43 protein-coding genes (2 of these 43 only partly in view) are annotated in these 57671 nt (G+C 69.1%); 16 read left to right on the top strand and 27 right to left on the bottom strand.

What is annotated here, in order from left to right; genetic code table 11:
- The 11 genes from OG219_RS42230 to OG219_RS42180 all read right to left on the bottom strand — a co-directional run.
- Positions 1–502, bottom strand: partial view of an SMP-30/gluconolactonase/LRE family protein gene (locus tag OG219_RS42230; RefSeq protein WP_266836423.1) — the 5' portion only. It extends 371 nt beyond the left edge of the window; the window shows 502 of its 873 coding nt (coding positions 1–502); it begins with the start codon at positions 500–502; its stop codon lies beyond the left edge, outside the window.
- 35 nt (positions 503–537) lie between these two features.
- Positions 538–1170 (bottom strand): bifunctional 4-hydroxy-2-oxoglutarate aldolase/2-dehydro-3-deoxy-phosphogluconate aldolase, encoded by a 633-nt coding sequence (locus tag OG219_RS42225; RefSeq protein ID WP_266835792.1) that lies wholly within the window; start codon positions 1168–1170, stop codon positions 538–540.
- Between the two features lie 29 nt (positions 1171–1199).
- Positions 1200–2018 carry a hypothetical protein gene (locus OG219_RS42220; RefSeq protein ID WP_266835791.1) on the bottom strand — a complete coding sequence of 273 codons (819 nt, stop codon included), beginning with the start codon at positions 2016–2018 and terminating at the stop codon, positions 1200–1202.
- Positions 2015–3160, bottom strand: coding sequence for a galactonate dehydratase (dgoD, locus tag OG219_RS42215; RefSeq protein WP_266835790.1), 1146 nt, complete (start codon positions 3158–3160; stop codon positions 2015–2017). The genes OG219_RS42220 and dgoD overlap by 4 nt, the downstream gene beginning before the upstream one ends.
- Positions 3157–3924: a FadR/GntR family transcriptional regulator gene (locus tag OG219_RS42210; RefSeq protein WP_266835789.1), complete on the bottom strand. Its 768-nt coding sequence runs from the start codon at positions 3922–3924 to the stop codon at positions 3157–3159. Before OG219_RS42210 ends, dgoD begins: the two co-directional genes overlap by 4 nt.
- A 34-nt stretch (positions 3925–3958) precedes the next feature.
- Positions 3959–4732 carry an SDR family NAD(P)-dependent oxidoreductase gene (locus OG219_RS42205; protein ID WP_266835788.1) on the bottom strand — a complete coding sequence of 258 codons (774 nt, stop codon included), beginning with the start codon at positions 4730–4732 and terminating at the stop codon, positions 3959–3961.
- Positions 4733–4781: 49 nt separating this feature from the next.
- Entirely contained in the window at positions 4782–6842 is a 2061-nt protein-coding gene (locus OG219_RS42200) for an alpha-galactosidase (RefSeq protein ID WP_266835787.1), read from the bottom strand.
- Positions 6839–7687: a carbohydrate ABC transporter permease gene (locus OG219_RS42195; protein WP_266835786.1), complete on the bottom strand. Its 849-nt coding sequence runs from the start codon at positions 7685–7687 to the stop codon at positions 6839–6841. The genes OG219_RS42200 and OG219_RS42195 overlap by 4 nt, the downstream gene beginning before the upstream one ends.
- Positions 7687–8622 carry a carbohydrate ABC transporter permease gene (locus OG219_RS42190; RefSeq protein WP_266835785.1) on the bottom strand — a complete coding sequence of 312 codons (936 nt, stop codon included), beginning with the start codon at positions 8620–8622 and terminating at the stop codon, positions 7687–7689. The genes OG219_RS42195 and OG219_RS42190 overlap by 1 nt, the downstream gene beginning before the upstream one ends.
- A gap of 1 nt (position 8623) precedes the next feature.
- Entirely contained in the window at positions 8624–9913 is a 1290-nt protein-coding gene (locus OG219_RS42185; RefSeq protein ID WP_266835784.1) for an ABC transporter substrate-binding protein, read from the bottom strand.
- 115 nt (positions 9914–10028) lie between these two features.
- Positions 10029–12158: a glycoside hydrolase family 27 protein gene (locus OG219_RS42180; RefSeq protein ID WP_266835783.1), complete on the bottom strand. Its 2130-nt coding sequence runs from the start codon at positions 12156–12158 to the stop codon at positions 10029–10031.
- 340 nt (positions 12159–12498) lie between these two features.
- On the opposite strand from OG219_RS42180, the gene OG219_RS42175 reads away from it, so the two are divergent.
- A complete protein-coding gene (locus tag OG219_RS42175; protein ID WP_266835782.1) occupies positions 12499–16581 on the top strand; it encodes a discoidin domain-containing protein in 4083 nt (1360 codons plus the stop codon).
- A 107-nt stretch (positions 16582–16688) separates the two neighbouring features.
- Here OG219_RS42175 and OG219_RS42170 read toward each other — a convergent pair whose 3' ends face one another.
- Complete coding sequence (locus OG219_RS42170; protein WP_266835781.1) at positions 16689–17141, bottom strand: iron chaperone; 453 nt, start codon at positions 17139–17141, stop codon at positions 16689–16691.
- A 93-nt stretch (positions 17142–17234) separates the two neighbouring features.
- Complete coding sequence (locus OG219_RS42165) at positions 17235–18323, bottom strand: LacI family DNA-binding transcriptional regulator (protein ID WP_266835780.1); 1089 nt, start codon at positions 18321–18323, stop codon at positions 17235–17237.
- Between the two features lie 294 nt (positions 18324–18617).
- Here OG219_RS42165 and OG219_RS42160 point away from each other — a divergent pair, with 294 nt between their 5' ends.
- The 4 genes from OG219_RS42160 (at position 18618) to OG219_RS42145 (ending at position 23031) form a co-directional block, all read left to right on the top strand.
- Complete coding sequence (locus tag OG219_RS42160) at positions 18618–19637, top strand: sugar ABC transporter substrate-binding protein (RefSeq protein ID WP_266835779.1); 1020 nt, start codon at positions 18618–18620, stop codon at positions 19635–19637.
- Between the two features lie 5 nt (positions 19638–19642).
- Complete coding sequence (locus OG219_RS42155) at positions 19643–20500, top strand: sugar phosphate isomerase/epimerase (protein WP_266836422.1); 858 nt, start codon at positions 19643–19645, stop codon at positions 20498–20500.
- Between the two features lie 290 nt (positions 20501–20790).
- Positions 20791–21990: a Gfo/Idh/MocA family protein gene (locus OG219_RS42150; protein WP_266835778.1), complete on the top strand. Its 1200-nt coding sequence runs from the start codon at positions 20791–20793 to the stop codon at positions 21988–21990.
- A gap of 42 nt (positions 21991–22032) precedes the next feature.
- A complete protein-coding gene (locus OG219_RS42145) occupies positions 22033–23031 on the top strand; it encodes a sugar phosphate isomerase/epimerase (RefSeq protein ID WP_266835777.1) in 999 nt (332 codons plus the stop codon).
- A 103-nt stretch (positions 23032–23134) separates the two neighbouring features.
- On the opposite strand, the gene OG219_RS42140 is transcribed toward OG219_RS42145, so the two are convergent.
- From OG219_RS42140 to OG219_RS42125, 4 genes are all read right to left on the bottom strand, one after another.
- Positions 23135–24484, bottom strand: a complete 1350-nt coding sequence (locus OG219_RS42140) for a sugar ABC transporter substrate-binding protein (protein ID WP_266835776.1) — start codon at positions 24482–24484, stop codon at positions 23135–23137.
- Between the two features lie 44 nt (positions 24485–24528).
- The gene (locus tag OG219_RS42135) at positions 24529–25464 is read right to left on the bottom strand and encodes a carbohydrate ABC transporter permease (protein WP_266835775.1); all 936 of its coding nucleotides are present in this window, start codon (positions 25462–25464) and stop codon (positions 24529–24531) included.
- Between the two features lie 11 nt (positions 25465–25475).
- Entirely contained in the window at positions 25476–26516 is a 1041-nt protein-coding gene (locus OG219_RS42130; RefSeq protein ID WP_266835774.1) for a carbohydrate ABC transporter permease, read from the bottom strand.
- Between the two features lie 66 nt (positions 26517–26582).
- Positions 26583–28556 (bottom strand): fibronectin type III domain-containing protein, encoded by a 1974-nt coding sequence (locus tag OG219_RS42125; RefSeq protein WP_266836421.1) that lies wholly within the window; start codon positions 28554–28556, stop codon positions 26583–26585.
- Positions 28557–29078: 522 nt separating this feature from the next.
- Between OG219_RS42125 and OG219_RS42120 the strand changes: the two genes are divergently transcribed.
- Together OG219_RS42120 and OG219_RS42115 are read left to right on the top strand one after the other, a co-directional pair.
- Positions 29079–30233, top strand: a complete 1155-nt coding sequence (locus tag OG219_RS42120; RefSeq protein ID WP_266835773.1) for an ROK family transcriptional regulator — start codon at positions 29079–29081, stop codon at positions 30231–30233.
- A 128-nt stretch (positions 30234–30361) separates the two neighbouring features.
- Entirely contained in the window at positions 30362–32692 is a 2331-nt protein-coding gene (locus OG219_RS42115) for a glycoside hydrolase N-terminal domain-containing protein (RefSeq protein WP_266835772.1), read from the top strand.
- A 22-nt stretch (positions 32693–32714) separates the two neighbouring features.
- Here the strand turns inward: OG219_RS42115 and OG219_RS42110 are convergent, their stop codons facing one another.
- Together OG219_RS42110 and OG219_RS42105 are read right to left on the bottom strand one after the other, a co-directional pair.
- Positions 32715–33473 (bottom strand): SDR family NAD(P)-dependent oxidoreductase, encoded by a 759-nt coding sequence (locus OG219_RS42110; RefSeq protein WP_266835771.1) that lies wholly within the window; start codon positions 33471–33473, stop codon positions 32715–32717.
- Positions 33474–33575: 102 nt separating this feature from the next.
- Complete coding sequence (locus tag OG219_RS42105) at positions 33576–34778, bottom strand: mandelate racemase/muconate lactonizing enzyme family protein (RefSeq protein WP_266835770.1); 1203 nt, start codon at positions 34776–34778, stop codon at positions 33576–33578.
- A gap of 134 nt (positions 34779–34912) precedes the next feature.
- On the opposite strand from OG219_RS42105, the gene OG219_RS42100 reads away from it, so the two are divergent.
- Both OG219_RS42100 and OG219_RS42095 read left to right on the top strand, forming a co-directional pair.
- Positions 34913–35845 carry a LysR family transcriptional regulator gene (locus tag OG219_RS42100; protein WP_266835769.1) on the top strand — a complete coding sequence of 311 codons (933 nt, stop codon included), beginning with the start codon at positions 34913–34915 and terminating at the stop codon, positions 35843–35845.
- Between the two features lie 148 nt (positions 35846–35993).
- Positions 35994–36872, top strand: coding sequence for an SMP-30/gluconolactonase/LRE family protein (locus tag OG219_RS42095; protein WP_266835768.1), 879 nt, complete (start codon positions 35994–35996; stop codon positions 36870–36872).
- Between the two features lie 73 nt (positions 36873–36945).
- Here the strand turns inward: OG219_RS42095 and OG219_RS42090 are convergent, their stop codons facing one another.
- The 4 genes from OG219_RS42090 to OG219_RS42075 form a co-directional block, all read right to left on the bottom strand.
- Positions 36946–39360, bottom strand: coding sequence for a glycoside hydrolase N-terminal domain-containing protein (locus tag OG219_RS42090; protein ID WP_266835767.1), 2415 nt, complete (start codon positions 39358–39360; stop codon positions 36946–36948).
- Between the two features lie 210 nt (positions 39361–39570).
- A complete protein-coding gene (locus OG219_RS42085; RefSeq protein WP_266835766.1) occupies positions 39571–42357 on the bottom strand; it encodes an FAD-binding and (Fe-S)-binding domain-containing protein in 2787 nt (928 codons plus the stop codon).
- Entirely contained in the window at positions 42354–43214 is an 861-nt protein-coding gene (locus OG219_RS42080; protein ID WP_266835765.1) for a fumarylacetoacetate hydrolase family protein, read from the bottom strand. The genes OG219_RS42085 and OG219_RS42080 overlap by 4 nt, the downstream gene beginning before the upstream one ends.
- A gap of 242 nt (positions 43215–43456) precedes the next feature.
- Entirely contained in the window at positions 43457–45010 is a 1554-nt protein-coding gene (locus OG219_RS42075; RefSeq protein WP_266835764.1) for a UxaA family hydrolase, read from the bottom strand.
- Between the two features lie 354 nt (positions 45011–45364).
- Here OG219_RS42075 and OG219_RS42070 point away from each other — a divergent pair, with 354 nt between their 5' ends.
- Positions 45365–47158, top strand: coding sequence for a CocE/NonD family hydrolase (locus OG219_RS42070; RefSeq protein WP_266835763.1), 1794 nt, complete (start codon positions 45365–45367; stop codon positions 47156–47158).
- A 20-nt stretch (positions 47159–47178) separates the two neighbouring features.
- Here OG219_RS42070 and OG219_RS42065 read toward each other — a convergent pair whose 3' ends face one another.
- The 3 genes from OG219_RS42065 to OG219_RS42055 all read right to left on the bottom strand — a co-directional run bounded on the left by OG219_RS42065 (position 47179) and on the right by OG219_RS42055 (position 50106).
- A complete protein-coding gene (locus tag OG219_RS42065; protein WP_168515557.1) occupies positions 47179–47559 on the bottom strand; it encodes a VOC family protein in 381 nt (126 codons plus the stop codon).
- A 135-nt stretch (positions 47560–47694) separates the two neighbouring features.
- Positions 47695–48504 carry a class II aldolase/adducin family protein gene (locus tag OG219_RS42060; protein WP_266835762.1) on the bottom strand — a complete coding sequence of 270 codons (810 nt, stop codon included), beginning with the start codon at positions 48502–48504 and terminating at the stop codon, positions 47695–47697.
- Positions 48505–48564: 60 nt separating this feature from the next.
- Positions 48565–50106, bottom strand: coding sequence for an aldehyde dehydrogenase family protein (locus OG219_RS42055; RefSeq protein WP_266835761.1), 1542 nt, complete (start codon positions 50104–50106; stop codon positions 48565–48567).
- 136 nt (positions 50107–50242) lie between these two features.
- On the opposite strand from OG219_RS42055, the gene OG219_RS42050 reads away from it, so the two are divergent.
- The 5 genes from OG219_RS42050 (at position 50243) to OG219_RS42030 (ending at position 56115) form a co-directional block, all read left to right on the top strand.
- Complete coding sequence (locus OG219_RS42050; RefSeq protein ID WP_266835760.1) at positions 50243–51214, top strand: SMP-30/gluconolactonase/LRE family protein; 972 nt, start codon at positions 50243–50245, stop codon at positions 51212–51214.
- Positions 51215–51289: 75 nt separating this feature from the next.
- Positions 51290–52156: an SDR family oxidoreductase gene (locus OG219_RS42045; RefSeq protein ID WP_266835759.1), complete on the top strand. Its 867-nt coding sequence runs from the start codon at positions 51290–51292 to the stop codon at positions 52154–52156.
- 138 nt (positions 52157–52294) lie between these two features.
- Positions 52295–53473, top strand: a complete 1179-nt coding sequence (locus OG219_RS42040; protein ID WP_266836420.1) for an amino acid deaminase/aldolase — start codon at positions 52295–52297, stop codon at positions 53471–53473.
- A 36-nt stretch (positions 53474–53509) separates the two neighbouring features.
- A complete protein-coding gene (locus OG219_RS42035; RefSeq protein ID WP_266835758.1) occupies positions 53510–54781 on the top strand; it encodes an MFS transporter in 1272 nt (423 codons plus the stop codon).
- Between the two features lie 23 nt (positions 54782–54804).
- Complete coding sequence (locus tag OG219_RS42030; RefSeq protein ID WP_266836419.1) at positions 54805–56115, top strand: D-arabinono-1,4-lactone oxidase; 1311 nt, start codon at positions 54805–54807, stop codon at positions 56113–56115.
- 49 nt (positions 56116–56164) lie between these two features.
- Here OG219_RS42030 and OG219_RS42025 read toward each other — a convergent pair whose 3' ends face one another.
- Positions 56165–56767 carry a TetR/AcrR family transcriptional regulator gene (locus OG219_RS42025; protein WP_266835757.1) on the bottom strand — a complete coding sequence of 201 codons (603 nt, stop codon included), beginning with the start codon at positions 56765–56767 and terminating at the stop codon, positions 56165–56167.
- A 263-nt stretch (positions 56768–57030) separates the two neighbouring features.
- Between OG219_RS42025 and OG219_RS42020 the strand changes: the two genes are divergently transcribed.
- Positions 57031–57671 carry the 5' end (the start) of a nitrate- and nitrite sensing domain-containing protein gene (locus tag OG219_RS42020; protein WP_266835756.1) on the top strand. It continues 1318 nt past the right edge of the window, so the window shows 641 of its 1959 coding nt (coding positions 1–641); it begins with the start codon at positions 57031–57033; its stop codon lies off the right edge, out of view.

The following is a 57671-nucleotide window of genomic DNA, read 5'->3' as shown; positions in this document are numbered from 1 at the left end:
CTCCTCGGGCGCTGTCCGCCAGATACATGGTGTCGCCGTCGGGCGTGAACGCCGGTCCGTTCGGCACCGTGATGCCGTCGAGGACACGGGTCACCGTGCCGTCGTGGTCGACCCGGTAGAGGGAGCCGGCTCCTTCGTCGGCGTCGTACGCCATGCTGCCCGCCCAGAAGCGGCCGGAGGGGTCGGCGGTCGCGTCGTTCATGCGCATGGGGCGTGGGGCGTCCGCCTCCGGCTGTGCCAGCCACCGCGTCGGCCCGTTGGTGGTGAGCAGGCAGATCCCGGTGCCCGCGGCGGCGATCCAGGTGCCGGGGGCGTCGGCAACGGCGGCCACCGCGCCCAGGGGAACGGGCAGTTGGGCCAGCTGCTTGAGCGGGGCGGTGGGGTTGTCGGGGGCGATCAGCAGACGGCCGGCGAGGATGTCCACGAGGACGAGGCCGCGCTCCGTCCAGCGGATGCCCTCGCCCAGTTCCAGGCGGTCGGGGCGGAGGGCTTCGGCTCTCACGTCTCTCGCGTCTTCAGCCTGCGATGCGGCTTCGGTCACGGCGCGCCCTCCTGTACGACGGTCAGGAAGGCCCGTGCGCGATCCCGCAGCGCGTTCATGCTGCCGCCGTCGGCCGCGTCGCCGACCAGGGGCGAGCCGACTCCGACCGCGGTTGCTCCGGCGGCCAAGTACGCCCGGGCGGCCGCCTCGTCGACACCGCCGACCGGCACGAAGAGCTCGTGCGGGAACGGGCCGCGCAAGGCCTTGAGGTAGGCGGGGCCGCCGGCCTCCGCGGCCGGGAAAATCTTGAGCGCGGCGACGCCGAGTGGGCGTGCGGCCAGGATTTCGGTGGGGGTCATCACCCCGGCCAGAACCGGAAGGCCGAGCTCCCGCGCCGCGCCGATGCCGTCCCCGAGCCCGGGGGTGACGACGAAGTCCGCCCCGGCCCGCTGGGCGGCACGAGCGTCCTCGGCGGTCAGGACGGTGCCGGCGCCGAGGGTCCGGTCGGGGCCGAGCGCTTCGCGTGCCCGCTCGATGACGGACAGGGCGTCCTTGCCACTCAGGGACACCTCGATCAGCTCGACACCTTCGTCGGCGAGGGTCAGCACGGTGCGTATCGCAGCCTCGGGGTCGTCTCCGCGCACGATGGCGACCAGACGGTGGGCGGCCAGTGCCGCTTGAAGATCCATGGACGAACTCCTTGTCACACAGGCCGGGTTCAGGGGCACTGGCAGGTCGTGGTCAGCGTCAGCCGCCACCGCACCTCGCCGGACGCGGGTACTCGGGCGGCGTCACCGGGGCCTGCCTCGGCGAGGTCGAAGACGCGGCCGAGCATCGGTTCGACACCCGTACTGCGGTAGGGGTGCACGGCGGGGAAGCCGCCCAGGTTGCGCCACAGGGCGATGGACACCGGCTGCCCGTCGGCTTCGAGAGCCAGCGACAGACGGTCCGGGTGATCGTGGACGCAGCAGCCGGAAGCGTCCGCGACCGCTCCGACCGCGGTGCCGTCGACCGGGCCGAACCGGTCCAGGCGCAGTCCGCAGGGGGCGGGCCAGTTTCCCTCCACCCACGTGGCACCCTTCGGCCACGCCCGGTCCAACAGCGGGGCCGCCTCGGGAAAGAGGCGCGTGCTCGCTCCGTCGCGGATGTGCACCGACGCGCCGTCGGAGAGGTCGAGCAGGGCATGGGCGGCCCACACGAAGCGGAAGCCCGGGTCGGCCGTCAGTACATAGTCGGCCTCGGCTCCGTCGGTGGTGCCGCGGATCGTACGGTTCAGGGTGAAGCGGTCGCAGTGGACGACGTCGCTGTCCGCTTCTCGTGTCCAGGGCCGAGCCCAGGCGTCGCCGTGGTCGGGAGTGCCGCGGACGGTGGGTATGCACTCCTCCAGTCCGCCCGCATCGACGAAGGGGTCGCCGGGCGACACGCTCTGCCGCTCCGGCGTCTCGCGCCGCCACAGCCATTCCCGGCCTGCCGTACGCAGAGACGTCCAACGGCCGCCGTGGGCAAGGTCGGTGACGATGTCCAGCGGCACGCTCACCACTCCGCGAAGGAGCCGTCGGGGTGGCGCCACACCGGGTTTCGCCAGGCATGCCCGGTGCGGTCGGCGGCGCGTACGGCGGCCTCGTCGACGGTGATGCCGAGGCCGGGGGCGTCGCCGCGGGAGGCGTGCCCGTCGACGAACCGGAACGGCTCGGTGTCGACGAGGTACGAGAGCAGGTCGGCGTCCTTGTTGTAGTGGATACCGCGGCTCTGCTCCTGGATCAGGAAGTTCGGGGTGGCGAACGCGACTTGAAGGCTGGCCGCCAGCGCGATCGGGCCGAGCGGGCAGTGCGGGGCGAGCTGGGCGCCGTAGGTCTCGGCGAGCGAGGCGATGCGGTGCACCTCCGAGATGCCGCCGGCGTGGGACAGGTCGGGCTGGGCGACCGCGATTCCCGCGGCGAGCACGGGCAGGAACTCGGCGCGTCCGTAGAGGCGTTCACCGGTGGCGAGCGGTACGGGGCTCGCGGCGACCAGCCCTGCCAGCAGATGGCCGTGCTCGGGGACGACTGGTTCCTCGACGAACAGCGGGTGCAGTGGGGCGAGTTCGGCGAGGACGCGGCGGGCACCGGCGGCGGTGAAGCGGCCGTGGAAGTCGACGGCGACGTCGCGGTCCGGGCCGAGGGCCTCGCGGGCGGCGGCCACGCGGGCGACGATCGCGGCGGTCTCGGCGGCGGTGGGGACCGGCGAGGTGACTCCGGCCGCGTTCATCTTCACCGCGGTGAAACCCGCCTCGACCTGGGCGGCTATCTGCTCGCTCAGTTCGGCGGGTTCGTCGCCGCCGACCCAGGCGTAGACCCGGACGCGGTCGCGGACCGGGCCGCCGAGGAGGGCGTGCACGGGAGCGCCGTACGTCTTCCCGGCGATGTCCCACAGGGCCTGGTCGAGACCGGCGACGGCGCTGGAGAGGACCGGGCCGCCCCGGTAGAAACCGCCCTTGCTCAGCACCTGCCAGTGGTCCTGGATGCGCAACGGGTCCTGGCCGACGAGGTGTTCGGCCAGGACGTCGACGGCGGCCCGGACGACCTCGGCGCGCCCTTCGACGACCGGTTCGCCCCAGCCGACCACGCCGTCGTCGGTCTCGACGCGGCAGAACAGCCAGCGGGGCCGGACCAGGAAGGTCTCGATGCGGGTGATCTTCACTGGGAGCGGGAGCCTTCCACGGAATCGGAATCGGAATCGGAAACCGAGTCGGAGTCGGAGTCGCCGACGCGGTCCAGATCGCGGCCGGCCTGGTCGAGCAGGGCACGCATCGCGGCCTCGGCGGCCCCCGGGTCCCGGTCGCGTACGGCGTCCAGGACTGCACGGTGGGCCGGGACCGGGTCCTCGCTGTGCGGGGAGCTGTGCACGATGCGGTCGCGGTGGGCCAGGCCGGACTCGATGACCATCTCCATGCGTTCGAGGAGTTCGTTGTGGGTGGCGGTGAGCAGGGCACGGTGGAAGGCGAGGTCGGCCTCGACGGCGTGGGCGGCGTTGCCGTCCTGCTCCCCCATCGCGTCCAGGGCCCCGTCCAGAGCGGCCAGGTCCGCGTCGGTGCGGCGCTCGGCGGCCAGGCGGACGGCGGCGGGTTCGATGATGGCGCGTACCTCGGCGAGGTTGTGCAGCAGCGCCTGGTCGGAGGCGGTGGTCGAGCCGCCCTCGAACTGCCAGCGCAGCACGTCCGCGTCGAGCAGGTTCCACTCGGCGCGGGAGCGCACGAAGGTGCCGCGCTTCTGGCGGGCGTCGACCATTCCCTTGGCGGCGAGCACCTTCAGCGACTCGCGCAGCGCGGTCAGGCTCACGTCCAGCTCGCTCTGCAGCGCCACCAGGTCCAGCGTGGCCCCCTCGGGGATCTCACCGCCCAGGATGCGACGGGCGAGGAGTTCCACGGTCTGGCCGTGCACGCCGCGACGGGCATAGGGCGTCATGTCGTACAGCCTTTCTGCTGATGAGGGAGCGAGGTCATGCGGAGGCCTTGACGACGCTCCAGCCGCCGTCCACGACGAGGCTCGTCCCGGTGATGTAGGAGGCTTCGTCGGCGCTGAGGAACGCGATGGCCGCGGCCACCTCCTCGGGGGAGCCGAAGCGGTGCACCGCCGTCTCGGCGATGCTCCGTTCCCGGTCCTCGGGCGGGACCCTGTCCCAGGCGGCGGTCAGGATCGGGCCCGGGACGACGGCGTTGACGCGTACCTCGGGCCCGTACTCGACGGCGAGTTGGCCGCACAGGGACAGCAGGGCGCCCTTGGAGGCGGCGTAGGCGGGATGGCCGGGGATGCCCTTGTGCGCGTGGACGGACGAGGTCAGGACGACCGCGCCCCGCCGGTCCCGCAGATCGGGCAGTACCGCCCGGAAGCCGAGGAAGCTGCCGGTGAGGTTGACGTCGAGCTGCCGCTGCCAGGACGGGAGGGACATCTCGTGGGCGGGGGTGACGTCGACGGTGAAGGCGTTGCTGACGAGGACGTCCACCGGCCCGTAGGCGTGTGCCGCGGCGACGACCCGGGCCCAGTCCTCCTCGGCCGCGACGTCGGCGGCCACGAACCGGGCCCGCCCGCCGTCCTTGCCGATCCGCTCCGCCACGGCCTCGCCCCGCTCCTCGGCCACGTCGGTGAGCACGACGGCGGCTCCTTCCTCGGCGAGGCGTACGGCCGTGGCGGCTCCGATGCCGGAGGCCGCTCCGGTGACCACGGCCGTGCGGCCGGTGAAGCGGGCGCCGTGCCGTCGTACAGGCTGGTCCATCGTGGGGTTCTACTCCTTTGCCGCAGGGACGAGGGAAACATATGCGGTCCTACTGGCGTATCAGCACCACCAGCTCGGCGTCGCGCTCGGCGCTCCACGCGAACGGCAGCCCGTAGTGGAGCAGATGGGCTCCGCTGTACGTCGTCCCCGTCGCGGTGTCGTGGTAGCGCGCCGCCGGGTCCAGGCCCCGCAGCCGCAGCCGGTCGGGCCGTCCGGGCAGAAGTGGGGCCCCGTCGAGCCGGCCGGTGCCGAGCCCGGCGACGACCGTGCGGTCGCCGAGGTCGTACTGCACGCCGCAGGTGCTGTCGTCCGGCGTGCCGAGGAGCCGGGCCTCGCCCAGGTGGACGACGTCCCGCACCTCCTTGTAGCGGGCGATCCACCCGGCGGCCTCGGCCCGCTCCTGCGGTGTCCAGGCGCGCAGGTCGGCGCCGATGCCGAGCACCCCGCAGATGGCGTTGACGAAGCGGAAGGCGAGACTGCGCGGGCGCGGGTCGAAGACTCCGGGGGCGTCGGTGACCCAGGAGCTCATGACGTGCGGGGCATGGGCGTGCAGGAACCCGTGCTGGATGGACAGCCGGTCCAGCGGGGCCGTGTTGTCGCTGGGCCACACGACGTCGGTGCGAGCGATGGTCGCGTGCTCGATGCGTCCGCCGCCGCCCGCGCAGCCCTCGACGGTGACGTCGGGATGGGCGGCGCGCAGGTGGTCCAGGACGCGCAGGTACCCGGCGACATGTTCCGCGTCCAGGTCGGCACGGCCGGCGCCGGGGCGCCCGCGTTCGGTGGGCGGGCGGTTCATGTCCCACTTCAGGTAGCTGACGGCGTGTTCGGTGAGCAGCCTGTCGAGGGTGCCGATGACGAAGTCCTGGACGTCGGTCCGGCCCAGGTCGAGCAGCAGTTGGTTGCGGACCAGGCGGGAGGGGCGGCCCTCGATCCGGTAGACCCACTCGGGGTGTTCGGCGTACAGGCGGCTGTCCGGGCTGATGGCCTCGGGCTCTACCCACAGGCCGAAGTCCAGCCCCAACGCCCGTACATCTTCCACGAATTGGCCGAAGCCCCGCGGGAACGCCGCCGGATCCGGGAACCAGTCACCCAGTCCCCCGGTGTCGTCGGTCCGCCCGGTGAACCAGCCGTCGTCGACGACGAACAGCTCGGCGCCGATGTCGGCGGCCAGCTTGGCCAGCTCCAGTTGGCCGGCCGCCTCGACGTCGAAGCCGGTGGCTTCCCAGGAGTTGTAGAGGACCTTGCGGGGGCGGTGCAGCCGTTCGCCGGAGAGGTGACGTTCGTAGCGGTGCCAGACGCGGGAGAGTCCGTCGAGCCCGTCGGGGCTGAAGGCGCAGGCGAGGCGAGGGGTGCTGAGGGTGTCGCCGGGGGCCAGGTGGACGACGCCCTCGTGAGGGACCCGCCCGGCACGGACGCGTACGCTGCCGCCCGGCTCGGCCTCCGCGGTGATGTGCCAGTTGCCCGGCCATTCGAGGGCGATGCCGTAGGCGGCCTCCGCCTCTCCGTCCTGTACGGCGAGCCAGGGAGCGTACGCGTGTCCGGGCGCGCCCTGAAGGCTGCCCATGGTGAACGTGCCTCGGGCCAGGTCGAGTTGGGTGCGCTGGAACTCCTGCGACCACTGGCCGGTGAGGTACGTCAGCCGGGCGACACCCGTGACGGGGATGTTCACGGCGGCCGAGTCGAGGCGCTCCAGGCGCAGTTCCTCCGTTGCGGTGAACTCGGTCCAGCGCAGGATCACGTCCGTGCCCGGGACGGGTTCGTAGCACAGGACGGTACGCAGGCCAAGGAGCTCGTCGCTGAAGGTGAGGCGCAGCGCGCCCGATTCCGTCTCCGCCCCGGCGAACTCCCACCACACCCCCCGCGCCTCGTCCGGCCGCGACGCCACCAGCTCGGATCCGGTGAACGGCCGTAGCCCGTGCGGGAGATACTCGGCGGGCGCCGCGTCGGCGGGCGTGATGTAGTGCGTACGCCTCGACCGGTCAAGGGCGGATGGGCCGTCCTCGACCCCGAGCGGCCCCCACGCGTCGAGTTCGGCCCACGGGCCGTCCGGCGACAGGCGCACGGTGTAGCTGGTGTTCTCGGTGCGCAAGGTCCACCGCTGGTACGTCACTTCACCGCTCCCAGGTTGAGCCCGGCCACGAAGTGCCGCTGGAACCGCAGGAATACGGCCACGGTGGGCACGGCGGCGATGACGGAGCCGGCGGCGATCACGTTCCACATCGACACGTACTGCCCCTGAAGTCCGATGAGGGCCGCCGTGATCGGCATCTTGGTGTCGCTGCGCAGCACGGTGATGGCCCAGAGCAGGTCGTTGAAGATCCAGGTGAAGGACAGCGCGCTGAGGGCCGCGAGGGCGGGGCGGGTCAGCGGCAGGATGATCCGCCAGAAGATCTGCCACGGTCCGGCGCCGTCGACGACCGCCGCCTGCTGGATCTCGGCCGGTATGGAGCGCATGAAGCCGTGCAGGACGAAGACGTAGAAGCCGACGCCGAAGCCGATCTGTACTCCGATCAGCGCGGGCAGGGTGTCGAAGACGCCCATCAGTTCGCTGAGCTTGGAGACCGGGATGAGGAGGATCTGCGGCGGGAGCAGATTGCCGCCGAGCATGAGCAGCAACAGGGAGCGACGGAAGGGCAGTTCGTAGCGGCTGAGCCCGAACGCGGCCATGGCGGCCAGCGCGAGCGTCACCAGGACGCACGGCACGGTGACCAGCATGCTGTTGATCAGGGCGCGCTGCTGGCCGCCGTCGACCCAGGCCTGGCGGTAGTTGCCGAGGGTGAAGGACTGCGGCCAGCTGCCCAGGCCGTGCGCGGCGATGTCGTCGAAGGAGCGCAGGCTGGTCACCAGGACCAGGGCGATGGGCAGGAGCCACAGGAGGGACAGCGCGCCGGCGCCCAGGTGGAATCCGGCGGTCGCGGCCCGCTTGCGGCGCAGGGCCGTGGAAGTGGCGGACATCAGTCGGCCTCCCGAAACGCGCGGACGAGGTAGGAGCAGATGACGCCGAAGGCCAGCACGAAGATGACGACGGCGAGTGCGGAGCCGTAGCCGAGGCGCAGGGACTGGAAGGCGGTTGAGTACATGTAGGTGCTCAGCAGCTCGGACGAGTGGTAGGGGCCGCCGCGGGTCAGTGACCACACGACGTCGAAGGAGCGCAGCGAGTCGATGACGATGACGGACAGGACGACGGCGTTGACGCTGCGGAGTTGGGGCAGTGTGACGTGGCGGAGGCGTTGCCAGGCGCTGGCGCCGTCGACCTTGGCCGCTTCGTACAGGGCTGGGTCGATGCCCTTGAGGCCGGCGAGGTAGAGGACCATCACGTAGCCGATCTGGCGCCACAGCGCGGGCACGATCACCGCGTACAGGGCGGTGTCCTGGTCGGCGAGCCAGGCGTGGCGCAGGTTGCCCAGGCCGACCGATTCGAGGAGTTGGTTGAGGACGCCGTCGGGCTGGTAGATCGCCTGCCAGACGAGGGCGGTGGCGACCAGGGAGAAGACGACGGGCAGGAACAGGGCCGCGCGGTAGAAGCCGACGCCGCGCCGCTCCTGCTGGAGCAGCAGCGCGGCGGCGAGACCGAGCAGGGCGGACAGGCCGCCGAAGAGCACGAGCCACAGCACGGTGTGGCCGGCCGCGCTCCGGAAGACCTCGTCGTGGGCCATCTCCCGGAAGTTGTCCAGGCCGATGAACTGCGGTGCGGAGACGCCGTCCCAGCGGGTGAGGGCGAGGTAGAAGCCCTGCACTGCGGGCCAGAACACCCACAGGGCCTCGACGAGGAGCGGGACGAGGACGAACGCGAGCACCAGCGGGGGTGTACGGCGGGGGCCCCCGGTCCGCCTGCCGCGGGGCGACGGCGGGGCCGGGGACTTCCGGTCGGGCGCGGTCAGAACAGCCATGTCAGGCGTTCCAGATTTTCTCGGCGTCGCGCTGCCAGTCGGTGAGGATGCTGCCGATCTCCTTCGGCTTGGCCAGGAACTTGGTCAGCGCGGTGTCCGCGGTGGGCTGGAGGGCGTCGCTGGAGTCCCGGTTGAAGAACTGGGTGATCTCGACGGCTTCCTCGATGTGCGCGCGGCCCTTCTTCACCAGGGCGGTGCCGGAGTCCTTCGCCTTCGGGTTGCACGGCAGGACGGTGCCCGACGAGCCCTTGATGTAGATCTCCTGGGACTCGGCGGTGGCGAGGTAGCTCATCAGGTCGACGACCTGGTCGCGGCGGCCGGTGCGGGCGCTGGCGAAGTAGCCGTCGGTGGGCGCCTCTTCGGCGAGCGGGACCTTCGCGTCGATGATGGGGAAGCGGAAGAAGTCGATGTCGTCCAGGGCATCCTTGGGCGCGGCGTCGGCGAAGAAGGTGCCGATGAGCATCATGCCGCTGCGGCCGTTGAGCAGGGAGGTCGTGGCGTCCTGGAAGGGGACGGCGGCGCCGTCCGGGTCGAAGTACGGCAGCACCTCCTGCCAGCGGTCGAAGACCTTGCGCACCTCGGGGTCGTCGAACCGGTGCTTTCCGGCGAGGAGTTCGCGGTGGTACTGGGCGCCGTTGATACGGATGTCGAGGTAGTCGAACCAGGCCGAGGCCACCCAGGCCGTTCCGCCGCCCGCGCCGAGGCCGATCGGGGCGACACCCTTGCTCTTGAGCTTGTCGCACAGGTCCAGGAAGTCGTCCCAGCTCTTGGGTTCGCTCACGCCCCACTTGGCGAAGTTGGACTTCCGGTAGAACATGCCCCACCAGTAGTAGGTGGAGGGGACGAAGACCTTCTTGCCGGAGCTCGCGGTGCACAGCGAGTTCAGCGCCTTGGAGTAGCCCTTGAGGTCGGGCGAGGAGCTCCAGACCTCGTCGAGGTCGAGCAGCAGGTTCTTCTTGGCGTAGGCGTCAGCCACCGAGCCGGGGTACCAGGTGTACACGTCCGGCGGGTTGGCCGAGGTGAGGTACGTCGGCAGCTGGGTGCGGTAGGTCTCCGCGGCGACCGTGTTGAGGCTGGCGCGAGCGGACCCCTTCTTGGCGAACGCCGCGACGAGGTCTTCCATGGCGGCCTTGGCCTGCGGGGCGGAGAGGTTGGACTGGAGGGTCACCGCGCCCTTCGAGGAGGTCTTGCTGGAGGAGGTGTCGGTGACACAGCCGCTGAGCAGTGCCGTCGTCCCAACGGCACCGAGTCCGGCGAGGAACCGGCGTCGGCCGGCCTGATGGTTCGTCATGAATGGCTCCTTGTGGATCCCGCGCGGGCGGGGCGGGCCCTCCTGACGGCCGGGCCCCGCTCGCGCTGATCCAGATTCGCGTGGCACTCACGCCACGTCAAGAATAATTACTAATTTATTTGAACTGGGTCCGGTGCACGTAGCCGTCGACTCCGCGGAACACCGCGTCGACCGTGCCGCCCGGCCCGGCCACCGCTCCGAGCGCGCCGTCGAAGGCCGCGCTGGGGAACTCCTGCCGCTTGGTCCAGCCCTGCCAGGCACCGTTCTCGTACCGCTGCTGCCAGAGCGTGTAGTCGGAGGCCCGCGCGTACAGCACCACGGCATCTCCCACGGCGACGAGCGTCGGGCTGCCGCTGACGGTCCCGCCGAGCGAGGTCCACTGCGACCACTCCCCCGACGCCTCCCGGGAGCGCGTCCACACGTCGTCCGCCGCGCTGCGTACGGCCAGGTGGACCCGCCCCTGGGAGTCGACGACGGCTGACGGCCGCCCGTACACCGGCCGGTCGCCGGGTGCGCCGAGCGAGGACCACCCGGACGACGGGCCGCGCTGCACGACCTGCCCCTCGGAGCCGGTGGCGAACAGCGTCCAGTGCCCGGGGTCGGTGAACGCCACCGACGGCGCGTCGGTCACCCGGCCGCCCAGGCTCTGCCACGCGCCCCAGCGGCCGTCGGCGAAGACCCGCCGGTACACCCGTGAGTCGGTGCCGCGCACGAAGACGTCGATCCGGCCGCCGGCCGAGACGTACGCGGCGGGCTGGCCCAGGATCTTGCCCTTCGTGGGACCGCCGAGGTCCCTCGTCCTGCCGTCGGCCTGCTGGACGAGCGAGCCCTGCGGGCCTCGCAGGAAGGTGGTGAGCGTGTCACCGTCTCGCACGACGGCCGGGCTTGCCGTGGCCTTCACGCCCAGACTCGTACCGGGCAGGGCGTCCGCCCCGGTCAGCTTCAGGAACGCGGTGCCGTGCGCGGGAACCTCGACGGTGTACGACCCCGTATGCGCACCCCGGTCGACGCGCGCCCGCAGGTCGCGGACCTGGACCGGCCCGCCGAGCCCGACATCGGCGAACTGCACTGTGCGTTCGACAGGCTGGTCGGAGCGGTTGAGCAGCACGACCGCCCGCCGCCCGTCACCTGCGAGAACCTTGCTGTAGACGTCGCCGGTGGAGTCGCTGGCCACCCGTACGCCCTGGATGGCGAGGGGATCCTGGTCGACGGCGATGATCTCCGGGTTGCGCAGCGTCTCGATCATCGAGTCCGACAGGGTACGCGGGTCGGATCCGAGGACGAGGGGCGAGCCCATCTCGGCCCACATCACGAACTGCGTGGTGGACTCCTCCTGCGTCAACTCGACGGATCCGTCGGCCATCTGCCGCATGGGGATGAGGTAGTCCGGGTCGTTGTAGTGGCCCGGCCCCTGCGCCTCGGGGTGCCAGGCGTTGGCGTCCATGTTGCGCAGCACGTTGGGCCACTGTCCGGGGCTCGGGGTGCCCCAGGCGATGTCCGTGCCGGTGCGCCAGGAATCGGCGATCGTCGGTGCGTAGACGTACGTGTTGTGCGCGTCCTGCTCGGGTGTGTGCGGCAGGCCCCAGTCGTCGGTGAGCGGGTTGCACAGGTTCAGCAGCATCTTCCGGCCGGACTTGGCCACCGCGTCGCTGAACTCCTTGAAGGCCGGGCCGGGATCGAGCTTGGCGCCGATCCCGCACAGGAAGTCGACCTTGACCGCGTCGATCTTCCAGCCGGCGAACTGCCGGGCGTCCTCCTCGTAGTGGCCTCTGCTGCCGAGGCCGCAGGTCTTGCCGCCGTCGTAGGCGCCGGCGTCGGTGTAGATGCCCGCTTTCAGGCCACGCTTGTGGAGGTAGGAGACCAACGCCGGGATGCCGGAGGGAAAGCGGTCCGGATGGGCGACCAACCGCCCGTTCGCGTCACGCGGGTTGTCGGCCTGCCAGCCGCCGTCCAGCCACACGATGTCGTAGCCGCTGTCGCGCAGACCGCTGCTGACCAGCTCGTCCGCGACGGAGCGCACCTGCTGTTCGGTGGGTGCGCCAAGGCCGTAGTACGTGTTCCAGCCCATGTAGGGCGTCGGCGCGAGACCGCTGTCGTAGTACTCGGGCGCGCCCTGGTCCACGGCGGTCTGCGCCGTGGCCGACGGGGCCGCGGTCACCGCCAGTACCGTCGCGATCGCGACCGCGGTGGCACGGCGCGTCAGTCTCGAAGCCGCGGGTGTGCGGACCTGCGGGTATGAAGTCACTTGCCTCTCCCGAGGGTTGGGAAGCATGAGGACGTGACGCGGGCCGCGGGCTGCGGCAGGGGCCGTCGACGTCACGGCGAAGACTGTGGCGTGCGGCCGAAACCCTGTCAATATTAATTCCTAATTTAATAGAAAGAGGGTCGCCGACGGGTGCCGTGGCGCTCCGCACGGTGCGCGGAACGCCCGTCGCCAACCCGGCCCCATGAGACGAAACCTGCACCAGGGGTTGACAGAACTCCCCTCGCATCACAGCCTTTGGCAACGTTGTCAATCCGTTGGCATCACATGCGCCGTGTCGTATCCGGCCCGCGCCGCTGTCTTTTGATGGGACATCACGCTCATGACAGATCAGTCGAGCTCGCCACGCCTGTCGCGACGCTCCCTCGTCACCACGGGCTCAACCCTGCTGGCGGGGTTCGGACTTGGTTCCCTGTTGCCCGCGTCGACCGCCGCCGCTGCCGGCACCGACACGTCGGCCGCGCCCTCCACCCCTCGTGAGCTGGCGCTCTACCGCCCCGTCACGGTCTCCTCCACGGCCTACGCGCCCACCCCGGGCTCGTTCGTGGTCGACCGGCTCGCCTCGCCGGGAGTAGGGGGCAGTGGCTGGCGAGCCGCCGCGGGTGACCCGCAGTGGATCTCCATCGACCTGCAGGCCGCCTGCGACGTCGCGTGGATCCGCCTCACGTTCGAAGCCGATGCCGCCGACCCGGTGTTCACTCCCCCCACCACGGGCAATCCGGCCAACGGCACCACGGGCAAGGAGATCCAGTCGAGTTACGCGGTCGAGTACGTGGTCGAGACGTCGACCGATCGCGCGTCCTGGACCAGCGTGTACCGCACGACGGCGGGCACCGGCGGAGTGGTGAACATCCAGCTCCCGCGCCCGGTCACCGCGCGCTGGGTGCGGATGACCTCGCGCAGGCACTCCAACCCCAATCCACTGGGCCTGAACGGCTTCGAGGTCTACGGCAGCCCCAAGGGACACCGGCCGTCGGCCACCGGCTGGACGGACTGGGGCACGCACTCCGGGCCCGCGCCCAAGCTCGTGGTGGCCGACGACGGCACGGTGCCGGTGGAGTCCGGCTGGCAACTGACCCTGGACGACTGGGCCGAGGCCGACGGCAAGGACCTGTCGAAGACGACCGCCGACACGAGCGGCTGGCTGCCGGCCACCGTCCCCGGCACGGTCCTGGCCTCACTCGTGGACCAGGGCAAGCTGCCCGATCCCGTCGCCGGACTGAACAACCTCCATGTCCCCGAGGCCCTGTCGCGGCACGCGTGGTGGTACAAGCGGGACTTCGAGCTGCCGCGCGGTCTGCGCACCGGAGCCGGGCGCCGGATCTGGCTGGAGTTCGACGGCATCAACCACCAGGCCGACATCTGGCTCAACGGCGAGCACGTGGGCGGTCTTACGTATCCCTTCGCCCGCTCGGCCCACGACGTGACCAAGCTGCTCTCGACGGGCGGGGCGAACGCGCTCGCGGTGAAGATCACGCCGATGCCGGTGCCCGGCAGCCCCGGCGACAAGGGCCCCGCAGGCGAGGCCTGGGTGGACGCGGGCGCCAACCAGATGAACCTCAACTCCCCCACCTACCTTGCCTCTTCGGGCTGGGACTGGATGCCCGCGGTACGCGACCGGGCCGCCGGGATCTGGAACCACGTCCGGCTGAGGTCCACCGGCCATGTCCTGATCGGCGATCCTCGCGTCGACACCCTGCTGCCGAACCTGCCCGACGTGTCGGTCGCCGAGCTGACCATCGTCGTCCCGGTCCGCAACGCCGACACCGCCGACCACAGGGCGACCGTCTCCGCGGCCTTCGACGGCGTACGGGTGTCCAAGGTCGTCACCGTGCCGGCCGGCGAAAGCATCGACGTCACGTTCGCCCCCGACGCCTTCGGCCGACTGCGGCTGCGCAACCCCGAGTTGTGGTGGCCCAACGGGCTCGGCGACCCCGCCCTTCACGATCTCACCCTGGTCGCGTCGCTCGACGGCGCCGAGAGCGACCGCCGCACCACCCGGTTCGGCATCCGCCAGTTCGGCTACGAGTACGAGGTACCGCTGCCGTTCACCGCCTCCGGCGACGCCTACACCCAGTCCGTGACCTTCGACCGGCAGCAGGCGCGCTACGTACGCATCAAGTGCCTGACCCGCGCCTCCGGTTGGGGCAACTCGCTGTGGACCCTGGCCGTGTCCGACAGCGCCCGGCCCTCCGTCGACCTCGCCCTGCACGCACCCGCCGACGCGTCGACCAAGGACGGCGACGACCACGGCCCGGCCAACGTGACCGACGGCGATCCCGCCACCCGCTGGTCCTCGGCCTACGAGGACGACCAGTGGATCCGGGTCGACCTGGGGTCCCCGCAGTCCTTCGACCGGGTCGACCTGACCTGGGAACAGGCATACGCCAAGACCTACTTGGTGCAGGTCTCCTCCGACGACGCCGACTGGACCGATGTGGCGTCGGTGGACAACAGCGCGGTGCCGCTGCCCTTCAACAACGGCAACGCCAGCCTGCAGGTCGAGGAGTTCGCTCCGCGCACCGCCCGCTACGTCCGTATCGCCTGCGGGGTGCGCAACACGAGCTGGGGCAACTCCCTGTGGTCCCTCGGCGTCATCGACAGCGCCGAGCCCGGAACCGACCTCGCCCTGCGCCAGAAGGCGACCGCCTCCACCGAGGAGTCCGACCACCCGGCCGCCCACGCCACCGACGGCGAAGCGGGAACCCGCTGGTCCTCGCAGTACGAGGACCACCAGTGGATCCAGGTCGACCTGGGCGCCGCGAAGAAGTTCGACCGGGTGGCGATCCTTTGGGAGCCCGCCTACCCGAAGACCTACGTGATCCAGGTGTCCGACGACGCGGACACCTGGACCGATGTGAAGTCCGTGTCCAACACCCCCGACCCGCTGAAGATCAGCGTGAACGGGGTGCGGGTCCTTGCCCGCGGAGGCAACTGGGGCTGGGACGAACTGCTGCGCCGGATGCCGCCGGAGCGCATGGACGCGGCCGTACGGATGCACCGCGACATGAACTTCACCATGATCCGCAACTGGGTGGGCACGTGCGACCGGGAGGAGTTCTTCGCCGCGTGCGACGAGCACGGGATCCTGGTGTGGAACGACTTCCCCAACGCGTGGGCCATGGACCCGCCGGACCACGAGGCGTTCAACTCGATCGCCCGGGACACCGTCCTGCGGTACCGCATCCACCCCAGCGTGGTGATCTGGTGCGGAGCCAACGAGGGCAACCCGCCGGCCGCCATCGACAAGGGCATGCGCGAGGCCGTCGAGCAGCAGGTCCCCGGCATCCTCTACCAGAACAACTCGGCCGGCGGGATCATCACCGGCGGCGGACCGTACGGCTGGGTCGAGCCGGACAAGTACTTCGACCCGTCCACGTACGGCAGCAAGGACTTCGGCTTCCACACCGAGATCGGCATGCCCGTCGTCTCCACCGCCGCCAGCATGCGGAACATGACGGGCGACGAGCCCGAGTGGCCGATACGCGGCGCGTGGTACTACCACGACTGGAGCGAGCGCGGGAACCAGGCACCCCAGACGTACAAGGCCGCCGTCGAGGCCCGCCTCGGGGAGGCCGAGGGCCTGGACGACTTCGCGCGCAAGGCCCAGTTCGTCAACTACGAGAACACGCGCGCCATGTTCGAGGCATGGAACGCGAACCTGTGGGACAACGCCAGCGGACTGATGCTGTGGATGTCCCACCCGGCCTGGCACAGCACGGTCTGGCAGACCTACGACTACGACTTCGACGTCAACGGCACCTACTACGGCGCCCGCACGGCCTGCGAGCCCCTGCACGTCCAGGCCGACCCCAAGGGTCAGGTCCTCGCCGTCAATCACACACGCAAGGACCTGAAGAACGCCACCGTCACCGCGCGACTGCTCGACCTGTCGGGCCGCCAACTCCGCGCCGGCAGCAGCGCCCGACTGGACGTGGCACCGGCCGCCACCGCGAAGGCGTTCACCGCCGCCTGGACCGACGACCTGCCCGACCTGCACCTCCTGCGCCTGACGCTGGAGAACAGTGACGGCCGCGTCCTTTCGCGCAACACCTACTGGCGCTATCGCACTCCGGCCGCCATGCAGGCTGCCCTGTCCACGGCGCCGCAGGCGAAGTTGTCCGCGGCGGTGACGCGCCTGTCCCGCTCCGGAGCCCGTCACGAACTGACCGCCACCATCCGCAACCGCGGCGCGGCCGTCGCCTCCATGGTCCGGCTGTCCCTGCTGGACAACACGACCGGCCATCGCGTGCTGCCGACGCTATACAGCCACAACTACCTGTGGCTGCTGCCCGGAGAGTCGCAGACCGTCACCCTGTCCTGGCCCGCCCATGCCCTGCCCGCACACAATCCGCTGCTCAAGGTCGAGGCGTACAACAGCCCGTCCGCGATGGCGCGCCCCTAGGAACGGCTCGTGCCGCCGGGAGTCACGACCCTCCTGGCGGCACGGCCTTGGCGAGGCAAGGGGCGGACGCCACGTGGACGTACCCCATACCTCAGTGCCTCAGTACCTCAGCTCACCGCCTGCTTCACGAGCGCGGTGATCCGCGCCTCCACCTCGGCCGTCACCTCGGTCAGGGCGAACCCGGCCGCCCACATCGTGCCCTCGTCCAGCTTCGCCAGGTCGCTGAACCCGAGCGTCGCGTAGCGCGCCTTGAACTTCTCCGCGCTCTGGAAGAAGCACAGGACCTTGCCGTCCAGCGCGTAGGCGGGCATTCCGTACCAGAGCTTCGGCTCGAGGACCGGGGCGCCGGCTCTGATGACGGCGTGGACGCGCTCGGCCATGATCCGGTCCGAGTCCTGCATCTCTGCGATCTTCGCGAGCACGTCCCGCTCCGCCTCTGCCGCCTTGTCCGCGCGCGAGGTGCGGCGGGCCGCCTTCTTCAGCTCCTGGGCGTGGTCCTTCATCGCGGCCCGCTCCTCGGCCGAGAATCCCCCGTGCTTGCTGCTTTCGGTGCCGCTCATGGCAGATCTCCCCCTTGAGAACCTGATGCGCTGGATCCTGGGTGCGTGGGTGGCGACGTGCCGCCACACGCCAATCGGCACGCACCGCGCCGATCATGGCTGAATGTTACGGGCCTGATCATCAAGGCGGCCGGCCGAAGGGCCGGGGTCGGAAACAGCAGGTTCCGCCGTGGTCCCGCGGACGACCAGGCGTGGGGTGAGGACGACCTCGCGGGGTTCGGTGCGGTCCTGGTCGAGGCGTTCGACGGCGGCGGTCACCGCGTGCCGGGCCTGTTCCTGAGCGCTCTGGCTGACCGTGGTGAGATTGAAGCAGCTCAGCCGGGAGAGCGTGTCGTCGTCGTAGCCGACCACCGAGACCTCGCCCGGGACAGCGACACCGGCGCGCGCGAGGGCGGCCAGGACGCCGATGGCGCTCTGGTCGTTGAACGCCACGACGGCGGTGGGTAGTTCGGTGCCGCCGAGGAGGTGGCGGGCGGCGCGTTCGCCGGCTGCTTCGGTGTGGTCTCCGGTCAGGACCCGGATGTGGTCGTCGAGGCCGTGGCGGCGCATCGCCGTACGGTAGCCGCGCCGGCGGTCGGTGGCGATGACGCCCTTGCCGCCGTCGACGTAGACGATCTCGCGGTGACCGAGACCGACCAGGTGATCGACGATCTGGCCGACACCTTCGTCGTCCGCGGTGCGCACGACGTCCAGGCCGACGTCGGCTATCCGGCGCCCGACGGCGATCACGGGTGACTTGCGGTCGAGGGCCGCGAGCGTGTCGGCGGGAGCGGTGGGACCGAGCAGGATCAGGGCTTCGCTGCGGAACGCGAGCAGTGTCTCGACGGCGGTGTGTTCGTCGCGTGTGCGGGTGAGCGTGCTCAGCACGAGGTCGTACCCGATCTCCTCGGCAGCCGTGTGCAGGTGCTCGACCAGTTCGGCGTGGAAGGGGCTGTGGATGTCGACCATGACGCCGAGCAGCCGGGTGCGCCGGCTGGCCAGCAGGCTGGCGGTGCGGTCCACCTGGTAGCCGAGGTCGGCTGCCGCCTTGAGTACACGCTGCCGGGTCCGCTCGCTCGGACCGGGCACACCCCGCAGCACCAGGGACACCGACGCCGTGGAGACACCCACCCGCGCGGCCACGTCCTCCAGCCTGGGGCGCTTGTGCGTGCCGTTCCCGTGACCTGCGGAACCGACGTCCACCACTGTGCCTCCCCGGGGCAATCTCCTCGCGCAACACCCTTGACACGCTCGCGAAACAAGGCTGATAGTACCAGAACTTAAAGCGCTTTAAATTGTCCTGTTGTACCGACGAAGTCAGCGCGTGAGCGCGGCACCGGATCACCCTCCCCACCCGGTTCCCGCAGCGCCCCGACCGAGGCCGTCGTGGCCGTCCGGCCACCCCCGACCGTCGATCCCGATCCCGATCCCGATCCCGATCCCCGTTCCCGTTCCCGTTCCCGTTCCCGTTCCCGTCGCACAGTGAGGTGCACGCACATGAACCGCATGTCTCGTCCTCGTTCCCGCAGAGCCGTCTCCGTCGCGGCCGTGGCCGCCGCGGCCGCCCTGGTCCTCGCAGGCTGTTCCAGCGGCTCCGGCGGCAAGCAGGCCGAAGAAGAAGCCGGCAACGTCTCGGCGGGCCAGGCCGACACCCCCCGCATGACGATCGCGATGGTCACCCACGCGCCCTCCGGCGACACCTTCTGGGACACCATCCGCAAGGGCGCCGAAGCCGCAGCCGCCAAGGACAACATCAAGCTCATCTACTCCAACGACGAGACCGCCGGCGACCAGGCCAACCTGGTGCAGAACGCGATCGACCAGAAGGTCGACGGCATCGCCGTCACCCTGGCCAAGCCGGACGCCATGAAGGCGGTGGTCGCCCAGGCCGAGAAGGCCGGCATCCCGGTCGTCGGCCTCAACGCGGGCCTGGGCGTGTGGAAGCAGCAGGGCCTGCTGTCGTTCTTCGGCCAGGACGAGTCCGTCTCCGGTCAGGCACTCGGGGACAAGATCAACGGCACCGGCGCGAAGCACGCGCTGTGTGTGATCCAGGCCCAGGGCGACGTCAATCTCGAAGAGCGCTGCGCCGGCATGAAGAAGACCTTCAGCGGCAAGACCGACATCCTCTACGTCAACGGCACCGACATGCCTTCGGTGAAGTCGACGATCACCGCCAAGCTCAAGCAGGACAGCTCCATCGACGAGGTCGTCACCCTGGGCGCTCCGATCGCGCTGACCGCCGTGCAGTCGGTGTCCGACGCCGGCAGCAGTGCCAAGATCGCCACCTTCGACCTCAACAAGGATCTCGTCTCGGCGATCGAGAAGGGCAGCATTCAGTTCGCCGTCGACCAGCAGCCGTACCTCCAGGGCTACCTCGCCGTCGACTCCCTCTGGCTCTACAAGACCAACGGCAACTTCAGCGGCGGCGGCGAGCAGCCGGTGCTGACCGGGCCGGCGTTCGTCGACAAGACCAACGTCGCCAGCGTCGCCGAGTTCGCCGCGAAGGGCACTCGGTGACGAGCATGAGGATCGCCCTGGATCCCTACATGATCCGTAACGTCCCGTTGCTCGAACTCCCCGCTGTCGTCGCCGAGTTGGGCTACGAGTGGATCGAGCTGTCCCCCCGCGAGGACTTCATCCCGTTCTTCCGGCACCCACGCGTCGACGACGCCACGGTACGCAGGTTCCGCAAGGCGCTGGACGTGGCGGGCGTCGGCATCTCCTCCCTGCTGCCGCTGTTCCGCTGGTCCGGTCCCGACGAGGACGACCGGCAGGCGGCCGTACGGTACTGGAAGCGCTCCATACAGATCGCCGCCGACCTCGGTGTGGACAGCATGATCTCCGAGTTCAACGGCCGCCCCGAGCAGTCCGACCGCAGCGAGGCGCAGTTCTGGAAGTCGCTGGACGAACTGCTGCCGCTGCTGGAGCGGGAGGGCATCCGCCTCGCCCTTGAACCGCACCCGGACGACTTCATCGAGCAGGGCTACGACGCCGTCAACCTGATCCGTGGGATCAACCATCCCAACGTGAGCTTCCTCTACTGCGCCCCGCACACCTTCCACATCGGCGACGACGCCCCCGGCATCATCCAGTACGCCGGGGACCTGCTCACCCACGTCCACCTGGCCGACGCCCTCGACCACACCGCGTCCTCGGGCAACCGCTACATCCTCAACCCGCCCGGCACGCCGGCCCGCATCCACCAGCACCTGGACATCGGCCAGGGCGAGGTCGACTTCGACGAGCTCTTCCGCGAACTGCGCGCACAGGGCTTCGACGGCACGCTCACCGCCTGCGTCTTCGCCTGGGAGGAACGGGCCAAGGAGTCCTCGGTGTTCATGCGCGAGAAGATCGACGAGTACCTGGCGACCTGGTCCTGACGGACCGCGGCCACGTCGGCGCGCACCTCGCCGGGGTGGCCGCGCCCAGCCCGAGCCCCGCGGCGTCCCCGGTCCCCGGCGAGGCGACGAACGAGCGAAACCCGACACCGCCTTCCCGGCAGCGCACGTCGTCCCGCGCTGCCGGGACGAGGTACGACCGCACAGCCTGACCCAGGGCCTGGTCAGGACTCTCACCACGCGCCCCGGCCGCGGCCCGCCCAACGGGTGAACGCCGGTTCAACCTCCCACCTCCAGCCGAGATCTGCCGATCCCTCCCCCAAGGACACACCATGACCACGCCCAGCAAGCCGATCTCCGTCGCGGTGATCGGAGCCGGCATGGCCGGCCGCAGCCACGCCGCCGGATACCGCAACGTCAACACGGTCTTCGGTGCCGGCCTGCCGCCCGTCCGCCTGGCCGCGATAGCCGACGCCAATGTCGAGCTCGCTGAAGACGCCGCCCGCCGCTACGGCTACGAGAAGGCGCTCCCCAGCTGGGAAGCCGTCGCCGAGGACCCGACGATCGACGCCGTCAGCATCGTCGTCGGCAACGCACTGCACCGCCCCATCGCTGAGGCGCTGGTCGCCGCCGGCAAGCACGTGCTGTGCGAGAAGCCGCTGGCAGGGTCGCTCGAAGACGCCCGCGCGATGGCCGAGTTGGAGCGCAGCGCCGAGGTCGTGACCGCCGTCGGGTACACCTTCCGGCGGTCCCCCGCCATCGCCGCGATCCGCGGGCACGTCCAGCGCGGCGAGCTGGGTGACCTGACGCTGTTCAGCGGCCGGTACTGGTGCGACTACGCGACCGACCCGAACGGGCCGTTGAGCTGGCGGTTCAAGGGGGGTCCCGGCTCCGGCGCGCTCGGGGACGTCGGCGCGCACGTGATCGACGCCGCCGAGTACGTCGCCGGCCCCATCGCCGCGGTCTCCGGCGGCTCGCTGTCGACGCAGATCCCCAAGCGGCCCCTGCCGCTGGGTGCGGTCGTGGGACACAACGCCGCCCCCGTCTCCGACGAGATGGGCGAGGTCGAGAACGAGGACACCGCGACCTTCACCGCCCGCTTCGAGTCCGGCCTGGTGGGCACCTTCTCGGTGTCGCGCACCGCCTTCGGCCTGCCCAACGGGTTGTCCTTCGACGTCCTGGGCCTTGGCGGGCGGGCCGCGTTCGACCAGCACCGGCCGGCCGAGTACCTCTTCGACGACGCCCAGCCCGAGGCCCGCACGCGCGGCGCCCGCCAGATCATCGCCGGCCCCCAACTGCCGTACTTCGCGGGCGGGGTTCCCATGGAGGCACCGGGCGTGGGCGGCGGCAACGCCGAGATGTTCACCTACCAGGCCCGGGCCTTCCTCGACCAGGTCGCGGGCGTCGCCGAGCCGCTGCCGGCCTGCGCCACGTTCGCGGACGCGCTGCGGACCATGGAGATCATCCGTGCGGTCGTCGACTCCTCGCGCAACGGCGGCGCGCTCACCCCGGTTCCGCCGGCCTCCGCCTGACCACCCGCATCGCCGTATCCGCCGTATCCAAGGAGTACGCACATGGCCCTCAAGCTCGGCGCCTACACCGCCTGCCTGCACGACCGCCCCCTCACGGAAGCCCTCGACATCCTGAAGGGGAACGGGCTCACCTCCGTGGAGGTCAACACCGGCGGCTTCATCCCCTCCCCGCATTGCCCGGTCGACCTGCTGCTGTCCTCGGCCACCGCCCGTGAGGAGTATCTGGCGGCCTTCGCCGACCGCGGCATGGAACTGACCGGGCTCAACTGCAACGGCAACCCGCTCAACCCGCTCCCGGGGGTCGGTCCGAAGCACGCCGACGACCTGCGCCGCACCATCCGCCTCGCGGGCCTGCTCGGGGTGAAGCACGTCGTGACCATGTCGGGCACACCGGGTTCCGACCCCGACGCCAAGTACCCCTCATGGGTGGTGAACCCGTGGGACGGCGTCTACATGGACGTCCTGGACTACCAGTGGGGCGTGGCCGTCGGGTTCTGGAGGGAGATCGACGCGCTGGCCCGGGAGAACGGCGTCCGGGTCGCCATCGAGATGCACCCGCACAACCTGGTGTTCTCCCCGGTCACCCTGAAGCGGCTCGTCGACGAGGCCGGGACGACGAACATCGGCGCCGAGATGGACCCCTCGCACCTGATGTGGCAGGGCATGGACATCGTCGCCTCCATCAAGTGGCTGGGCCCGCTGGTGTTCCACGCCGCCGCGAAGGACGCGACACTGTGCCCCGGCGCGGACATCCGTGGCGTGCTCGACACGTCGTTCACCCGCGTGCCCGCCAACGCGCCGGGCAAGGTGCCCACGGGTTACGGGTTCTGGTGCAACGCCTGGCCGGAGAACCCGGCGTGGAAGTTCGTCGCCGTCGGTGCCGGAAACGACATCCCTTACTGGACTGAGTTTCTGCGCGCCCTCGCCGACATCGACCCGGACATGGCCGTCAACATCGAACACGAGGACGCCGCCTACTCCCAGACCGAAGGACTCGCCCTGGCCGCCAAGAACCTGCACAGCGCAGCGGCCGCTCTGTAAACCCGCGCGGGGGTGGGGGCGCATGGAGGGTGCTTCCTGAGCTACGGCCGGACGTGCGGTGCTTGGGCACGTCCGGCCGTGCGGCGCCGACGGTGTAGGTGTGTCATTTCTCGGCGAGGATGGTCTTGCTCTGGTTCTGCATGTCCTTGAAGATGCTGTCGCCCTTCTCACCGGCGAAGTACGCCTCGAAGAGCGGCTCGAACGCGGCCTCCAGGGCGGCACCGTTGGTGAGGCTCGGGGCCCCGTAGAGGACCTTGTTGTTGAGCATGTCGGTGAACACCGACAGGTCGACGCCCTCGGCCTTGAGAGCCTTCGCGGAGGCGTCCATGGAAGCGGGGATGGACGGGAAGAAGGTACCGGTCAGGGACGCCTTGGACTGGCAGGCCTCCGAACCCATGTAGGAGACCCACTTCCAGGTCAGGTCGGGGTCCTTGGTGCCGGCCCAGATGTTGTTGCCGTTGGAGTTGCTGAACACGGCGCGGGTCTTGCCGTCGGGGCCGAGCACGGTGGGCGCGATGCCGACCTCGACGCCCGGGATCTTGGTGAAGGTGGAGGCCGACCAGGAGCCGCCGGTCTCCATGGCGATCTTGCCGGAGGAGATCAGGTCGACGTCCGAGACGCTGTCGGTGAACGTCCCGATCGCCGGCGCGTACCCCTTCTCCACGAGGGAACGGACCCAGTCCATCGTCTTGATGAACGTCGGGTCGTCGTAGTTCAGGGTCGTGGGCCAGCTCGGCTTGTTGCTCAGCCGCCAGCCGGTGGTGGAGACGAAGGAGCTCCAGGTGGTGTCGCCCAGGAAGTCCTTGGCCGCTATCTGACCGAAGCCGTACGTCTTGATGTTGTTCTTGTCGAAGCCGGCCTCGTCGCCGCGGCGGCCCTTGGTGTCCACGGTCAGGTGGGCGATCATCTTGCCGACGGTGCCGCCGTCGTCGGGGTTCCAGTTGAGCGTGTCGACGTCCTGCTTGGTGTAGCCCGCGTCGGTGAGCATGTCGGCGTTGTAGTAGATGCCGGTCGCGGCCCAGTCCAGCGGCAGACCGTACTGCTTGCCGTCGGTGTACTTCCACGAGTCCACGCCGACGGAGAACTTGGACAGGTCGAAGTTGTCCTTCTTGATGAAGTCGTCCAGCGCCAGCAACTGGTTCTGGTCGGCGTACTCCTGGAAGTACGTGATGCTGTCCTGGAAGGCGTCGGGGGCGTTGCCCGCGACGAACCCGGCGGTCAGCTTCGTGAAGTAGTCGGCGACGGCGTACTGCGAGATCTTCACGGTCACGCCGGGGTTGGCCTTCTCGAAGTCCGTCGCGCAGACCTTGTACGCGGCGGCCTGCTTGTCGTCCCAGGTCCACCAGTTGACGGTCTTCGAGCCGGAGCCGGAGTCCGAGCCGGAGGAGCAGGCGGAGACCAGGGCGGTCAGCGTGAGGGCAGCGCCCAGCGCCACGACCTTGCGAACTCTCATGATTCCTTCTTTCGCTTTTCTTGAGCAGTTCGGCTCTCGAGCCCCTACTTGAGGCCGGAGAAGCCGATGGAGTTGACGATGCGTTTACCGAAGGCGACGAAGAGCAGCAGGATCGGCAGCGCGGCGATCAGGGCGGCGGCCATCAGTCCGGCCCAGTCGGGGGCGGCCTGCGGTGAGGACTGCTTGAACACGCCGAGGCCGAGGGTCAGCGGCTGCACGTCCTGCGAACTGGTGACCAGCAGCGGCCAGAAGTAGTCGTTCCAGGCGTTGACGAACATCAGGAGCGAGACGGTCGCGATCGGCGCGGACGACATCGGCAGGATGATCCGGAAGAAGATCCGCAGTGGCCCGGCGCCGTCGATGATCGCGGCTTCCTCGACCTCGCTGCTGAGCCCGAGCATGAACTGGCGCAGGAAGAACAGCGTGAACGCCTGGAAGAGCCCCCCGGGCAGGACCAGCCCGGCGAACGAGTTCAGCAGTCCGAGGTCTTTGATCATCACGAAGTTCGGCAGCAGCGTGAAGACGGTCGGAACCATCAACGCGGTGATGAGGATGCTGAAGACGAGGTTGCGGCCCCGCCAGTGCAGCCGGGAGAAGGCATAGGCGCCGGCGGCGGAGAACAGCACGATCAGCAGGGTCTGACTGGTCGCGTAGATCAGGGAGTTGCGCAGGAACAGGGCGATGTCGAGGGAGGCGCCCGAGCCGCCCTGGGCCTGGGCCTCGGCGGCGGAGGCGATACCGAGGGCGCGCTCGAAGGCTCCCCAGGTGAAGCCGACCGGGAGCGGCGAGGAAGGGTCGGTCGACAGCAGGTAGTTGTTGGACAGCGCGGTGCGCAGGATCCAGTAGAACGGGAAGAGCGTGACGGCCATGACGACCGCGAGGTACGTCCACGCCGCGATCCGGCCGGGCGAGGCTTTGCGGGATCGGCGCGGGGAATCCGGGCGCTGCCCGTTCCGCGTGGGTGCGAGGGTGAGGGCCATGACGGTTTCCTTCAGTTCAGATCGGATTCGTTGGCGCGGGCGAGTCGTAGCTGGGTGAAGGTGACCGTGATGAGCAGGGCGAACAGGGCCAGCGACATGGTGGCGGCGTAGCCGAAGTCGAACTGGCTGAAGGCCTTGTCGTAGATGTACTTCTGGAGCACGTTCGAGGCGTGGGCCGGACCGCCCTTGGTGGTGACCTGCACGATGTCGAAGACCTGGAATGAGTTGATGACGGTCAGCACGACGACCATCGCCAGGATCGGGCGCAGCAGGGGCACGGTCAGGTGGCGGAACATCTGCCACTCGCTGGCGCCGTCGACCCGGCCGGCTTCGTAGATGGTCGGCGGGATGGTCTGCAGGCCGGCGAAGATCAGCAGGGCGTAGTAGCCCATCCACTTCCAGACGCTGATCGCGGCGATGGCGGGGACCACCCAGTCGCCGCTGCCGAGGAAGAGGATGGAGTGGCCGGTCAGGTGCTCCAACGCGATGTTGATGATCCCCATCGTGGGGTCGAGCATCCACTGCCACACCAGCGCGGCGATCACGTTGGAGATGAGGAAGGGCAGCAGGATGACGCCGCGCAGTGTCGAGGAGCGGGTGACCCGGTGCAGCACCACCGCCGTGACCAGCGACACCAGCGTGCCGATGACCACCGACAGAAGTACGAAGTAGACCGTGACCCACAGCGACTGCCAGAAGACGTCGTCGTGGACCATCGTCCGGAGGTTCTCCAGGCCCACCCAGTTCGGCGGGGAGAGGACACGGAAGTCGGTGAAGCTGAGGTAGATCCCGCGGAAGGTCGGATAGGCGTAGAAGGCCAGGAAGCCGACGACCGACGGGACGATGAGCAGCAGCGCGACCGGCAGGTCCCTGCGGCGGGCCGCGAACGACCTGGTGGGCGTGGACCGCCGTACCTTCGCGAGCTTGCCGCCCTCCGCGGGTTTGCCGTCCTTCTTCCCTAGCGGTGAGGTGGCCGTGGTGGCCACCGTGCCGGCTGCGCCGGACGGCGGTTTCACCGGCGTCGTGTGGTTGTCCTTGGATGTGACCACCACGGCACTCTCCTTTGCGTGTGGTGCGTCGAGCGGGTGGAACGGTGAGGGTGGGTCAGCCGGGGTCGGTCAGAGGGTGATCTTGTCGATGTCGGGTGCCCAGTCCACGGGGTTGGTGAAGGTCAGGGTGTTGCCGCCGGCCTTCAGCGGAATGGGCATGGTGATGGTCTGCGCGGTGCTCCAGTTGTTGTCGTTGGTGCCGGCGAGCGGGACCTGGACGGTTTCGCCGTTCACGGTGATCTCGATGACCCGGCTGGAGTCGCCGTCGACGTAGTCGAGCTTCATGAGGTAGGTGCCGTCTTTGGGCGCGGTGACGTTGTTGACCGCTACGGCGCCCCATGGGAGATTGCCGACCTTCTTGCCGCCGGAGCAGCCCGAGCAGTCGAAGACGCTCGCACTGCCGGTGAGGGTGTTGGCCGAGGCCTCGGCCTCATATCCGGTCGGTCCGCCGGCCGCGGGTGTGGTGACGGGGACGGCCTTGCTCGGGGCGGACCGTCTGCCCTTGGCGTCGTTCGCGACGACGGTGAAGGAGTAGCCGGTGCCGGCGCGCAGTCCGCTGACGGTGGTGGAGGTGCCCTTGGTGGTGGCGACCTTCGCGCCGTTGGCGTAGACGGTGTAGCCGGTGGCGGGTGAGGTGCCGGTGTTCACCTTGTCCCAGGCCAGGGACACGCTGTTCGCGGTGGAGGCGGTGCCGTGCACGGCGAGCGGAGTGCCGGGAGCGCTGGTGTTCTTCGGGGTGAAGGTGAACAGCCGGGAGCCGTGCGCCGGAAGGGTCTCGGTGAGGCCCCCGGAGACGCTGCCGAGGTTCTTGTGGCTCCACAGGTCGCGTACCGACGCCTTGCCGCTGATACCCAAGTCGGCGAAGTCCGCGGTGACTTCACTGGACTCGCTCCCCAGGTTGAACAGGGCCACGGTGTAACTGCCGTCGGCGTTACGGGCGTACCAGACCTGCTGCTGGGAGTTCTGGTCGACCGGCTTGGCCGGGTTGCCCGCCTGGTTGACCGCGATGACCTCGTCATTGGTGAGCAGCGACAGGCCGTACGCGTCGAGCTTGGTGAGATCGTCGCCGGAGTACAGCGGCGCCGACTCGATCGCCCACAAGGTGGCGTAGCTCTGCCTCTCGGCATCGGTGATGCCGTCCATGGCGCCGACGCCCACGTTGAGGGCGTCGAGGTTGTTCCAGTAACCGGGGCCCGCGTCGTCGATCCACTGGACGACGTCGTTCCAGCGTCCCTTGACGGAGTTGTTCCAGGTCACCAGCGTGTCGCAGTAGCACTCGACGTCCGTGTCGATCCGCGACCCGTTGGAGTTGGCCTTCCACACCTCGGCCTGCGTGTGACTCAGCGACCACGACAGGGTCAACTCGATCGGGCGGCCCGTCTGTTGCAGCGCCGTGTGCCACGCCTTCACGTCGGAGGTGTTGTCGTGGTTCGCGTCGCCCTGCCACGAGCCCGGTCCCACACCGTCGACCTTCAGGAAGTCCGCGCCCCAGCCGGCCAGTTGGTCGGCGAGGGAGTCGATGTACTTCTGCGAGCACGGATCGTCGAAGTCCATCTTGTACGCGTAGTCCCACCCGTTGGTCTTGCGCAGGTCGGGGTAGACGATGTCCGCGGTCGTGCAGCCGGGCGCGTTGTAGATGGGGTTCTTGCCGTCGTTGTACGCCGCGGGGTCGAGGCCGACCGCCAGATAGAGCCCGAACTTCAGGTCCTTGGCGTGCAGATAGTCACCCAGTGACTTCATGCCGCTGGGGAACGTGTCGCTGTTCGGTACCGGACGGCCGTACTCGTCGAAGCTGGTGGCCCAGCCCGCGTCGATGTTGACGTACTCGTAGCCGTGGGACGCCAGCTTCGAGGCCATCACATCGGCCTGCTCCTTGACGTGCTCTTCGGTGAGCCAAGGCACTCCGTAGCCGGGGTACTTGGTCGACTCGAGGCTCCAACTGCTCCAGCCCATGTACGGCTTGGCGGCCAGAACGGGTGCGGCTGCCTGGGCCCCACCGGCGTCAGAGGTGCCGGCCGCGGACGCGGCGGTCGGCACTGCCATCGACGCCGCGAGGACAGTGGCTGCGACGACGGGCAGGGCCAGTTCCCTGATGCCTCTGGGGCGCAGTCTGCGGCGTACGTAATCTGCGGGTTCTGCTGGACGAACCATGGGTTACTCCATCTCGGCGCTGAAATGGCACAACGGGGCTCCTGGCGAGTCCGTGCAGTGCCCATGCACGGTCAGCCACATGAGGAATTGGTCGGCCGGGGCAGCTCGGGCCTGCCCCTCTTGCCCTCATCGACGGTGGCCGTCCCGGAACACTGCGGAGAGGGTGACAACAGCGCGGCCGGTCGGGGAGGAAACCGGCCGCCACCTGCGTCGGAGGTGCATCCCGTCCATCTGACGCAAGGTGCCGCGAATGTAGTCAGCCTTTCCTTCCAGCGTCAACATATTGCGCTGCACGAATAACGAACATTCGCCTAAAGAATGGGCAGGACCGAACCAGAAAATGCGGCAAGGGACGACTATCCGGGCATTGCAGAATTGCTTTCTTATTTTCCAGTGGAAATGTATGGTCGCCGCATGACGCTCGCCGACCAGCCACCCGCGGCCACTCTGGTCTTCCAGACCCTGCTCGCCCACGGCCCCCTGACCCGGGCAGAGGTCGGCCGCCGTACCGGACTGTCACCGGGCGCGGTCACCAAGGTGGCCACTCCCCTGCTGGCCGACGGCTGGATAACCGAGTTGGGCCGGCCCACCGTCGAGCGGACCCACGGCCGCCCCGCCACCCTGATCTCGGTACGCGCGCAGCGAGCCCGCTTCTTCGGCGTGAAGATCACGGCGGACGAACTCATCGGCGTCGTCACCGATCTCGTCGCCCAGCCGCTCGCCACCTCCCGGGCCGCCCTCGCCTCGCGCGACGTGGGCACCGTCGTACTCGCCATCGCTCAACTGATCGCGCGGCTGCGGAGCGAGGCGGGAGCACTGGAGGAGAGCGTGGTGCACGGCGTCGGCGTCACCATCTCCGGGGACGTGGACGGCCAGAACGGCACCGTGCAGTACTCGCCGTTCCTCAACTGGCACCGGGTGCAGCTCGGTCGGCTCGTCGAGACCGCCACCGGACTCCCGACGGTGATCGAGAACGACGTACGGGCGCTGACCGTCGCCGAGCAGTGGTTCGGCGCCGGGGCCGGTCTGTCCTCGTTCGCTCTGGTCACCGTCGGCGCCGGCATCGGCTGCGGGCTGTCCCTCGGCGGGCGGGTGGTGTCGGGTGCGCACGGGGTGTCCGGAGAGCTCGGACACCTACCGGTGGGCGGCAGCGACCGCGTATGCACCTGCGGCAACACCGGTTGCGTCGAAGCCGTCGCCTCCACCCACGCCATCACCGAACAAGCCCGGCAGGCCAGTGGCAACCCCACCCTGACCATGGACGAAGCAGTCGGACTCGCGCACGCCGGCGACCCCGCCGTACGCGCCGTCTTCTCCCGCGCCGGACACGCCATGGGACTCGCCCTGGCCTCCGTCGCCAACCTCATCGGCCCCGAACGCATCATCATCTCCGGTGAGGGCGTGGCCTCTTACGCCCTCTACGAGGACCAGATCCGGCAGACCTTCGGGGCCCAGGTGTTCGGTGCGGCCTCCGACTGCGACCTCGTGGTCAGACCGCTGCCCTTCGAGGAATGGGCCCGTGGCGGGGCCGCGGTCGCCGCCCAGCACCTCTTCGCGCCCACCAAGTGACGTCTGCGGACAGCTCCTTGGCATGAGCCTCCGGATGACGTCCGCCCTCCCGCACACACCTCGCCCGGTCCGGCGAACGACGAACACCGCCGGCCGTCCGGCTCCCGCACTCCTGGAAAGTCCACGCCATGCTCAACCTCGCTTCCGAGTGGAAGTCCCCCGGCACCGACGCCCCGTCCGGCGCTCTCTGGTACGCCCGCCCGGCCACCCGCTGGTTCGAGGCGTTCCCCATCGGCAACGGCCGCCTCGGCGGAATGGTCTACGGAGGTACCGGCCGGGAGAGAGTCCAACTGTCGGAGTCGACGGCCTGGTCCGGCGAGCCGTCGACCGCCGATGTGAGCACCACCGCACGGCAGTACCTCACGCACATCCGCGAACTTCTCTTCGCGGGCCGCCACGGAGAGGCACAACGGCTCGCCACAGAACACCTCGTGGGCAGACCACAGTCGTTCGGGACCAATCTGCCACTGCCCGAAGTGCGGTTGGACTTCCTCTCCGAGGCCCCGGTCCGGGACTACCGCCGGACCCTGGACCTGGACACGGGCATCGCGTCCATCAGCTACGAGCAGGACGGCATACGCGTCACGCGCGACGTCCTCGCCTCGAATCCGCACGGCGTCATCGCGATCCGTCTCACCGCCGACCGGCCGGGTTCGATCGGATTCTCCATCGCGATCCAGGACGGGGTGATCCCCGGACGGATCGCGGCCACCGACACCGATGTCGTTCTTCGCGGCCACGCCTACGAAAGCCTCCACAGCAACGGACAGCAGGGAGTTGCTCTGGAGATCCGCACACGCCTGGAAGCCGAGGGCGGTTCCGTCCGGTGTGTCGGCGACACGCTGTACCTGGAGGGCGCGGACGCGGCTGTGGTCTACGTCGCCGTCGGAACGAGTTGGGCAGGGGACGACCCGGCGTTCCGGACCGACGTACTGCTGTCGGCGGCCACGGATGCCGGGTACGCGGCGGTCCGCGCCGCACACATCGCGGATCACCGGGCCCTGATGGGACGGGTCTCCATCGATCTGGGGAGTGCACCGGCCGACTCGGCGGCTCTGCCCACCGACGAGCGCCGTGCGCGGCTCGCTTCGGGGGAAGACGATGCCGAACTCATCGCGCTGTACTTCCAGTTCGGCCGCTATCTGACCGTAGCCGGATCCCGCCGCGACTCACCTCTGCCGCTGGCCCTCCAGGGCCTCTGGAACGACGGCCTGGCCAGCAGCGCGCCCTGGACGAACGACTTCCACCTCGACATGAACACGCAGCAGAACTACTGGGCGGCCGAGGTGACGAACCTCGCCGAGTGCCAGGAACCGCTGTTCCGCCTGATCGAGACCACAGCCGCTCACGGGCGTACGACTGCCAAAGAGATGTACGGCGCGCCCGGTTGGGTCGCGCACACCGTCACCAACGCATGGGGCTACACCGCACCCGGTTCAGGCATCGGCTGGGGCCTGAACATGACGGGAGGCGCCTGGATCGCCCTCCAGCTGTGGGAGCACTACCAGTACGGAGGCGATGAGACCTTCCTGCGTGAGCGCCTCTACCCGGTCTTCCGGGAGGCAGCCGAATTCTTCCTGGCCCATCTGGTGGCGGAGCCGGAGCACGGCCGGCTGGTCACCGGCCCCTCCGAGTCCCCGGAGAACTGGTATCTGGCGCCCGACGGAAGCCAGTGCTCGGTCTCCATGGGCGCCACCGCCGACCGGGTCTTCGTGGAGGCCGTGCTGCGTATCTGCGCCGAGGGCGCGGAGTTGCTCGACGTCGATGCCGAACTCAGGGCCAGGATCGCCGAAGCGCGCCACCTGCTGCCACCGTTCCGGATCGGGCGGCACGGACAGCTGCAGGAGTGGCTGCACGACTACGAGGAGGCCGATCCCAGCCATCGTCACACCTCGCATCTGAGCGCCCTCTTCCCGGAACGGCAGATCACTCCACGGGACACACCGGCCCTGGCACGTGCCGCGGAGGTCACGATCGAGCGCAGGCAGCAGGCCCCGGGCTGGGAGCAGACGGAGTGGGTCGAGGCCAACTTCACCGTCTACTTCGCCCGCCTGCTCAAGGGCGACCAGGCCCTCGCACACCTCACCAACCTGATCACGGACGCGAGCGAGGCCAACCTGATGTCCTACTCCGCGGGCGGGGTGGCCGGGGCGACGCAGAACATCTACTCCTTCGACGGCAACGCGGGCGGGACCGCCGGGATCGCCGAGATGCTGCTGCAGTCCGACGGGAGCGAGATCGAACTGCTGCCGGCACTCCCGGCGAGCTGGCGGGACGGATACGTCCGCGGACTGCGTGCCCGCGGAGGCTTCACCGTCGAACTCCGCTGGTGCGACGGGCGCCTCGACGCCGCGCGCATCCGCTCCTCCGCCGCCGGGAGGACCCGACTGCGCTACGGCCAGGAGGTCCTCGATGCGACGTTCGGCAAAGGAGAAGCGGTTGTCGTCCGCCCAAGCTGACGACAACCGCTTCGCCCGGTGGTCACTGGGCGATCTGACCGCCGTCGACGAGAAGCGTCTGCCCGGTGACCGCGGACCCGTCGAGGGCGACGAACACCACTGCCGAGGCGATCTCGTCGGCTTCGAGCAGTCGGCGCATGGGGATCTGCTCGATCCACTGCGTCATCCGCTCCGGGTCGTCCATCCCGACCGTGTCGAGGATCGGCGTACGGGTACGGCCCGGTGCTACGGCGTTCACCCGTACCCCGTACTGTGCCCACTCCACCGCGAGCGACCGCGCCAGCTGGGCGACGCCGGCCTTCGCGACGTCGTACGCGACGTGGTACTCGGGGTTGGAGCCGATGAAGGCCGCGATGGAGGAGATGTTCACGATCGATCCGGAACGCCGGCGGACGAAGTGCCGGCCGAACTCGCGGCAGGCAACGAACGTGCCCGTCAGGTCGACACTGAGGATGCGGTTCCACACCTCGTCGGTCACGTCGAGCGCGTCGTCCTCGTGAGCTATCCCCGCGTTGTTGACGAGGATGTCGACGCGTCCGAACTGCCGCACCACCTCGTCGGCCGTCGCGGTGACGGCGAGCGGGTCCGACACGTCGAGCGGAAGGAACACACAGCCAAGTTCCTTCGCGGCGGCGGCTCCTGTCTCCGGATTGCGGTCGGTGACGACCACGCGCACACCGCGGGCCGCCAGGGCCGCGGCGATGGAGTAGCCGATCCCCTGGCCAGCGCCGGTGACGACGGCCACTCTCTCCTCGGACCGGTGCGGCTGCGACTCAGACATGTCAGTCCCTTTTCGTTCGTGTACGGCGGCTCTGCGCGCCCTGGGGCGGCTCTGATCGTGGAATGGACGCGGGTCCACGGCAACCGTGCGACCGCGCGTGCGTCACACCGTCCTGTCGGCTCCCACTCCCGGAATCTGCCAGCGGACCCGCGCGGACGGAGCGATCGCGGTCGAGGCGCCCGGACTCTGCGGGCGCTCCAGCAGACCCTCGTGGACGATGCTGCGCTCGACGAACGCCTCCTGGGTCCACGGGATGAACTCGACGAGGGGAGGCACTTCGGAAAGGACGGTGCCCACCAGATGCTGGTGCACCTGCATCATGTCCCCGGCGTGCGGTGCCAGCCGCAGTCCCCTCGACGCGGCATGACCGGCGATCTGCAGCCACTCCGTGACTCCGCCGACCCGGGTGACATCGACCTGTACGACCCGGATGGCGTCCGCCGCCATGAAGGAGGCGAACTGGTGGTAGGAGTAGATGCTCTCCCCGGCGGCGACATCCAGCCGGGTCGAGGCCTGCAGGCGGGCGTGCGCCTGAAGATCGTCGGCATGGAACGGCTCCTCGACCCAGCCCATCGCCGCTTCCTCGAGGGTGGGCATGATCTGGTTGGCCGTCGACAGGTCCCAGCGCTGGTTGGCGTCGCACATCAGCGTGACGTCGTCCCCGATCGCCTTGCGGACGGCACGCACCCGTCGCGCGTCCTCCCTCCAGTCGGAGCGGCCCACCTTGATCTTCACCCGGGACCATCCGTGGTCGATCAGCGACGTGAGGTCCCTGACCAGATCCGCGTCGGAGAGGTTCAGCCAGCCTCCGTCGGTGTTGTACGCCTCGATGCTGTCCTGCGTCCCGCCGAGAAGCTGCCACAGCGGCATGCCCGCACGCTGCGCGGCGAGGTCCCACAGGGCGATGTCGACCATCGCCAGGGCCATGTGGACGACGCCGGCACGACCGATCCAGTGCGTCGGCAGCCAGTAGAGGCGCTTCCAGGTGCCCAGGATGTCTTCCGACGAGGTGTCGAGGAGAGCGTCGGCGTAGTACGAGGTGATCACGTCGGTGAGGAGTTCGGGGGCGCAGTGGATGCCGGAGATCCCGGTCCCGACACGGCCGTCGGCGGTACGGATCTCCACCACGGGCACCGTCCAGTGCGTCATGGCGGCTGTGGAGTCGGCGATGGGCCGCTGCAGGGGCACGGCGAGGGCATACGTCGTGACGGACGTGATCACCGCGCCGTCGTCGCCGCGCGGAAGGTCGGCGCCGTGTACGGAGAGAAGCCCGCGGGCGATACCGAAGGAAGTCTGATCGGTCATTCTCCCAGTCGGCCATGGCCGCTGGGGCACGTCAACGTCGAGATGCGTATGCGGGCGATCTGCCTCGCAGATGTCACGCCGATGGATTGTTGCGCGAACAGCGGTAAAGCTGTTGCCCGGAGGAGGTTTTGTCAATGGCACTCGAGTTGGCCTGGCTGCGTACATGGGTTGAAGTCGTCGATGCCGGCGGATTCACGCGAGCGGCCGAGCAGATGCACTTGTCGCAGCCACGGGTCTCGGCGCACATAGCGAGTCTCGAACGCGAACTGGGGTGCTCTCTGATCGAGCGCCGGATAAGGCCGCTCACGCTCACCGACGACGGCCGTGCGTTGCTGTCGCGGGCCCGGGCCGTCCTCGCGGCCGCCGACGAACTGGTCACGGCACGCCAGACCGACCGCGGCACCATCTCGGGCAACGTGAGCGTCGCGAGTTTCGCCAGCGGAAGCTCCGAATTCCTCCCGGGTGTCATCACCGAACTGCGGGAAAAACACCCGGAGATCCATGTCGCGGTGCTCGACGGAGACGTCGCGTTCATCGAGGCGGCACTGTCCGAGCGACGGGTCTCCGTGGCGCTCCGGCCGGTCCGCCCCGAGCCGCACGACCATGCGTTCACCATGCGTCCGCTGTGGCGGGAGCCCTTCGTGATGCTCGCGCCGACCGGCCATCCGCTGCTCGAGAAGAGCGAAGTGGATCTGCAGGATTTCGTGAATCAGCGGGTCATCACCATCGGCAATCCGCTTGCCAACACGGTGGTCGGCTACGAGGCCGAAGTCGAGCTGAGCATCAAGGACACAGTCGCCCCCTACGGCACCGTCTCCCATCAGCCGACCACACTCGGCGCGATGGTGCGGGCCGGACACGGCATCGGAATCATCAACTATCTCGGTGCGGTGATGATCCAGCGTGAGGGCATGGAAATGCGCCCTATCCACAACCTGAACCGATACCGAGATGTCGGTATCTGGTGGCATTCACAACGCCCCTTGGGAGCGGCCGCACAGGCGTTTATCCGCGCGGTCATCCGGGCGCCACGGCCGGAGGGCACAACTGCTATTCCACCGCTCTGATTTCACCTGTGCGATTCGCGGCCCGGATACCGGTCATACGGGACTCACCATTGACGTGGCGGCTTCCCCGGGCAAGGTTGGTCGGCAGCGGTCCCCGCGTGAGAGCAGCCCGATTGCCGGCTGCCGAAAGCAACGAACGGAGTCGGGCATGACCAGTGTTCGGACCTACTCGGATCTCGATGTCGCGGTTCGCAGCGACACGTCGGACGTGGGCGAGGGACCCGTCTTCGATCCTCGCACCGGCCGGCTCGTGTGGGTCGACATCTACGGCTGCAAGGTCTACGAGGACGACCTGACAAGCGGTCGGCAGACCGTGACCGAGGTCGGCATGATGGTCGGTGCGGTGGCGCCGCGTGCCGACCATGAAGGCTTCGTCGCAGCGGTGTCCGACGGGTTCGGCTTCATCGTCGACGGTGAGCTGAAGATGGTCGACCCGGTCCTGCCCGAACCGAACCTGCGCATGAACGACGGCAAGGTGGACTCGCGGGGACGGTTCTGGGCCGGCAGCAACGACATGAAATTCGCCCCCGACCAAGGACGGTTGCACCGCTGGGACGGCGAGTCCCCGAGCGTGGTAGAGGTGGGCGGCCTGGTGCTGCCGAACGGTCTTGGCTGGAACGCCGACGACACGGTCATGTACCTCGCCGACAGCTACGCCAACCTGCTCTACCGGGCGGATTTCCATTCGGAGCCGGGGACCCTCGGCCCTCTCGACGTCCTTGCCGAGACCGAGGGACCGGGCGTTCCCGACGGCCTGGCGGTCGACGTGGACGGCTGCTTCTGGGTGGCCATGTTCGGAGGCCGCGAGGTACGTCGATACGATCCGGACGGGCGTGTGGTCGGGGTTGTACCGGTGCCCGCCCACCAGCCGTCCAGCTGTGTCTTCGGTCAGGACGGCCGTCTCTACATCACCTCCGCGCGCAACGGTCTGTCCGCCGAGGAACTGGCCCGCCACCCGCTGTCCGGTTCCGTCTTCGTCGTCGAGACCGGCACGACCGGGGTTCCCGTACAACCGTTCCGGGCCTGAACCACTGCGACAGTCACGTCTTCGGCCACCCGCGTCGTGCGGGTGGCCGATTCCGTGCCGGTGGCTCCCTCGTCTACCAGCGCAAGGTCACCGATTCGCCGCGCCCGAGCCGTACGGTCCGGGTCACTCCGCCCGCGGTGACTTCGGTGGTACGGCCGCCCACGCTGCGGATCACCGCCTGCTTGGCCTTGCCGTCGCGCCAGGTCACGTCGACGGAGAAGCCGCCGCGGGCGCCGACACCGGTGATCCTGCCGTCCTTGGCCCACGCGTCGGGCAGCGCCGGAAGCAACTCGATCCGGCCGGGCCGGGAGTACACCAGCATCTCGACCATGGCCGACGGAGTACCGAAGTTCGAGTCGATCTGGAAGATGCTGCTGGTGTCGTCGAGCGGCCACACGTCGAACAGGTTGAGGGCGGATCCACCGGTGCTGCCCGTCGAGGGCCGCAGATTCGTCATGATCATCTCGTACGCCTTCTCGCCCTCCCTGAACCTGGCCCAGCACAGGGCGCGCCAGGCGTTGGCCCAGCCGTACAGGCTCGTGCCACGGTCGGTGAGCAGCTTCCGCACTCCGGTGAGGAGGTCGGCGGGTGAGGACTCCAGGCTGATGCGGTCGCCGGGGAAGAAGCCCATGAGCGGCGAGAGGTGGCGGTGCTGGACCTCGCCGAGGTTGTCGGGGGTCATCCACTCCTCCAGCCAGCCGGTGGTGGGGCTGACCTGCGGGAGATAGAGGCGGTCGCGCAGGCCGTCGACGACCTTCCGGTAGGCCTTGTCCTTGGCGAGCGTCGCGCTCGCGGTGTGGAAGTTGGTGAACAGTGCCCACACCAGTTCCTGCGCGTAGGTGATGCCCATGGCGTCCTGCGGTCCGTGCTCGGGTGACCAGTCCTTGTCGTTCACGAGGACCTCGCGCGGCTGCCCGGTGGCGGGGTCGGTGACGGTGACGGGCACCAGCCGGGCCTCCCAGAACTCGCAGGCGCCCTTGAGCAGCGGGTAGATGCGGGCGAGCAGCTTGGTGTCCTGCGTGTACTCGTAGTGCTCGAAGATGGTGTTCACGAGCCAGGCGCTGCCGGCCGGGTGCCACTGCCAGCCCGAGCCGCCGTGGATGTTGGTGGAGATGCCGACGGTCCAGCCGGCGACCTTGCCCGAGGAGTTGCGGAAGCGGTTGCGCGGGTCGTTGAAGAGCCGCACCGTGGTGTCGGTCCAGGCCGGCAGTTGGGCCAGGCAGTAGTCGGTGAGGGCGTCGAAGCAGCTGGGCAGGCCGGTCCGGTCGGCCATCCAGTAGTTCATCTGGATGTTGACGTCGGTGTGGTAGTCGCCCATCCAGCCAGGGGTGTTGGTGTCGATCCACGCTGCCTGGAGACCCATCGGCACGCTGTCGCGCGAGCCGCAGATCATCAGGTAGCGGCCGAACTGGAGGTAGGACGCCTCCAGTTCGGGATCGGGCGCGGCGCCGTCCTGGGCGCGTGCCTGAAGGCGGGTCCAGGTGTCGAGCCCGCGCTGCTGTTCGGTCGAGGTTCCGAGCGACAGTGTCATCGCGTCGTAGAGGTCCCGGTAGTCGGCGATGTGGGTGTCACCGAGGCTGTCGGGCGACTGGCGGGCAGCCGTACGGACCTTCTTCCGGGCCAGGGCCTCGGGGTCGACGGACGGGTCGCGGTAGCCCTTGGCGAAGTCGGGGGCGTAGTCGGTGCCGCCGCTGAAGATGACGGTCAGGTCGGAGCAGCCGGTGAAGTCCACACCGGAGCCCGTGACTTCGATCCGGCCGGTGCCGCTGACCGCCGTGATGGCGGCGCCGTAGCGCAGGCCGTTGTCGAAGGCGGCGGCGAAGGAGGCGGTGGCATCGGAGGTGTTGGCGACGGTGTTCTCGCCGTGGGTGCCGGCCAGGGTGATCCGGCCGGTGTAGGTGCCGCCACCGCTCTGTGAGAAACGCACGACCACGACGTCGTCGGGGTGGCTGGCGTACACCTCGCGCCGGTACGTCACGCCGTTCTGCGTGTAGGAGGCCGTGACCAGGCCGTTGCTCAGGTCCAGGGCGCGGCTGTAGCCGGTGACGGAGTCCAGGGTGTGGCCGGGTATCTCGACGGTGAGGTGGGCGAGTTGGGTCAGGGTGCCGAACGCCGTCTGGTCGTAGGGGAACTGGCCGTCGCTGCTGAGCACGTCGTTGCGCCCGCCGGTCCACATGGTGGCGTCGGTGATGAAGAGTACTTCGTCGGCGGGGTCCCCGCCGACGAGGGCGCCGAGCCGTCCGTTGCCGATCGGCAGGCCCTGCTGGATCATGTTGCCCGCGGCCGCGGGCGCCGTGTGCCACAGGCGCACCGCCGTGCTGTCGTCCACCCGGGGATCGGTGGCGGGCCGGTGCGGCTCGGCCGCGGCGGCGGTGAAGGCCGGCAGTCCCGCGAAGGCGGCGAGGGTTCCCGCGGCACCGGCCCCGGTCAGCTCAAGAAATCTCCGGCGACTCGGGAAGTCCGGGTGGACAGGCTGGCGCGAGCTCATGAGGGTTGTTCCTCCTGGGGAGTTCTGATGCGCAAAGTGCTGCTCAGAAAGGCAGGAGAAACATAGATCCGGTAATTGGGGAGCTCAAGGTCCCTGACATTCGCATGGAGCATCCCGGTTATTCGCGGAATGCCTTTCGCATCGGCCACGGCTCAACTCACCTGTCCACTCCTTGGTGTTGGCGGCCGGATTTCGTCCCCGCCTCAAGGTTCACCGGGTCGCCCGCTCGACGAATTCGAGCAGATGCCGGTACGGGTGGCCGGTCGCCCGGCTCATGCCCAGCTCGCAGGTGCGGTTGACCGAGGCGTACGCGGCATGGGTGCGCCCGGCGAGGGCCGCGGCCTCCCGGGCGGTGGCGGACGCCGTCAGCTCCGGATGCAGCAGGCCCCGGTCCCCGGCGAAGGCGCAACAGCCCCAGTCGGCGGGCACGTCCACCTCCTCGGCGACGGCTGCGGCCACGGCCGTCAGGGCCTCGTCGGCTCCGAGCCGGGTGGAGGAACAGGTGGGGTGCAGCGCGAGCGACGGGAGCCTGTCGGTGACCTTCAGGCCCGGCAGCAGCTGCTCGTGCACGAAGACCACCGCGTCGGTCACGCGGATCCCGCTGCCGTCCAGGAGCTGCTCAAGACCCTCCGTGCAGGAGGCGGCGTCGGAGACCACCGGCAGGCGGCCCCGGCCGGTCGCCTCCAGCAGGGCGTCGGTGACCCGTTGACGCATCTCGTGGTAGCCGGCCGTCATGCCCTTGGACTTCCAGGGGGTGCCGCAGCACAGGCCGTTGATCCCGGCCGGGACCGTGAGCCGGATCCCGGCCCGCTCGCAGAGCGCCAGGAACGCGTCACCGACCCCGGAGGAGTCCCGTTCGGGGCCGAAGATCGAGCCGATGCAGGCCGGGAAGTACACCGCGTCCGGGTCGCGAGCCTGCCGCGGCCTGCGGCGCGTACCTCCCGAAGGCAGATCCGCGTCCCACTGCGGCACGTTGTCGGCACCCGCCATCCGGCGGGCGGCGGCGGACGCCGTGCTCGCCGGTCCAGGCAGCTTGGCGGCCACGGTCAGCGCCCGGGCGCCGGCTCCGGTGACGGCGCCCCAGTGTCCGGCGGCCCGCTTCCAGGCCGCCTGCGTGAGACGGCCGCCTTGCTCGGCCCGGAGCCGTTTCACCAGCTCGCCCGTGTCGATGAGAACGGGGCAGGCGGTCTGGCACATGCCGTCGGCCGCGCAGGTGTCGATGCCGTCGTAGGCGTAGTCCCGTTCCAGCTCGCCGACCAGGACGGTGTCCCCCGCGGCCTCGGCGGCGGCCAACTCGCGCCGCAGCACGATCCGTTGCCGGGGGGTGAGGGTGAGGTCCTTGCTGGGGCAGACGGGTTCGCAGTATCCGCACTCCACACAGCGGTCGACTTCCGCCTCCACCTGGGGCGTGCTCTTCAGGTCGCGCAGGTGGATCTCGGGGTCGTCGTCCATCAGCACGCCGGGGTTGAGCACCCGGTGCGGATCGCACAGCTCCTTGACCGCGCGCATCACCTCGTACAGCTCCTCGCCGTACTGGCGGGCGACGTACGGGGCCATGATCCGGCCGGTGCCGTGCTCGGCCTTGAGGGTGCCGCCGTGGGCGAGGACGAGATCGGCCATGTCGTCGGTGAAGTCGATGTACCGCTGCGGGCGTTCTTCCCTGCTGAAGCGCTCGTTCAGCAGGAAGTGGATGTTGCCGTCCTTGGCGTGGCCGAAGATGACGCTCTCCTCGTAGCCGTGCCGGTCGAACAGGGACAGCAGGCTCTCGCAGGTGGTGGCCAGCGAAGGGACCGGGACCGCGATGTCCTCCAACAGGGCGGTCGTACCGGACGGGCGTGCCCCGGCGACGGCCGCGTACAGGCCCTTGCGCACATGCCAGAGCCCGGCGCGTACCTTCGTGTCCGAGGTGAGCCGGGCGGGCGCGGCGAGCGGCAGCCCGGCCAGCAGCTTCGCGGCCGCCGCGGCTCGTACGGCCAACACCTCGGCCGAGTCCTCCTGGTACTCCACAAGGAGCGCGGCGTGGTCCTCGACCGTCAGTCTTCGCAGCGTGTCGTCGGCCTTCGGGTCCTGCCGGGCGACGCGGAGGGAGGCCGCGTCGAGCAGTTCGACGGTCGCCGGTCCGTCGGCGACGAGGGCGGGGAGCGAACCGGTCGCGGCGCGCAGGTCGGGGAATACCAGCAGCCCGGTCGCGGCGTGCGGCCGTACCGGCACGGTCCGGAAGGTGGCCTCGGCGACGAAGGCCAGCGTGCCCTCGCTGCCGACGACCAGGTGGGCGAGGATGTCCACCGGACGGGTGTGGTCCAGGAACGAGTTGACCCCGTACCCCATCGTGTTCTTGAGCGCGAACTGGCGCTCGATGATGCGGACCGAACCGGGGTTGCCCCTCACGCGGTCCCGCAGCACCCCGAGTCCCTCGTGCAGCGCCGGCTCCAGCGCGCGCAGCCGCTCGTCGGAATCGCGGGCGCCGGTGTCGACGACGCTGCCGCTCGGCAGCACCAGGACCAGCGACTCCAGCGTGCGGTAGGTGTTGAACTCCGTACCGCAGGCCATGCCGCTGGAGTTGTTGGCGACCACGCCTCCGATGGTGCAGGCCGACTCGCTCGCCGGATCCGGGCCGAGCTTGCGCCGGTACGGGGCCAGCCGGGCGTTCACCTGGCGCACTGTCGCTCCGGGCTGCACCTGGACCCGGGCCCCGTCGTCCAGGACCTCCACCTCGCGGAAGTGCCGCCGGGTGTCGACCAGGACCCCGCCGGAGACGGCCTGGCCGCTGAGGCTGGTGCCGCCGGACCGGAACGTCAGCGGCGCACCCTGCCGGGCCGCGACCCGGAGCAGCTCGGCGAGTTGCTCGGCACCGGTCGGGGCGACGACGGCCTGCGGTACGAGCAGATAGTGCGAGGCGTCATGGGCGAGGGCGAGCCGGTCGACGGCGCGCGTACGCACCCCGCCCGGTACGGCGGCCTCGAGTGCCTGGAGCAGCTCGGGATCGGTGGGATTCATGGGCTGTGGACGACCTCCTGTCGCTGGGCGCCGAGGGCGCCGATGCCGAGACTGATGACGTCGCCGGGCCGTAGGAAGACCGGCGGGTTCATGCCCATGCCGACGCCGGGCGGTGTCCCCGTGTTGATGAGGTCGCCGGGTTCGAGGACCATGAACTGGCTGAGGTAATGGACCAAGTGGTACACGTCGAACAGCATGGTGGCGGTGTTGCCGCGCTGCCGTGGCTCGCCGTTGACGTCCAGCCACAGGTCGAGGCCGTGGACGTCGTCGATCTCGTCGGGCGTCACCAGGTACGGGCCGCAGGGGTTGAACGTCTCGCAGGACTTCCCCTTGGACCACTGGCCGCCCCGCTCCAATTGGAACGCGCGCTCGCTGACGTCGTTGCAGACGACGAAACCCGCGATCGCGTCGCGGGCGGCGTCCGGATCGGGCAGGTACCGGCAGCGGCTTCCGATCACGATGCCGAGTTCGACCTCCCAGTCGGACTTCTCGCTGCCGCGGGGCAGAGTCACGGGGTCGTTCGGGCCGATGAGGGTGTTGGGCGCCTTGGTGAAGACGATCGGTTCGGCCGGGACGGCCTGTCCGGTCTCCTCCGCGTGGTCACGGTAGTTGAGGCCGATGCACAGGATCTGGTGCGGCCGGGCGATCGGGGCGCCGATCCGCCTGCCGTTCAACGGCTGGGGTTCGGCGGTCAGTCGGTCCTCGCGGCGCAGGGTCTCCAGGCGGCGGAGACCGTCGGAGGCGAAGAACGCCTCGTCGAAGTCGTCGACATGGCCGGACAGGTCGAGGTACGTGTCGTCGTCGATGCGGAGGGCGGGGCGTTCGGCGCCGGTGGCGCCGACTCTCATCAAGTACACGGGAGTCCTTCTGGAGGAGGCTCTTTGGGCTGGGAGTGCGGCGAGGGTGTCAGTCGGTTGCGGGGCGAGGACACCGCAGGACGGCCGATGGACGCACTCGGGTCCGGCCCGTCCGTCTGCGTGTACGCGGTCTCAACCGCCGGGCCAAGGCACAGGATGCGCCTGCGGAGGACGTCCACCCGGCGTCTCGGTTCGGACGACCCGTCGCGACCGTTCCCCTCCCGCATCGAAGACCGTCGCGATCACAGCACCGCTCCGATCCGCCACGGGGCGATCTCCTCGGAACCGAACCCGAGCAGCTCGGACTTGCTCGGCTCGCCCGAGGCCAGGTCCACCAAGCGCTCGAACAGCCTTACGCCCGTGGTGATCTGCTCCTCGCGGGTGAACGCGGCTCCGGCGTCGAAGTCCATGTCGCCGGACATGTGCTGGTACAGCCGGCTGGTCGTGGTGATCTTGAGGCAGGGGGCCGGGCGGGAGCCGAAAACCGAGCCGCGGCCGGTGGTGAAGGCCAGCAGGTTCGCCCCGCCGGCCACCATGCCGGTCGCCGACACCGGGTCGTATCCGGGGGTGTCCATATAGGTCAGACCCGGGGCCTCGACCTGCTGGGCGTAGTCGACGACCGCCCGCAGCGGGCTGCTGCCGCCCTTGAGGACGGCGCCGAGCGACTTCTCCCAGATGGTCGTGATGCCCCCGTCGCGGTTGCCGCGCGAGGGGTTGTTGTCCAACTCGGCCCCGTTGGCGCGGACATACTCCTTCCACCACTCCAGGATCTCGTCGAGCCGATCGGCCAGACCCGCCTCGGCGGCCCGCGCCGCCAGCAGATGCTCGGCCCCGAAGATCTCCGGGGTCTCCCCGAGGATCGCCCGGCCGCCCGCGGCGACCAGCAGGTCGGCGGCAACTCCCAGGACGGGGTTGGCGGTCAGGCCGGAGTAGGCGTCGCTTCCGCCGCACTGCAGGCCCAGGGTGAGCCCGGACAGCGGCAGCGGCTCCCGGCGAAGTCCGGCGACCTCTTTCGCGATCGCCGCGACCCGCAGCAGCGCCTCGTTCACCGTCGCGACCGAGCCGCCCAGTTCCTGGATGGTCAGCTGCTCGACCGGTCGGTGCAGGTCCTCCAGGAAGTTCTCGGGCTGGTTGACCTCGCAGCCCAGGCTGACGGAAACGACCCCGACCAGGTTGGGATGGGCGGCATAGCCGCGCAGGGTACGGCGCAGGATCTCGTCGCCCCGGCCGCCCTCCGCCAGGCCGCAGCCCAGGTCGTGGCCCAGGGCGATCACGCCGTCCAGGCCGGGGGTCCCGGCGTGCGCGGCCTCCGCCGCCTGGGCGACCATTCGGGACACCGTGGCAGCGCAGTTCACCGACGGCAGGATTCCTATGTAGTTGCGGGTTGCCACGGCGCCGCCGGGCCGCTTGTAGCCGAGGAAATGGTCGCGCGTCGGGGCCACCGGGGGCGTCCACGGGACGGCGGTCCGCCGGGCGTCGCCGCGATTGGGCGAAGCCGCGCCCCTGACCGCGACGTTGTGGACGTGGACGTGACTGCCCGGCGTGATCGGAGCCGTCGCGTACCCGATCACGGCACCGTATTTCACGATCGCCTGGCCCGCCGGGATGTCGCTCAGCGCGACCTTGTGGCCGGCCGGAATGTCCTCGGTGATCGGGATCCGCACCGGATCGGCGTCGCAGACCGCCCCCTCGCGCAGATCGTCCAACGTCAAACCGACGTTGTCGGCGCTGCGGTCGGCCACCAGCAGCCGGGGCCGCCCGAAAACGGGCACGATGCCGTCCGTCGTCTCACTCACTCGAGCTCCTTCAACTGACGTACGGCGTCCGCTGCCGAATCCGGCGCGTTCCGCTGTTGTGGCGCAAACGCTAGGCGGCAATTGCTGCTGTTGAGAAGCGTGAAAATCGGATGGAAAACATCTGTCAGACGACTGACGCAGACAATTGCGCGCGCAATGGCTCATGGCGGCCACCACCCGGTGGTCCACTTCAAGCTGCTCGTGCGACTCCCCGTGCGGACAGATGCCCCACCCACCGTGTCCTCCCGCAGGGGCCCTTGACAGCCCCTACGACCCTCCCGAAACTACCGAACATTCGGTTGATGACCACGACTGAGTCAGCTGCAGATCCTCACCAACCTCAAAGGGAGCCGCATGACAGAGTCCAAGGTCAAAAACAGGGTCAAGCTGTCGCGCACGGCCTCGGTACTGGCCGGCGGTTCGGCAGCGCTCATCCTCGTGGTGGCAGGACAGACAGCGACCACCGCCGCGCCCGCATCAGCTTCTGCCTGGCAGCCACCGGCGCCCACGTTCGCGACGAGCGAGCCCGTGCGCACCACCGTCACCATGGACGACGGCGTGAAGATCGCGGTCGACGTCGTCTATCCGACCGACCCGAGCACCGGCGCACGCGCGCCAGGCACCTTCCCCGTGCTGCTGACGCAGAACCCCTACGGCACGCAGCCTTCCGATCCTGCCGCCGACGGCGCCTACTTCGTTCAGCGGGGATATGTCTTCGTGGTCTCCGCAGTACGGGGTACCGGTGACTCCGGCGGACAACTCGACTGGTTCGGTGACCGGCAGGGCAAGGACGGGGCCACCCTCGTCGATTGGGCGGCCGAGACCCTGTCAGGGTCCAACGGCAGGGTGGGGCTGGAGGGTTGCTCCTACCTCGGAGCGAACCAGTGGTTCACCGCGGCAGCTGTGGGCAAGAACTCCGCCCTCAAAGCCATCGCACCGTTCTGCACCGATTCGGACTTCTACAACGACCTCACGGCCAACGGCGGGATCCCCACCGCTTTCGTGGCCAACATCGCCCGAGCCCAGCCACGCGGTCCGGAGGACGACCCTGCGACCGACCCGCAGTCCGTGACGATCGCCCAGCAGGCCAACGGCGGCTCACGCTCGTACAACGATGCCTATTGGCAGGCGCGAAACGTCCAGAAACTCATGCCGCGGATCGTGAGCAACAACATTCCGGCGCTCAGCCAAGCCGGGTGGGAGGACCTGTTTCCCGGCGGGAACCTCGGCGCCTATGTGGCGGCCCAAAACGCCTACTTCCACCGGCCGTTGACCGATCCGATCGCACCGGGCGACCCCGTCACCGGCCGGTATCAGGCGATCGTCGGGCCCTGGACCCACGGCGAGCACGTCAACGAATCCACCCTGCAGGCCATTCGCCTGGAGTGGTTCGACACCTGGCTCAAGAACGCGCCTACCGGCATGGCCGCCACCTCGAAGCCCCTGCACCTGTTCGAGAACGGCGCGAACACCTGGATCGACAGTTCCGCATGGCCTCTGTCCCTGGACGCTCGGACCTACTACCTCGGCAACGGGTCACTGACGGCGACCAAGCCCACAGGCCAGGGAAGCGACAGTCTCTCGTGGGGCGCATCGACCGCAGCGAACACGCTGACCTATACGACGGCCCCGCTCACCGGTACAGCGCTGCTCAACGGACCGGCCGACGTCACCCTCTACGCCAGATCAACGACCGTCGAGACCGAGTTGACGGCCACACTGAACATCATCGCGCCGGACGGGACGGTGACCAAGCAAGCCGACGGAGTTCTCCTGGGCAGCCAACGCGCCGTGGACGCCGACGAAAGCTGGTACGGCAAGAACAAAACACTTCTCAAGCCCAGCCACCCGTTCACCCAAGCCTCGCAGCATCCCGTGACACCCGGCCGGACCACGCGGTACGACATCTCCCTCCTGCCGAACTTCACGAGGATCCCCGCCGGTTACCGGATCCAGATCACCGTCAACAGCCGACCGCCGGCAGACTTCCACTTCCCGGTCGCCCCCACCCCGCAGCAACTGACCGACCTGACAGGCGGTCTGTACACCGTCGAACGTTCCGCGGAAGCGGCTTCGTTCGTCAACCTTCCGCTGACATCACCCGGTGCGGCGACCCCCAGCGAGGACAACTGGGGGCCGGCGTCCTGACCGTTCGGGTCGTCCGTGTATCAGAGCGGGTTGAGGCGGGCCTTGAGCAGGCAGAACTCATTGCCTTCGGGGTCGGTCAGGACATGCCATTGCTCCTCGCCCGTCTGGCCGATGTCGGCCGGGCGCGCACCGAGCTTCAGCAGGCGTTCGAGCTCGGCGTCCTGATCGCGGTCGGTGGCGTTGACGTCGATGTGCAGCCGGGACTTGCCCTTCTCCGGCTCATCCCTGCGACTGAGGATGATCGTCGGCTGCGGACCGCCGAACCCTTCGCGCGGCCCGATCTCCAGCGTGCCGTCGTCCTCGCGATCGAGCACGACGAAGTCCAGGACCTCGCACCAGAACCGCGCCAGCACCTCGGGGTCGCGGCAACCGAGCACGAGCTCACTGATACGACATGCCATAACGAAACCTGCTCTCATCCTCGGAACTGCCGGGGAGGCCACACGCGAACCTCATGGGCTCCCACCAGTGAAAACAACCCCGCGACCGTACCGGACGAGGCGAGCGCGGGCGAAATGTTTTCAGGGCGATTGGCTTCAGTCCAGCAGATCGGGCTGTTCCGCGGTGATCTGGTCCCAGAGAGGGCGGAATTGGAACCAGCCCGGAAGCGCGCCGGAGATCTGTGAACGCACCATCCGCGCTGTCTCGGAGTCGATCAGCTTCGGCTTGCCGGCAGCCATGGCCAGGAGCTGCGCCTGGCAGGACCGTTCCATGGTGATGAAGTACCAGGCGGCCTCGGCCACGGACTGCCCGACCGTGAGCAGTCCGTGGTTCTGCAGGACGACGGCCTTGGCGGTACCCAGTGCCACACCGATCTTGCGGCCCTCCTCCGTATCGTTCACGACCCCTTGATAGTCCGAGTAGAGGCCGTGGTCCTCGAAGAAGGCACAGGAGTCCTGCGTGATCGGGTCCAGCCGGATGCCCAGGCTCGAGAAGGCCTTTCCGTGCAGTGAGTGGGTGTGCGCGGCCGCGACCACATCCGGCCGCGCCCGGTGTACTTCGGAGTGGATGCAGAAGGCCGCGTTGTTGACCGGCCGCTTCCCCTCCAGCAGGGTGCCGTCGTGGTCGACGAGGATCAGGTCCGAGGTCCGTATCTGGCTGAACGCCATACCGAAGGGGTTGACCCAGAAGGCCGTGGGATTCTCCGGGTCGCGTGCGGTGATGTGGCCGGCCACCCCTTCCGAGAAGCCGAAGCGGGCGAACAGGCGGAAGGCCGCCGCCAGTTCCTGCTTTCGGACTTGACGCTCCTCCTCGACGGACAGGTTCTCCTGCGGCAAGGGCAGGGTGACGCCCTCGGGCATGGGGCCGACGGATGCCTGCTGGACGGCTGTGGGTGTCAGGGACATGGGATTCCTGCCTCTCAACGTTCCTACGGATTCGGCTACTTGTTGTTCTTGCGGATCCGGCTACTTCTTGTCGGAGCGCAGGCGTTTGCCGTACATGGCGTTCACCAGGCGCAGGATGAAGCGATAGGACGAGGGGTCGAACGGGAGCATGTGAAGGTCACGGCGCATCGGGAACCGGTTCACGGAGATCGCCTGCAGCTTGGTGTACTTGCGGAATCCTTCGGCGCCGTGCCGGACACCGACTCCCGACGCCTTCCAGCCCCCCATGGGGAGTCCGAGGGCCAGGTAGTTGCTCTGGGCGTCGTTGATGGTGACGCAGCCGGCCTCGAGTCGCGCGGCCAGCTGCCGGGCGCGGGCCATGTTCGAACCGATGATGGTCGCCTGCAGGCCGTACTCACTGTCGTTGGCCAGCCGGACGGCCTCCTCGGCATCGGCGACCTTCATCACGGGCAGCGTGGGTCCGAAGGTCTCCTCGCGCATGCACTTCATGCTGTGATCGACATTGACGAGGAGTGTCGGTTCGAAGAAGCGACCGGGGCCGGGAGCCACATGGCCCCCGACGAGGACACGCGCACCGCGGCTCACGGCGTCCCCGACCTGGTCCTCGACGATCTCCATCTGCGGCGGGAAGGTCATGGCCCCCAGATCGGTGCTGCCCAGCCCCGCGGGCCTGCCCATGGTGACCTCGCGGAACCGCGCTTCCAGCCGGGAGACGAACTCGTCGTACACGGGGGCCTCGACGTAGACCCGCTCGACCGAGGTACAGGTCTGACCCGCGTTGAACAGGGCGCCGTGGAGGGCGACGTTCACGGCCCGTTCCACGGAGGCGTCCGCCAGGACGATCAGGGCGTCCTTGCCGCCGAGCTCCAGCGAGCAGGGGATGAGCCGCTCGCCGGCCCGGGCCGCAACGGCGCGGCCGGTCTTCGTCGACCCGGTGAACATCACGAAGTCGGCGGCTCCGACGAGGGCCTGGCCGGTGGCGCCCGCGCCGGTGACGACCTGGAACACGCCGTCGGGCCAGCCACATTCGCGGGTCATCTGCTCCATGAGGCGCGCGGTCAACGGGGTGTACTCGGAGGGCTTGAGCACGACGGCGTTGCCTGCCGCGAGGGCGGGGATGGCGTCACCGAAGGAGTTGATCAGCGGGTTGTTCCAGGGGCCGATGACCCCGACGACGCCGACCGGTGCCCGACGGGTGTACATGCTGCGGCCCAGCACGAAAGGTGAGAGGGACCGCACCTTCGTGTCGGCGAGGAGACGTTGTGCGTGCTTGGCCCAGTAGGCGAATGCGCTGACGCAGTAGACGACTTCGACGATCGCGTCTTCCTCCGCCTTGCCGTTCTCCGCGACGATGGAGTCGGTGATCTCCTGCCGGTGAGCCAGCAGCCAGCGGCGGCTGCGCGTGAACAGCTCCGCACGCGTTCGGGCGCTCAGCCGTGCCCAGCCGGCCTGTGCGTGCCTGGCCCGGAGGACCGCTGACACCACCTCTTCCGCGGGCGTGTCCGCAACGTGTCCGACCACTTCCCCGGTGGCGGGATTGTCCACTGCGATGCTCGCGTCCGCCGAGTCAGCGGCTGCGGTAACGGTTCGAGTCTGAGTCACGGAATCTCCTGCAGGAACGTTGACTTCGGTTCACCCAGAATGGGACGGTCGTTTGTGCAAGTCAAGAGTCTTGGACAATTGACCAACTTCATCGCGGCGGGGAAGGTTCCCGCGTCGCCGCCAAGGAGCATTCGAGATGAAACGGACAGCGTCGATCACACTCAACGGCTTGGGCGTCCCCGAGTCGCTGCGCTGGCACGAGAACGCCCTGTGGTTCTCCGATCTCGCGCACGGCACCGTCCACCGCTGGGACGGGAGCGGAGAGGCGCAGACCATCACCAAGGTCCCCGGGCGCGCCGGCGGGCTCGGCTGGCTCCCCGACGGGAGGATGCTGGTCGTCTCGATGGACGGCGGCTGCGTCTACCGCCTCGAACGCGATGGGCAACTGATCGAGCACGCGGATCTGCGCCACCTCGTCGGCGGCCCGGTCAACGACATGCTCGTCGATCCGAAGGGGCGGGCATACGTCGGAAACTTCGGCTTCGACTACCACGCCTTCGTCCGGGAGCACCCGAACTCGATGCTCTACGCACCGCCGGGCCCTCCGAAGACCCCGATCGCCTGTCTCGCCCCGGACGGGGAACTGATCGGGCTGACGGAACCGGCACTGTTCCCGAACGGCTGCCTGCTCACCCCGGACGGCACGACCTTGGTCGCCGCCGAAACCCTGGGCATGCGCCTCACCGCCTTCCCTGTCCATCCGGACGGCACTCTCGGCAGTCCACGCCCCTGGGCAGCGCTGATTTCACCGCTGCTGTGGCGCATGGTGAACCATCCGGGGCTGCCCGGCCGGATCACGCGCAGAGTGTCAGCGCTGCTGGATCATCCGGCCATCGCCAAGCGTTCCTCGTCGCCGATCGCCCCCGACGGAATCGCCTGGCACAGCGACGGAGAAAGCATCTGGATCGCCAACGCCCTGCGAGGCGAGTGCGTGCGCGTGGCGGAGGGCGGCCGCGTTCTGGACCGCGTCGCGACGAGCCAGAACACCTTGAGCTGCCTGGTCGCCGGGGGTGACGGCCGCACGTTGTTCGCGGCGACCGTTCCGACCGACGACCCCGTCCGCGCCCGCGAGCTCAATGGCGGCCGCATCGAGATGTACCGACCCTGAACCGTCCGATAACGGTCCGGTTCAATCTCATGTCGTACAGTTGACTTGGACGCTCGACCAAGAGACGCTGTGGATATGAGCCGAAACTCGGAAAGAAGCCACGTCGTCCTGGTGACCGGGGCCGCCGACGGGATCGGGGCGGCGATAGCGGCGCTGGCGGTGGCCCGCGGCCATCGGGTGATGCTGACCGACGTCAATGCGGAAGCCGTCCACTCCGCCGCCCGCCGACTGGGCGACCGCGCCGCGGGTTGCGTACTGGACATCAGGGACCCGGCGGGCTGGGCCAAGGCGTTCGACGCCACCGAAGCTCAGCTCGGCGCCGTCGACGTCCTGATCAACAACGCGGGGATCACCCATACCGGACATGCGCGGGACCTCAGCCTCCAGCAGCACCGCGACATCGTCGAGGTGAACCTGCTCGGGACCATCACGGGCGTGCACACGGCACTCCGCCGCATGACCGAGCGGGGCCGCGGCCACATCATCAACGTCTGCAGCATGACCTCGTTCCTGCCGCTGCCCGGATACTCCACTTACGGCGCCAGCAAGTACGCGATGCGGGGCTTCCACCACAGCGTCGCCCTGGAAGAGCGGGACGGCCCCCTGGACTTCACGATCATCCACCCACCGTCCACCCGGACGAAGATGCTCGAACAGGAGATGGCCGACCCCACGTCAGCGATCTCCTTCGCCGAGAAGTCGTACGCGCCGGAGCAGATCGCGAAGGTCGTCGTCGACGCGATCGTCTCCAAACCGGTCGAGGTGGTGTTCCCGCCCCTCGCCGGACGCCTGCAGCGGATCGCCGGTGTGTTCCCGCGACTGATGCGCTGGGTGCTCCCTCGGGCCGAGGCCAGAGGCGTGCGCCAGAGGGAGCGGCTCGTCTCCGACGGGAAGGCCCGCACAGCCGACACATCCGAGACCCCACGCCGGCCGGTTTCCTGACCGGTCCTGCTTCCGGCCGCCTTGACCCGGCCGGCGATACGAACAATCCAGAAGGGTGCAGTTGTGAGCGCACATGTGGTGTCCCGGCCGGACGTGAAATCGGCTGTCTCCGCCATCGCCGGCCTGAGCGAGGCCCGGATGGCCCAACTCTCCAGGGCGACAGAGCACTTGGATCCGCCGTTCGCCGTGGTGGACCTGGACGCCTTCGACGCGAACGCCGCCGAGCTGGCGCGCAGGGCCGAGGGCCGCGCCACCATCCGCCTGGCCAGCAAGTCGGTGCGCAGCCGCGACCTGATCAGACGTGCGGCCGAGCGGCAGGGCTACCACGGCATTCTCGCCTTCACCCTGCCCGAAGCCCTGTGGCTGGCCGAAGAGCACGCGGACGTGGTCATCGGCTATCCGACAGCGGACCGCACCGCCCTGAAGCAGCTGGCGACGGACGACCGCGCGGCCTCGCGCATCACCCTCATGGTCGACTCGGTCGGCCAACTGGACTTCATCGACGAGGTGGTGGGCTCCTCCCGGCCCGACATCCGCCTCTGCATCGACCTGGACGCGTCCCTGGAACTGGCGGGCGGCCGACTGCACCTGGGCCCGTACCGCTCCCCTGTCCACACTCCGCAACAAGCCGCGTCGCTCGCCCGGACGATCGTGGGCCGAGCCGGGTTCGAACTCGTCGGTGTCATGTCCTACGAGGGCCAGATCGCCGGACTCGGTGACAACCAGCCCGGCTCTCCCCTCAAGCGACTCGCGGTCCGCGCGATGCAGCGCCTCTCCGCCCGCGAACTGGCCGACCGGCGTGCCGCGGCCGTCGCCGCCGTCGAAGCCGTCGCACCGCTGGAATTCGTCAACGGCGGCGGCACCGGCTCCATAGAGCAGACCTCGTCCGAGCACGTCATCACCGAGATCGGTGCAGGATCCGGCCTCTACGGCCCCGGCCTGTTCGACCACTACCGCCGCTTCCGCCCCCGACCCTCCGCCTACTACGTCATGTCCGTCGTGCGCCGCCCGACAACCGGGATCGCCACTGTCCTCGGAGGCGGATGGATCGCCTCGGGCCCGCCCGGCAACGACCGCCTGCCCACGCTGAGTTGGCCCCAGGGCCTGCGGATGAACCCGAGGGAAGGGGCAGGGGAGGTGCAGACCCCGGTCCTCGGCGCGGCGGCCCAGGGGCTCCAGCTCGGTGACCATGTGTGGTTCCGGCATGCCAAGGCCGGCGAACTGTGCGAACGCGTGAACGTCCTCCATCTCGTATCCGGCTCGCAGGTCGTCGAACAGGTCCCGACATACCGCGGTGAAGGCCACGCCTTCCTCTGACGTCCCCTTCCAGGCCCCTCATCCCCCGGAGGCCCGATGTCCACCGAGTCCGAATCTGCGGCGCCCCTCCTGGTGGCATCCGTCGGGCCGGCTTCCGCCCAAGGACCGGCCGAACCCGTCTCGCGCAGCTGGACCACCTTGTTCAGCCTGGTCTGGTTCGGCTACTGGATGGCGAACCTCGTGCCCCTCCAACTGCTGCTCCCGCAGCAACTGGAGACGATCAGCCCGGCGTCCAAGGTGCGCGACTTCGCCATCGTCAACGGCATCTCCGGGCTGGTCGCACTGCTCGCCCTGCCACTGTGCGGGGCGCTGTGCGACCGCTCCCGCAACCGCTTCGGCCGACGAAGGACATGGCTCGGCGCCGGTGCGCTGACATTCGCCGCCGGATTGATCGTCACCGGTGAACAGAGATCGGTCACCGGCGTGAGTGTGGCCTGGGCGGTCAGCATGCTGGGGCTCAGCGCCGCCACCGCCGGTCTGACCGCTGTCATCGCCGACCGCGTACCCGTGCCGCAGCGCGGCATGATCTCCAGCGCCATATACGGCCCCCAAGCCCTCGGCGTGGTGGCCGGAATCGCCATCGTCTCGTCCTTCGGCCTCTCCTTCACGCACAGCTACGCCGTCCTCGCGGTACTCCTGATCCTCTGTGTCGTGCCGTTCCTGGCGGCCTACCGCGACACCACGTACGACACCGAGCCCCCGCTTCGGCTGCACCTGGTGATCGCCTCCATGGGCAGCTCGCTCAGGAACCGCGATTTCGCCTGGGCCTTCGGGGGACGACTGCTGGTCAACCTGGCCAACTCACTGGGCACTTGCTACATGCTCTACTTCCTCACCGACGACCTGAAAGTCGCGGACCCGGAGAGCAGCCTGCTGGCGGTCACCGTCGTCTACCTGCTCGCGGGGATCCTGGCCACCACGGTCGCCGGCGTGCTGTCCGACCGTCTCGGCCGACGCCGGATCTTCGTCGCCCTGGCGGCCGTACTCCAGGCCGTCTCCGGCTTCCTTCTCGCCGGCTTCCCGACCATGACGGTCGCGCTGATCGCGTCGGCACTCATGGGTGGCGGATTCGGCGCCTACATGGCCGTCGACCAGGCGCTGATCACCCAGGTCCTGCCCGACGCCGAGAGCCGGGCAAAGGACCTCGGCATCATGAGCATCGGCTCGGTCGTCCCCCCGACACTGGCCCCTCTGATTGCCAGCTTCATCATCACCTCCGACCGCGGCTATGTCCTCCTGTTCACCGCGGTCGGTGTCACGGCGGCCGTCGGAGCGGCACTCGTCTACCGAATCCGCTCCGTCAAATGACCAGACCCTGGAAGGACCAGCAGATGGCGATCGGTGCGAGCAGCACATGGCGTAACTGGGCCGGGAACGTCACTGCCCGTCCCGTACGGGAGGTGACTCCCGCCTCCGTCGAGGAACTCTCCGCCGCCGTACGGAAGGCCGCCGACGACGGTCTCAAGGTGAAGGCCGTCGGCACCGGACACTCCTTCGCAGCCGCTGCCGCGACCGACGGCGTGATGATCCGGCCCCAACTCCTCACCGGCATCCGGAAGATCGACCGCGAGGCGGGCACGGTCACCGTGGAGGCCGGCACGTCCTTGAAACACCTGAACGTGACCCTGGCCCGCGAGGGACTGTCGCTGACGAACATGGGCGACATCATGGAGCAGACGGTTTCCGGGGCGACCAGCACCGGAACGCACGGCACAGGGCGCGACTCGGCTTCGATCGCCGCACAGATCAAGGGACTTGAGCTGGTCACGGCCGACGGCTCGGTGCTCACCTGCTCGTCGAAGGAGAACCCGGAGATCTTTGCCGCGGCCCGAATCGGCCTGGGCGCGCTCGGAGTGATCAGCGCGATCACCTTCGCCGTCGAGCCGCTCTTCCTGCTCACCGCACGCGAGGAACCGATGACCTTCGACCGGGTCACGGACTCCTTCGACGAACTCATCGCGGAGAACGAGCACTTCGAGTTCTACTGGTTTCCGCACACCGAGAACTGCAACACCTTGAGCAACAACCGCAGCGCGGGTCCGACCGCCCCCGTCGGCAGGCTCAGAGGATGGTTCGAGAACGAGTTCCTCGCCAACGGTGTCTTCCAGGCGCTCAATTCGCTGGGCCGGGCCGCGCCCGCCGCCGTCCCCGGGATCGCGAAGATCACCAGCCGCGGCCTCTCGGCGCGGACGTACACGGACATCCCGTACAAGGTGTTCACCAGTCCGCGCCGCGTGCGCATGATCGAGATGGAGTACGCCGTCCCGCGCCACGCCCTTGTCGAAGCGCTGCGTGAACTGAAGATCATGGTCGACCGCTCGGGTCTGCGGATCAGTTTCCCCGTCGAGGTCCGCACGGCCCCCGCGGACGACATCCCGCTCTCCGTGGCTACCGGCCGCGACAGCGCGTACATCGCCGTCCATGTGTACAAGGGCACGCCGCACCAAGCCTATTTCGACGCCGCCGAGCGGATCTTCACCGCGTACGAGGGGCGCCCGCACTGGGGCAAGCTGCATACGCGCGACGCCGACTACTTCGCCAAAACCTATCCGCGCTTCGGCGAGTTCACGGCCCTGCGGGACCGCCTCGATCCGGAGCGGCGCTTCGGCAACGACTATCTGCGCCGCGTGCTGGGGGACTGAGGGCACGCGGCGAGCAGTACGGTTCCCGCTCCAGCGATGAGGCCAGGTTTCAGTCCAGGTGGGGGGCGGGGCTGCGGGCGAGAGTGACCAGGTGCTCGGCGGTCAGCTGGAGCACCTCCCGGCTGCGTTCGCCGTCCCGGTCGACCAGCCAGCACAAGGTGACCCCGTCCAGCACCGCGTTCAGGTAGCGGGCGAGGACGGGAAGAGGCACCGTCCAGTGGATGTCGGCGCTCGCGGCTGCCTCCTCCAGGACTTCCTCGTGAACCTCCAGGTAGTGGGCGTACTGCCGGCGCGCCAACTCCTCGAAGCCGGCCTGGCGCAAGGCGTAGTGGGTGAGTTCGTATCCCACCTGGTGCTCTCCCGGGGCGAGCTCCACGCCCTCCCAGAACGCGTACAAGCTCCCGGTGATGCGGGTGCCGAGATCGCCTTCCCCGGCGAACGCCTTACGTGCCGCAGCACCGCTGCTGTTGGTGAAACGCGTGATGACCTCATCAAGGAGGTCCTCACGGGAGTCGAAGCAGTAGTGGAAGACCCCCAGCGGCATGTCCGCTTCGTTGACGATGGCGCGCGTCGTCGCCTTCGCGACTCCATCGCGGACCATCACCCGGATCGCCGCTGCGATGAGTGCTTCACGTCGGTCCTTCGCTGCCATACGGGCCATTCGACTGCCGTTCTCCCGAGGTCGACTACGTTCACCTCACATGCTAACTCGCGTCTTGGACGATTGACCAAAACTCTGTGAGCGGCATGCTCGACGTCGAAGATCGGAAACGACCCGTACCCTCGTCCACCGGCCGACCGCGGAATCCGATGCTTCCCTCACCGCCGCTTCGCATGCCGGGTGAGTACCTGTGCATCGACGTCTTACGCACGGGAAACGAGGGGCTCGCCGGGCGGCCTCTAGCCTCACGGGGCATGACGGGGAACCGAATTCGCCGACCTGACCAGTCCGTCCGTATTCCCGGCTGGGGATCCATCCGCGGCCGTGTGGCCATCGTCCTTGCCGTACCCACTTGTCTGCTCCTCGCCCTCACCGGGCTGGGCGTCGTCGACCGCGCCCACGACTGGTCCGCTGCGCGGGCCACGGAGTCGCAGGTCGTCGTCCTGCTGCGCGTGCAGGACCTCGTCCGTGAGCTCCAGCGTGAACGCGGCCTCACCAACGGCCTGTTGGGCGGCGACGAGGAGTACCGGGACGAGGTCCGCGAGGCGCGGGCGCGCACCGATGACGCCCGTACGTCCTTGACGGGGGTGCTCTCGGCGGAGAGCGGTGATCTGCCCGAGGCCGCGGCCTCCGCCCTCCGCCGGGCCCAGCTCCCCCTCGCCGACCTGACCGGCACCCGCACCGGCGTCGACACCGGCACCGCCGACCGCACCGTCACCCTCCGCTTCTACACCGCGGCCGTCACCGCCCTGATCGACGCCGAATCGGCCGGCGTGCCCGACGGCGATCGCGGTATCGCCCAAGGTGTGCAGGCGTTGCAGGCCCTGGCCCGCGCCACGGAGGCGGTCGCCCTCGAACGCGGTTCCCTGAACGGCGTGTTCGCCGCGAAGGGGTT

This window comes from Streptomyces sp. NBC_00038 (assembly GCF_026343635.1).
Lineage (GTDB): Bacteria > Actinomycetota > Actinomycetes > Streptomycetales > Streptomycetaceae > Streptomyces.
Note: the sequence above shows the minus strand (reverse complement) of the source record. Positions and strands in the feature narration are given on the sequence as shown.

Excerpts from the sequence above, each read along its gene's own strand:
- OG219_RS42225 (WP_266835792.1), bottom strand. The coding sequence starts at position 1,170 with ATGGATCTTCAAGCGGCACTGGCCGCCCACCGTCTGGTCGCCATCGTG.
- OG219_RS42210 (WP_266835789.1), bottom strand. The coding sequence starts at position 3,924 with ATGACGCCCTATGCCCGTCGCGGCGTGCACGGCCAGACCGTGGAACTC.
- OG219_RS42205 (WP_266835788.1), bottom strand. The coding sequence starts at position 4,732 with ATGGACCAGCCTGTACGACGGCACGGCGCCCGCTTCACCGGCCGCACG.
- OG219_RS42195 (WP_266835786.1), bottom strand. The coding sequence starts at position 7,687 with ATGTCCGCCACTTCCACGGCCCTGCGCCGCAAGCGGGCCGCGACCGCC.
- OG219_RS42190 (WP_266835785.1), bottom strand. The coding sequence starts at position 8,622 with ATGGCTGTTCTGACCGCGCCCGACCGGAAGTCCCCGGCCCCGCCGTCG.
- OG219_RS42185 (WP_266835784.1), bottom strand. The coding sequence starts at position 9,913 with ATGACGAACCATCAGGCCGGCCGACGCCGGTTCCTCGCCGGACTCGGT.
- OG219_RS42175 (WP_266835782.1), top strand. The coding sequence starts at position 12,499 with ATGACAGATCAGTCGAGCTCGCCACGCCTGTCGCGACGCTCCCTCGTC.
- OG219_RS42170 (WP_266835781.1), bottom strand. The coding sequence starts at position 17,141 with ATGAGCGGCACCGAAAGCAGCAAGCACGGGGGATTCTCGGCCGAGGAG.
- OG219_RS42160 (WP_266835779.1), top strand. The coding sequence starts at position 18,618 with ATGAACCGCATGTCTCGTCCTCGTTCCCGCAGAGCCGTCTCCGTCGCG.
- OG219_RS42155 (WP_266836422.1), top strand. The coding sequence starts at position 19,643 with ATGAGGATCGCCCTGGATCCCTACATGATCCGTAACGTCCCGTTGCTC.
- OG219_RS42150 (WP_266835778.1), top strand. The coding sequence starts at position 20,791 with ATGACCACGCCCAGCAAGCCGATCTCCGTCGCGGTGATCGGAGCCGGC.
- OG219_RS42145 (WP_266835777.1), top strand. The coding sequence starts at position 22,033 with ATGGCCCTCAAGCTCGGCGCCTACACCGCCTGCCTGCACGACCGCCCC.
- OG219_RS42140 (WP_266835776.1), bottom strand. The coding sequence starts at position 24,484 with ATGAGAGTTCGCAAGGTCGTGGCGCTGGGCGCTGCCCTCACGCTGACC.
- OG219_RS42135 (WP_266835775.1), bottom strand. The coding sequence starts at position 25,464 with ATGGCCCTCACCCTCGCACCCACGCGGAACGGGCAGCGCCCGGATTCC.
- OG219_RS42125 (WP_266836421.1), bottom strand. The coding sequence starts at position 28,556 with ATGGCAGTGCCGACCGCCGCGTCCGCGGCCGGCACCTCTGACGCCGGT.
- OG219_RS42120 (WP_266835773.1), top strand. The coding sequence starts at position 29,079 with ATGACGCTCGCCGACCAGCCACCCGCGGCCACTCTGGTCTTCCAGACC.
- OG219_RS42115 (WP_266835772.1), top strand. The coding sequence starts at position 30,362 with ATGCTCAACCTCGCTTCCGAGTGGAAGTCCCCCGGCACCGACGCCCCG.
- OG219_RS42110 (WP_266835771.1), bottom strand. The coding sequence starts at position 33,473 with ATGTCTGAGTCGCAGCCGCACCGGTCCGAGGAGAGAGTGGCCGTCGTC.
- OG219_RS42105 (WP_266835770.1), bottom strand. The coding sequence starts at position 34,778 with ATGACCGATCAGACTTCCTTCGGTATCGCCCGCGGGCTTCTCTCCGTA.
- OG219_RS42100 (WP_266835769.1), top strand. The coding sequence starts at position 34,913 with ATGGCACTCGAGTTGGCCTGGCTGCGTACATGGGTTGAAGTCGTCGAT.
- OG219_RS42095 (WP_266835768.1), top strand. The coding sequence starts at position 35,994 with ATGACCAGTGTTCGGACCTACTCGGATCTCGATGTCGCGGTTCGCAGC.
- OG219_RS42090 (WP_266835767.1), bottom strand. The coding sequence starts at position 39,360 with ATGAGCTCGCGCCAGCCTGTCCACCCGGACTTCCCGAGTCGCCGGAGA.
- OG219_RS42085 (WP_266835766.1), bottom strand. The coding sequence starts at position 42,357 with ATGAATCCCACCGATCCCGAGCTGCTCCAGGCACTCGAGGCCGCCGTA.
- OG219_RS42070 (WP_266835763.1), top strand. The coding sequence starts at position 45,365 with ATGACAGAGTCCAAGGTCAAAAACAGGGTCAAGCTGTCGCGCACGGCC.
- OG219_RS42065 (WP_168515557.1), bottom strand. The coding sequence starts at position 47,559 with ATGGCATGTCGTATCAGTGAGCTCGTGCTCGGTTGCCGCGACCCCGAG.
- OG219_RS42060 (WP_266835762.1), bottom strand. The coding sequence starts at position 48,504 with ATGTCCCTGACACCCACAGCCGTCCAGCAGGCATCCGTCGGCCCCATG.
- OG219_RS42050 (WP_266835760.1), top strand. The coding sequence starts at position 50,243 with ATGAAACGGACAGCGTCGATCACACTCAACGGCTTGGGCGTCCCCGAG.
- OG219_RS42045 (WP_266835759.1), top strand. The coding sequence starts at position 51,290 with ATGAGCCGAAACTCGGAAAGAAGCCACGTCGTCCTGGTGACCGGGGCC.
- OG219_RS42040 (WP_266836420.1), top strand. The coding sequence starts at position 52,295 with ATGGCCCAACTCTCCAGGGCGACAGAGCACTTGGATCCGCCGTTCGCC.
- OG219_RS42035 (WP_266835758.1), top strand. The coding sequence starts at position 53,510 with ATGTCCACCGAGTCCGAATCTGCGGCGCCCCTCCTGGTGGCATCCGTC.
- OG219_RS42030 (WP_266836419.1), top strand. The coding sequence starts at position 54,805 with ATGGCGATCGGTGCGAGCAGCACATGGCGTAACTGGGCCGGGAACGTC.
- OG219_RS42025 (WP_266835757.1), bottom strand. The coding sequence starts at position 56,767 with ATGGCAGCGAAGGACCGACGTGAAGCACTCATCGCAGCGGCGATCCGG.